Source organism: Pseudoalteromonas phenolica, assembly GCF_005876835.1.
Taxonomy (GTDB): domain Bacteria; phylum Pseudomonadota; class Gammaproteobacteria; order Enterobacterales; family Alteromonadaceae; genus Pseudoalteromonas; species Pseudoalteromonas phenolica_B.
In genome coordinates, this window is sequence record NZ_PPSW01000006.1 from 230,075 (window position 1) to 287,745 (window position 57,671).

Genomic DNA, 57,671 nt, shown 5'->3' on the forward strand with positions numbered 1-57,671 from the left:
TACCTCTTAATCAATTTTGTAACGATTTAAGTTATCAAGACAAACTTAAAATCATTGAATCTAAATGTGAAGAAATAGGTTTACACAATCAGTTAGAGCTGAGAACCGATCATTTATCGATTGGTATGGCATCACTAGTAGGTGTAATAAGAGCAACCATACTTCAACCTAGCGTTATTATTTGGGATTCACCAATTTGTGAAGTCGACTGTCATTGGGCAGACTATGAAATTAATCTAATTAAAAACTTAAAAAATTCAGGGGTAACTCAGATCCTATTTTCTAACAGGCGGGTTATTTCAACCCTTGCAGACTCAGTTTATCAGCTTAAATCGGGTTTATGTTATGCAGCATAATTTAGCGAAAGAGCATAAATCAGTGATTGTGTTTGTATCAATAGGTGTTTTGTTTCTAGTTATCACAGTTATTTCTGTATTGAGTTCGAATTATACCTTTGCAGATAAAAAATATTTTTATACAGAGCTTGATGATGCGCTCGGTTTAAAATCTATGCCACTAATTTATTTTAAGGGTATAGAAATAGGACGAGTTGAATCATACGAGTTTAATTTCGAAACAAAAAAGATCACAGCTAATTTTTGGATCTTATCAGAATACATTCCACTATTAACAAAGCATTCTATTTTAAAAAGCGAGCAGCACCCGATATTTGACGAGGTTTACTCGTTCACACTTTACACGCCTGAGTTGTCTTACAGTAAAGAAGATGCGCCAGAAATAACAGCTGGGATGCTAATACTTCACGCTAGCAGTGATGCTGCAAAAGCGCTTGAAGCATCATATGGGGCGATATTACCCAAAGACGACCTTGATTCTATTCTTGAAAATATAAATTCGCTGCTTACCAATCTTCAAAAAGAAGATAACCCAAACGCAGGGTCTTTATTTAGAGCACTAGACCGAGTAGCAAAAATAAGTGAGCAGTTATTACGGATCACAGATTCAATAGAAAAAAGTGGCATTGTAACTAAAGCTGATCAAACCATTGAGCAAACAGAAACGTGGTTAAAAACACTTCCCATTATTGCTGAGAAATTAAATGAGTCTTTAGTCAGAGTCGATAAACTATTGATCACATCTGAGTCAGTTATTAGCAACTATAAATCGCCAGACGAACTGGTCGGCAGAGTAACAAATAATCAACTGCCATTGGTGTTGGGTAACATTAATCAAAACTTAGTCTTGGTAAGAGGCATGTTATCCGAGGTTCATACAGAAAGAGCACAATTGATGATGACTATCTATCAAAGCCAACAAGTGTTGTCTGAACTTGAAAAAACATTACAAGCATTAAATAACAATCCAATTTTAAAAGGTGGGATTAAAGAGGTTGATGATGCGCTTACGGTAGAAGTACAATGAGACATAAAATAGTATTTAGCATATTACTCATTTTTCTAGCTGCATGTTCCCAAGTAACTGACGAAAAAAAAGTAAATAATGAAGTGAATAAACTAGCACTAACTTGGTATCAACTTGCAGAAAAAAACCGAGTTAATCATGAGTTCTCAAAAGCATTAAAACACTATAAGTTATCGTATGAATTTGCATTGCAAAGAAACAACTTAAGGTTGCAATTGTTTATTTTAGCAAGGCAGGCCCTAGTATTAAGTCGACAAGGTAAGAAAGCGCAGTCTTCAGAAAAACTAAATTTTGCAAAAAATCTATTAGTACATGAAATTCCAGAGGCCACTGAAGAGTTTAATATTTTACAGATAACAGTACTAAAAAACTTTAGACAACATGAAGAAGCATTAGACCTATTAAAATCAAACAAGGGGTATTTCAAAACAGAAGAGCAAAAGATATATGCAAATTGGGTGGAACACGAACTTCAGTCTGAGCTAAATAAACAAAGTTCAATTAGTGATTTATCAAGCAATGTGAATAACGATTTTAATTTCCTTTACAAACTATACGAAGAGAACAAACTAGCAAATATAGAAATATTAGGTTACGTAGGCATACGATATCTGAATATACTTTCTGACAATAAAGATCCAAAAATCGAAAAAGTGTTAAGGGATATGTTACGTTTCTTTTCTGAACAGGAAAACGCTACTAAAACGTCACAGTGTTATAAGATTGCAGCAAATTATTACGCCTCTATCGCTGAAATCGAGAAAGCCACTTATTTTTCAGAAAAATCAAAGAAAATAATATTTTACCTAAAAAACTAACTTTCAACCGTAAATGTAAAAAACATTTATCCAAAATATGCGCGTGTTAATTGTTCAAGCTGTTTTGACCCGCTGAAATCTTGCTGGATCGTTTGGAATGCATTATGGGTTATTTGTTTCTTCTTATCTTTGCTTGCTTGAGACCAACTAATAAGAGTTTCGCTTAACTCATCAATACAATTGCTAGTGCAAATATACCCATTGGTATTGTGAGAAATGACTTTGGCAACTGCGCCGACATCGAAACTAATTACACATTTAGATCTAGCCATCGCTTCTAATAACACCATAGGTAAACCTTCAGCTCTGGAGCTGATAACAAGTACATCGATTTGATCCCAAAAATCAGAGCTAGCTTGGTGGCCATGAAATTTAATATTGGCGGGCTTAGATGATTGTAAATCAGGTGCCATAGGACCATCACCAAACACATTAAAACTTATGCTTGGGTTTTTATCTAGTCTTCGAGCAAGCTCCACAAAATTGTCAGGACCTTTTTCGTGAGACAGCCTGCCAACAAAACCGACTCTTAACTTATCACAAAAATCGAACGACATTGGGTTTGTTATATCAACAAAGTTGTCTAGTACTTCGGCATTGTGCACTTGAGACAATAAACGATCAGACACAACAAAGTTTTTAGACATGAAACTGGTGAGTTTATCAATATAATTATACAAATAGACAAAGCCTGTACCAGCTTCGCCTGCATGGTATGTTGAGATACAACGAGAGGTTAATAACTTGCAGGTTAAACGCCCGATAATACCGGCTTTATAGCCATGAGTATGCAGATTCACAGGCGCTTTTTTATTTTTTAATAATGTATATAGTGAAGAAACTTTACCCTCAAGAAATGTGTAAGTGCATTGGGCATCGTCTAAATTGCGATAAAGTTGTGTATTGCCATGATCTTGATAAAACAAGACTTCAACAACAAGGTTGTGGCTTTTTAAAAGCCTTACTAATTGCACGATATGTGTTTCAATACCGCCATAAAGGCTTGAATCTAAGAAAAGAATGGTCTTTACTGATTTCATAGTCACCTCATTTGGAGCGAATATATGTTTAACCCAAATACCATACAACAATTAAAAGATGATGTAGGTGTCGACGTTTTAACTCAGTTGATGCAAGTTTTTCTTACAGAAAGTACTAAACTGGTTGAGCAACTAACTGCAAAATCAGTTCAACAAAGCGAAATTGAGCGTCTTGCACATAGTTTAAAAAGTTGTGCTCGCTCATACGGTGCTGACCAACTCGCAGACATTGCTGCTGATATAGAGAATGCAGCAAAAAGCAGTCCAGAATTAGCAATTATAGAGTCTAAAATTTCTCTACTCAGTGAAGTTCATAAAAAAACGCTTAATTCGTTACCAAAACTTAATTAACTCATTTGACTAAACTTATTTAAATAAACACACTTTGCTCAGCAGTGGCTAATGTATTAGAGAGGGTAACTTCTCTTTTTTAGGATGCGCAATCATGCTCTCGATCACAAACTTAAGTTGCTGTTTATTATGAGTACTTATTGATTTGTTATTTAAATTATTAAAATCAACTCTGGTGTCCATCGCGCCGAGAGCATCGACACTCAAACATAAATCAAAAAACTTATAGCCAATTAAGTCAGCGAGCCAAGCGGCATGTTCGCATGGAGAAATTCTCGACATTACACTGTTCTCTTTACAAACATTTTCGATAAATACACGGCATGCAGAGGTGTTCAGCAACGCGTTTTTTATATCATTAACCAGCAGAGGGGGGGTAACGCTAGTTAAGGCACTTCCGGGGCCAATTAAGATCATGTCAGCATTGTAGATATCACGGACAGCCTCTGGGACTGCAGAAATAGTTTTATCACTTAGGAAAAGTGCTTGAGGCAAATCACTTAACGCATCAACTTCACACTCTCCTTCGATACGAGTACCATTTTTTGCGGTCGCGATTAAATCGACTGGAGATTCGCTCATTGGGTAAATAGCATGGTCTACGTTTAATAATCTAGCATATTCTTGTATTGCTTTGCTCGGGCTTTGGGTAAGTTCACACAGGGCACTTAGTATTAAATTACCAACGCTATGTCCCTTAACATCATGTTCAAAGCCAAAGCGATGTTGTGATAGTACAGACATGAGATGGTTCTTATTGGCAAGAGAGTCAATGCAACGCCTTATATCGCCTAGCGCAACCAGTCTTTTATCAGCTCTAAGTCGTCCTGTACTGCCACCATTATCAGTGGTCGCAATAATTGCACTTAAATGATGATTTCCGGAATTCAAGGCTTCTAACACGGTTGATAAACCATGACCACCACCAATACACACGATTCTCATAACTGCCTCCTTCTAACACCAGTTATACCAATCAATAACTAGGCCAACATAATTGTGTGAATCAGGTTAAACTATAGTTGAATTTCTGTAACTTTCGCATTTTGCATTGCAAATAAGTTATTAATTATGAAGATTACTGATTTAGTGCTAGAAGCCGTAGATATTATCAGAAACGAAAAAGCTGAGTTATTCTGGTAATTGGTCTAAATTAGAAGTATCAAGCATTTTAAAGTATGAAGGAAAATACATGGAGAGTGTCTTATCGTCAAAAGCGCTTGAGTTCATTGATAGTATTAATAACTCAAAAAATCACAATGAAGCTCTCTTACGTCTTAAAATTGGATTGAGCGATTATCTTAATGTTTACCATATTTCAGCTTTTATAAATGAGGCTAAGGGGTTTTATGAGCTAGCTTCGACAAGTGAATTAAGAGTTGTTGATTTTAATGATCTTGATGAATTATGGCATGACTTACAAACTCAGTCTTTAATTGATAAAAAGGTTGATGCGCTTCCTGTTTCACTTTCGAATGTCACTTTCACAAAACCAAATCAATTCGATTTAAAGGCATTTCTTGTTTACACAAAAGTTAATGACGCAAATGGTTTTATTATTTGTTATTACAAAAATCGGACGTTATTAGCACCGAAAGAAATGACGCTTATCCATTCACTTTTACCTATATTTCGTCATACATTTTTAAAATTGGATTATATAGAGCACACAACACGATTACTCAACGAAAAAACAGCAGCATTAACTGTCAGTCAGGCTAGATTCCAAGCTTTCGCAGAGCTCGCATCAGATTGGTTTTGGGAAACAGATAATCAACTTAGGTACGAATATATATCGAGTGCTGAAGATGAGTTTCAAGCTCATACATATCAACATTTTATTGGAAAAACACCCATTGAAATTCGCTCATACGACGAACAACAACAGCAAAAGAAATGGGGCATGTTTCTTAATTTCATCAATAATCACCAAGAATTACACAACTTTGAATATGAAGCCAAAGCGCCCGACGGCAAAACTTTTTGGATAAGTATCAGTGGTAAAGCGCAATTTGATGAAGAAGGTAAGTATCTTGGTTATATGGGTATAGGAAGAGACATCAGCTATGCCAAGCAACGTGAAATTGATTTACAAAAAGAAAAAGAGCGGGCTGAAAAAGCCAATGCCGCAAAGTCAGATTTTTTAGCTGTTATGTCACATGAAATCAGGACACCTATGAATGCCATTTTAGGTATGCTTGAGCTTCTTGAAGACACAAACCCGAGTTCAAAACAACATGAGTTAATTGATTACATGCGCAGTAGTACACGATTATTGCAAGGTGTGATCTCAGACACGTTAGATTTTGCCAAAATAGAATCAGGCACCCTAAAACTCGAACTCGCTGACACTAACCTGATAAATTTAACCAAGAACCTAGTTAAGCAATTTGAAACTCAGGCAATCAAACATGGTATTGAGTTTGAGTGCACAATCGATCAGAGTGTACCCGAGAGAATCAACTGCGATGGTGTCAGGTTATCGCAAATACTGCTTAACCTCTTGAGTAATGCATTTAAGTTCACTCATGAAGGAAGCGTTAGACTCTATCTTAACAAAAGTGACAATCAAATAATCTTTCGAGTTATTGATACAGGTATAGGGATCAGCGAAGAAGATATCTCGAAACTGTTCGAACCATTTACGCAATTTCACTCTAGACAAAAAGGCCGGCAGCAGGGCGTTGGATTGGGGTTAAGTATAACGCGCAGATTATTGAACCTAATGGGAGGCAGTATAACTTGTTATTCAACAGTGGGAGAAGGGACAGAGTTTATTATCAGAGTGCCATATATTTCAATTGAATTAGTCGATGATAAAAATGAATTTGATGAGTACCCAAACATACCTAAAATGTCACTAAAAGTGCTCGTCGCGGAAGATAATATTGCAAACCAGTTTGTAATTAAAGCGATTCTTGAAAAGAGAGATTACCAAGTCACCATAGTCAACGATGGACAAGAAGCTCTTACTTTGCTTACAAATAATAAATTTGATTTAGTCTTGATGGATATGATGATGCCAGTGATGGATGGTGTTACAGCTGCAAAGGCAATCAGGCAAGAGTTATATTTAAATGAACTTCCTATTATTGCCTTGACCGCCAATGCTGGATTACAAGATAAAGAAAAATGTTTAGAAGCGGGTATGAATGATGTTCTGACCAAACCATTAGATAGCAAATTACTTGACGACAAAATTAAACAGTTTTTATTTAAAGAATAAGAAATAAAATGTTGGTTACTTAGGTCTTATAGAAAAAAGCAGAGAGAACTCATATGCAATTTAAAGATCCTAATTATGTAAAAACCATCAAGTCAAAGCTCGTGTCAATTGACTTCATATCACCCTTACTGTTTAGGCTGATTCTTGCGCCCACAATGATCATTGCGGGCTTCAATAAATTGAATCTGGGCAATCCAGATGTATCTTTGTTTTCTCGGTTGCTTGCAGATGAAAATGTAGTGACATGGTTTGGCAATACAGAGTGGGGCTTGGGGTTACCTTTTCCTGATTTACTTGCTTTTCTAGCTGGGTGGGCTGAATTTTTGGGTGGCTGGCTATTACTACTTGGTTTGTTCACACGTTTAGTTTCAATCCCATTGATTTTCACTATGCTAGTTGCCATAACCAGTGTTCATTGGGATAACGGTTGGTTTGCAATTGCCCCAAGTTCTGGTGACTCTAGTCCTGCAAAAGTGCTTAGCTGGTTCAACATTGAAGCTGCACAGCAAAGTCTAGAAAACTCTTATGAAGTATCGCAAAGGCTTTCTAAAATAAGTGAAATTATTGAGAACCATGGCTTTCCAAGTTACCTGCTTGAAAAAGGCTCTGTTGCGATATTAAATAATGGTATTGAATTCGCTGTCATTTATTTATCTATGTTATTAAGCCTGTTATTCACAGGTGCAGGTCGGTTTGTCAGTTTAGATTATTGGATATTTAAACGGTATCGTTAGTTAAGGGATGCGAATACGTCTGATTTCTTGTTATTCTAGTAGTAAGTTAACTAAAGAGAATTATCATGGATGCATTAGAGCTTCTTACAACAAGGCAATCAGACAGCAACCTGTCTTTTCCTGGTCCAAACTTAGAGCAACTTGAAATAATTAAAAAAGCCGCTTTAAAAGTGCCAGATCATGGTGGTTTGGCGCCATGGAAATTTATTGTAGTCGAGGAAGATGGCCGAGATAAATTGGGTGAAATTTATTATCAAGCTGCTGTTGCTGAACAACAAGACGAAAGAACAATCAGTAGGGCAAAAGAACTGCCGCAAAGAGCACCGATGCTTATCATTGCAGTTAGCCCTTACATGGAGCATCCTAAAGTGCCAAGAATAGAGCAAATTGAAAGCGCTGCTTGTAGTGTGTTTGCAATGCAACAAGCCGCTTTTGCACAAGGTCTTTCAGGCGTTTGGAGAACCGGTTATTTTGCTCAAAGTGAAAAGGTAAAAGAGTTACTCGAGCTTGATAGCAAAGATGAAATAGTGGGCTATTTATATTTGGGTACACCTACTGTGATGTGTACTAAACCAGTGCGTCATCAACCAGAAAAATTCTTCTCAAACTTATAGAAGTTCGTTTATTTGAAGCTAATTTTTTTGTTTAAATATGTGAGGGTATTGCACCCTCACATATTTAAAACACCTTCCAAAACACAAAAAGAGCTGAAATACCAACTAAAAACACAAAGCCTAAACCAGTCAATATCTTTATAAGCTTTGATTCTGACTGAAATACTTCACCCTTTACCAATTGATAATTTAACCATGCAAAAAAAGGTGTCGTTAAAAAAGACAGAGTCATCGCAAGCATCAGCATATCTTTGATATTCGCTTTGAAAAATAAAATAACAATTAAACCCAAAACAGCTTGAGCAATCAAAATCATCCACATTAGATTCTTAGGTGACTTGGTTACTAGGGTGTATGATTCGTTTAGTGTTCTGCTATAGCCATCTAAAACAGTTATTGTGGTGCCAAACATACACAAGAATGCAACCGTTGCAATTAACCAACGCGACCATTCACCTATCGTAAGCGCATACATATCAATGAGTTGTTTAGAAAATGCAACGCCTGCAAGTTCAATCGGTTTATCCTGCCCATATTGAAGCGACACCCCAAGCGAGAAAAACAGCAAGGCGAGTAGCAATGTCAGTCCATATCCTAATTTGAAATCAAAAAGTGTTTCTTTAACGTCTATGTGTTTGTGTCGGTGTTTCGCTTTTATCCATAGAGAATTTATCGCAGAAATTTCAATTGGCGCAGGCATCCAACCCATTAACGCCACCATAAATCCAAGCATTGCCATTGAGAAAGGAGATATTGGCGCAGCAGGTTCAGGGTGTACTTGTCCATTTGATAAAGCAACAACAAAGGCGATAAGTGTTGATAAGGTAAGAACCCCCATAATGATCTTACTGGCTTTATCAAGCGCTTTGTAATGACCAAGAAGTAATATCAATAAACACGTAAATAAAATACCAATGGATAAACTAGTCAAACTAGCTTGGAATGGTAAGACATATTGAAGCAGAAGCGCCGTAAGCAATAATACTCCTGCAGTGTTAACAACCGCAGAAATGACGTTAAGTAAAGTGAATAAATAAAATAATCCTGTGCTATTTTCTTTATAACCTTCAACTAAGCTTTTATTTGTTCTGACCGTATAAGCAACTGCAAACTTGAAAAATGGATATTTCAATAAGTTAACAATGATAATAAACGCGAAAAGCTGCCAACCAAATATTGCGCCTGCTTGTGTTGAAGCAACTAAATGCGAACCGCCAACGGCAGCCGTTGCCATTAAAATACCAGGGCCTAAATTCTGGATTGTGTTTTTTAAATCTGATGTCATTTTTTTCTTATTTTTTGATAGCCTGAATGGCATATATTTGCGGGATCAACTTACCTTTATGGTGTTTGACAAATCCTTTTCCGTCTACATGCTGCAAATTTTGCTCACAATCATAAGGGGAGTAAGGTGATTCTATATATTGCTTTATTTCAAGCCCAGCGTTAATCAGGGCTTGGATCACATCACTCACAGAGTGTGACCAAGTCACAATGGTAGACTCTTTTCCATCGCAATTCTCAGTATAAGTGCCTTCTTTTTCAACATCAGCAGACTGTTTTTCGAAATAATCATAGCCTGAAAGCAGATCATTGAATGGGTGAAACTCAATCAAGACAAATTTGCCTCCAGATTTTAATGCATTTGAAATGGTTTTTGCCCATTGACTCAAATCTGGTAACCAACATAAAACGCCGTATGATGTATAAACAACGTCAAATTGCTTGTTATTATTTTCACCGAATTGAACTATGTCATCACAGATAAAATTGGCATCGAGACAAAGCTCAGAAGAAAGCCGCTTAGCAGCATCAATTGCTTTGGCTGATAAATCAACCCCAGTTGTTTTCGCTCCCAGTCGAGTAAGTGAAAGCGTGTCTTGGCCAAAGTGACATTGCAAATGAAGCAAATCAAGCATTTCAACTGAGCCAAGTAATTCTTTCTCAAGAGGATTGAGGCTACATTTACCATTAATAAAAGATTGCACATCATAGAATGAAGACTCAAGGTGAATATCCGTTCTTTTATCCCATGTTGCTTTGTTGATATTTAAATAGTCCATATCAGATACTTAACTTTTTGTTTTTAATATTCTAACACCACTACTTTATAAGATTACAAGTTAAAAATAGGTTGATTTTTTAACCATTCATTAGAATAATAAAAAAGCTTGATAATGAGTTATCAAATTAACCCACCAAAAAAACCAATATTTATTTCATTCTATACTTAGTACAAGTGTACAAATCACATTTTTGCTACTTTTATTTATAGTTATGCAATGCTGCATAGCAGTACTGAGTTCAGTTGCCAAAACTGGTGTATTTACAAGGAACCCCAATGGCAAGCTTATTTTCTAGAAAAAAACGAATGACTAAGTCGCTATTATTTTTATCGATAATGTTTATCTCAAACGTCCATGCACAAGTTGTACGTTATAGCGAAGTAGTAGAGAAAGAAGAGCAAGAGCAGATCCGAGTAGTCGGAACGCTAAAAGCCTACCAAACATCTAATATTGCCATCAGTGAATCAGGACTGGTGACTGAGGTGTTGGTCAATGATGGCGATTACGTTAAAAAAGGTGATCGACTTCTAAAAGTTGATGATAGACGTCTCATAGCGCAAGTCGACCAACTACGAGCAGAACATGCTGCAGCAAAAGAAAACTTAAAAGCCACTAAAGCTGAATTTGAACGAGCACAAAGTGACTATCAAGCATATTTAACTTCGCAAAAAAATAATGCGGTGTCTAAACAGCAGCTTGAAAGAAGCCGTGCAGAAGCTAATTCTACGAAAGCGAATATGTTCGCAGCGGAACAGAACGTGGATGCAGTGATGGCAAGTCTAACACTTGCGGAAGTAAAGCTTTCTGATACGCAGTTAGTTGCACCATTTAGTGGGCAAGTCGTAGAACGTCACGCTGAACTAGGGCAATGGTTATCTGCTGGCGATACTGCTTTTAAAGTCACTTCTTTCGATAAACTAGAAGCTTGGCTTGATATACCTGAACGACTTTCTCACATTAAATATAGTGAGGCGTTATCAATTCCATTGCAAAGTGCCAGTGTGTTGGCGACGTCTAATAAAGTGAAAGTAATTAATCAAATTGACCCTAGAGCGCGAACTTTCAAAGTTATTGCTGAAATTAGCCACCCTGGATTTATGCCTGGAATGTCAGTCAGTGCTTGGCTTGCTACAAACGCCAAATCATCAACATTAATGGTGCCGAAAGATGCCTTGATCCAACGTGGTGGTAGTTATTTTGTTTATAAGGTGAATACCGACGGAGACAAACAGTCTGCGCAATTCGTACCTGTAAAAGTGAATTTTCATAGATCTGGTTGGGTTGCTATTGATAGTGTCGTTTTAGCCAATGGCGATAAAGTGGTGACTGAAGGGAATGAGCGGCTAATGCCTGGCCCTGTTGTGGCTGTACCAGATACGCAAGTCAGTTCGCAGTCTGTTTCAGAGAATGTGAACTAAAAAGGATATTTATGAATGTAGTTAAATCTGCGGTAAAACAACCAATTTCTGTGGTTGTTGCCGTTATTTTGTCAGTGCTTGCAGGCATATTGGCATTCACAAAAGTCCCAGTTCAGATGACCCCAACTGTCGACTCGGTTGTCGTCAGTGTGCGTACATTTTGGGAAAACGCCAGTCCGGAAGAAATTGAATCTGATGTTGTTATTGAACAAGAGAAGGTGCTTTCTGATGTCACTGGTTTAGTTTCGTTAACCAGTATTAGTCAAAACTCAGCGGCTCAACTTAGATTAGAATTTGAAACAGGCACTGACATTAATAAAGCGCAGGCTGAAGTGGTACAAAAACTCAATGAAGTACCTGCTTACCCGATGGGTGTCTCTCAACCAACTGTTGAAGGTGTCGATCCCATGTCAGTCGATTACATCGCATGGGTAGGCTTGGCCGCGACAGATCCTAACTTTGATAATACGACTTTGTATGACTTTATGGAAAGGCGATTAAGGCCACGTCTTGAGAACATAAAAGGTATATCGAAAGTCGGCATGATGGGCGCACGCGAGCAAGAACTTCAAATTAGAGTAGACCCAGTAAAATTGGCAAACTTTGGTGTGACATACAGTCAGCTTGTTGATGCTATACAGCTTAGCAACACAAGCTATTCAGGAGGTAGACTGCCTGATGGTAAAAATGATATTCGTGTTAAAGCCCATGGTCGTTTTAGTGATGTGTCTGAAGTGAAAAACATTGTATTACGCAGAGATATCAATGGCCCTGTGTATATCAGTGATGTTGCTGAGGTGGTCATAGATTATAAAGACATGACTGATTGGGTGAGAGCCCGTGGCGTAAAAATGCCATTTTTTAATTTTCAGTTAACTCGCGGTGCGAACTTACTTGAAGCTATGAACGCTTTAAAAGTGGAAATGGCTGAGCTTAATAAACCGGGAGGGATGCTTGACCAGCATGCCAAAAAACTTGGTATAAACGGCACATTTGAACTAGTTTTGACATGGGATTCATCAACTTATGTAGAAAATGCCATTGAGCTTGTACAAAGTAATATTGTCGTTGGAGGCATGTTAGCCGTATTCACTTTATTATTATTTTTACGCTCACTCAGAACCATAGGCGTAATTGCAATAGCTATCCCAATTTCTGTTATTGCATCTGTTGTTGTCTTAGTTGCACTTGGCCGATCTATCAATATTGTCTCTTTGGCTGGCATGGCTTTCGCGGTAGGCATGGTGGTAGATAACGCCATCGTTGTTATAGAAAACATATTCAGGCATCTAGAAATGGGTAAAAGGCCACTCAAGGCCAGTGTCGATGGTACCCAAGAAGTAGCAGGGGCGGTATTTGCCTCAACCATGACCACGCTCGTGGTATTTATTCCTATATTAACCATCAGTGACAGTGCGGGTCAGTTATTTAGAGACATATCTCTTGCTATTATGGCTGCGGTTTTTATTAGTTTTATTGTTTCAATCTTAGTCATTCCGGTCGCAGGGAGCTATTTTTTGAGAATGCGTACTGAGTCTAAGCAAGTAGAAATCAACTTAAAATGGTTTAAAGCGGTTGAGGTTAAAGCGGCAAAACTCCCTGACACAATAGGTGCTATCTTTACTTATCTTACAGAAACGACCAAACGAAAGTTAATTGTAATTTCAAGCTTTGGCGTTATCACACTTGCTGGTATCGCAATTTTAATTCCGCCATTAGATTACTTGCCTAAGGGTAATCGGAATTTTGCATTTGGCTTTATGGTACCACCACCTGGTTACAATTTAGATCAAATATCAGAAATTGGCGATCGTATAGAACAAAAGCTACGTCCTGCTTGGGAGCTAACTGAAGATAAATATCAAGCTGAGCAATACTTTAGACAAGGTGAACGCGCAACCGAAGCAGATAGGCCAAGCATTCAATTAATGGATGGCTCTATGATAGATGCCCCAAAAGTTGATCATTACTTCTTAGTTGCAATGGGTGGGCAAGTATTGCATGGCCTTATTCCACAAGACCCGATTAAAACTGTAGATTCAGTTGATTTCCTTAATCAAACTTTAATGGGAGTAAACGCACCTGATGTTATCGGCTTTGCTTTTCAGTTTCCTCTGTTCAGCACGGGTGGCACAACGGGTTCAGCCATCCAAATTGATTTGGTGGGAGATGACTTAGAGCAAATAACGCAAAGCGCGACAGCCTTGTTGTTTAAATTGATTGGTAAATATGGTCCTTATGCAACCATACCTGAGCCTGCTAATTTCATTTTACCGACGCCTGAGTTAAGTATTAAACCATTAGATGAGCGTTTGGCTGAGCTTAATATGACCCGAAGAGATCTGGGGTTAGCTGTGCAAACAAATGGTGATGGTGTGATTCTAATGAACAGTTTTGCCATAGGTGGAGAGCTAAAAGATCTCAAAGTGGTAACGCAAGCTCAACAATCGGATTATCCAATTGAATCTTTAATGCAATTACCTATTGCCACACCTGGTTCCGCTGTAATCGATCTTCAGTCTATTGCACTTGTAGAGCGAACTCAGACTGCAGACCAAATAAAACACGTTGCTAGACAAAGGGCGATTACTTTGCAATTTACACCTCCAGCAGGTATGCCACTTGAACAAGCTATTAACTCGGTTAATGCTATGGTGAGTGAATTAAAAAGCCAAGGTGCGATGTCTCAATATGTTGATGTGAACATGGCGGGCAGTGCAGGTAAATTAGCAGATCTAAAAAATGCACTGTTAGGTGATGGCAGTTTATTTGGTACGTTAAGTTCGAGCATGTTCTTAGCTATGTTCGTGGTTTATTTGGTGATGGTCATCTTGTTTCAAAACTGGAAGTATCCACTGGTTATTTTGGTTACGGTACCGCTGGCAACATTAGGTGGATTTATGGGCTTGAGTGCTGTGCATTGGGCCAGCGTATTTGACCGATATACACCAATTCAAAACCTTGATGTACTTACATTACTTGGCTTTGTAATTTTGGCAGGTGTGGTTGTAAACAATGCGATTCTAATTGTGCATCAAGCATTAAATAAACAAAAAGAGCGCGGAATGAACGGGCAGCTTGCTATCCGATCTTCAGTTGAAAGCCGAGTCAGGCCAATTATGATGTCAACGCTCACCTCTGTCGGGGGGATGTTACCACTTGTATTAATGCCAGGGGCAGGGAGTGAATTATATCGTGGGCTTGGTGCGGTTGTTGTGGGTGGACTTGTTGTTTCTACAATTTTTACACTGATCCTGGTTCCTGTTTTGTTGAGCTTTTTAATGAAAGATGAAGTGAAACAAACAGAAAACAATTTAGCTTAATTATTAAGGCTCCATGCGGGGCCTTTTTTATAGGCTTTTAAACATGAATAATGAAACACCTTCAAATATAGAATCACCTTGTATCCGGCAATGCTGCTTGGATGAGAATGATGTCTGTGTTGGTTGCTTTAGAAGCTTAGATGAAATTTTAAAGTGGAATTCATTGTCAGATAATGAAAAACAAGTAATTATGAATACTTGCATTGAAAGAAAACAACAAAAAAAGGAATCAAGATGATCACCCCAATTTACGTTGCCTTATTAGCATTATTATTCTTATTCTTAAGTTTTAAGACGATAAAAGTAAGAAAAAAATTACAAATCGGTGTTGGTACAGGAGACAACCCAGAATTGCTAAGAGCCATGCGTGTGCATGCTAATTTCTCAGAATACGTACCAATCAGTTTGATATTAATTTTATCAGTTGAATTATTAAAAGGGCATTTTATTCTTGTCCATGGTCTCGGTGCAGCATTGTTAATTGGACGAGTACTTCATGCTTATGGCGTTTCTCAAACCAAAGAAAACTTAAAGTTTCGCGTATCAGGCATGTTGCTTACATTCTCAACTATGCTGGTCTCGATAGTTTCAATTATTTACCTTTCAATTTTTTAACAGAAAAGCGCTGCGCGCTTTTCTTATACCAATCCGCTTAACTAAGTGGTCTATTTTGAGGCAAGAAAACCTTGTTGGTAGCAAGGCAAATATTTCGTTATTTAGTTGTTCTAAATGAGAAATCTTTAACGCAGCTATCATCAGGTTTAATCCCTCAAAATGATTAAGTGTTATTGCGGATTGGTATTATTCTTTTCTAAAACTTTCCTCTACTATTTCTATAATTAAAGCATCAAAACTATCTTGTTGTTTATTACGTATTCAGCCTTAATGAGTTCAATGTAAGTCTTTGTAAAGATGATTGTTGACAGATTTCTTCAAATATAGACTTTAAACGGACATGAATTAATAGGTTCAATGATGCAAAAGAAATGCCTTGTGTTGATAATATGTGCGGCTTTAGCTGGATGTAATTCAACATTAGAATCAAATAAATTACCTCAAGACAACGTGCCGAATAATTGGTTCGAATATGAGTCTGATGGGATAAGCTCTGACAGCTGGCAAGAAATCAATAAAAATAAGCACCTACACACGTTGATATTGCAATCAATTTCCAATAATCGTTCAATTCGTAAAGCGCGATTAGAATTAGACATTGCCAAGCAACAGCTAATTATTGCAGATGCAGACTTTTTACCAAGTCTTTCATCTAGTTTCGATTACAACAAAAGAAAACAAGCTAGCCAAGATAGTGCATCATCAAGTTATGGTATTGGTTTGGATTTAAAGTATGAACTTGATGTTTGGGGAAAGCTCAGTGCCAATAGTCGGCAAGCTAATCTAAATTATCTATCAGCACTTGCTAGCTATGAACAACAGCTCATCAATTTAGTCACAAGCGTATCTAAATCTTGGTATTCTTTGGTTGAATCAGAACAACAAATCAAATTACAAAAAGAACGGGCAGAGCTCACTAAACAAAGTGTTGATATTATAGAGAAGGGATACAGACAAGGCCTAAACAGTGCGCTTGACGTTTATTTGGCAAGAACGGAATTAAATAACGAACAAGCTAAATTATTTGAATTACTTAATAGTAATAAGCGTTTACAACGAGACCTCAAAACTTTATTGGCTGAATATCCGGAAGCTAATGTAATTACTGATGCTGATTTTCCAGAATTGAGCTCGCTTAATTCACTTGGCCTGCCAAGCGAGGTGATCAAACAAAAGCCAGCGATTCAATCTGCTTGGTTCAAATTATTAGCCCAAGATGCAGCATTGGCTTATGCACATAAACAGCGCTTCCCAAGTTTTAATTTGTCTTTGAGTATAGATTCATCGGATGACAAATTTTCTGATGTGATCCGATTCGATCAAATCGGTTGGAATTTCTTAGCAGGTATTACAGCGCCAATTTTTAATGCAGGTAGACTTGCTGCAAATGAAGAAAAACAAAGGCTAACCTTAAAGAGCCTTGAGCTGAGTTATTTAGAAGATGTTAATTCGACCTTTAAAGACATTGAAAATAGTTTGGCTAACGAGCAAGCGCTTATTGCCAGACTTGAGAAGGTAAAACACTCATCTGAAAACGCAAAACTTGCCTCGACATTATCTTTTGAGCAATACCAAAAAGGGCTCGTCAGTTATACCACAGTATTAGATGCGCAGAAGCGAAGTTTTGATGCACAAAGTAATTTCATTTCTCTTAATAACCAATTATTACAAAATCGCTTTTCTCTTTACCAAGCAATTGGTGGTAAATACCTCATCGATTCTCAGGAAAAACAATAATGAATGATCGTAAAACCAATTTGAAAAAGGCTGTACTACCGATATTAGTGGTTGTTATTAGTGCCATGATCATACTGTTTATCGTTAATAATAAACCGAGTAATGAAAGAGGCCGCCCTCAAGCAAGTGCAAAAATTCTGGTTGAAGGAATAAAACTTGAAAGAAAAGAATTTCAGGTTTCTATCGCCAGTTTTGGTATTGTGAAACCACGTACTCAAAGTGTGCTTGTTTCTCAAGTCTCTGGGCAAGTCAGTTATATCAGTGACAGTTTCCGTGATGGTGGGTTTTTCGAAAAAGGTGAGATGCTAGTAAAAATTGACGAAAGGGATTACCAAGCTGAAGTCGATATCGCTAAAGCCGCATTACTGAATGCTGAACAATCTTTACTTGAAGAGCAGGCCAGAAGTAAACAAGCCTTAGCTGATTGGCAAAGACTCGGAGATGGTTCAGAAGCAAATGATCTTGTTTTAAGAAAACCTCAACTAGCTGCTCAGCAAGCTAATGTGTTATCGGCCAAAGCAAAATTAGATAAAGCAAAACTCTCTCTAGAACGTACAAAAATCATTGCACCTTATGCGGGACGAATTTTGTCGAAGAAAGTCGATGTTGGTCAGGTCGTTAATGGTAATACACAACTTGCTGATATCTATGCGACAGATTATGTTGAAGTGCGCTTACCAATCAATAACCGAGATCTCGCTTATATAGATTTACCTGAGCAAAATCGATTTGGGCAAAGTAATACTGTAGACACAGAAGTGCTATTTACTTCTAACTTAATTGGTCAGCAAAAGTGGAGAGGCAAGTTAGTCAGAACAGAAAGCGCCATAGATAATAACTCTCAACAGCTCTATGTTGTGGCTCAAATCTTATCGCCATTCGATTCAAACAAAAATGCCATTAAAATTGGCCAATACGTTAATGCCACAATCAAAGGCAAGACGATTAATAATGCACTTTTAATACCTAACGAAGCCATTTATCAAGGTACTTATGTTTATGTGCTGCAAAAAGGTAATTTATTAAAGCGCGTTAATATTGACTACGACTGGCAAAACGAATCTGTCACTTTAGTGCAAAATGGTCTCAAGCTTGGAGATACCTTGATCACAACTCCGCTTGGTCAGGTTAGTTCAGGCACACCTGTCACTCTAATTGGAGACGATAAAGGTCTTAATAAAGCTGAAAGAAAACGAGAAAGAAGAAAGAAGGAACGTGACGCTGATAATGGAGAAAACACATGATAGCTTGGTTTACGCGAAATCATGTGGCAGCAAACCTTTTAATGATTGCAATTTTATTTGCAGGTTTGTTTTCACTAACAAATAAAATTCCACTTGAGATCTTTCCGTCATTTGAAACCGATCGGATCAGCATTTCTATGAGCTTACGGGGGGCAACGCCTGAAGATGTCGAGCAGGGCATTGCCATTCGCATTGAAGAGTCGGTTCAAGATTTAGAAGGGATCAAACGCATCACGTCTCGCTCCTCTGAGAATTCAGCGAGTGTGACCGTCGAAGTTGAATCTGGCTATGACCCACGAGAAATGTTGGCAGACATAAAAAGCCGTGTAGATGCAATTAATACCTTTCCTGCTGATGCAGAAAAACCGATTGTATCGCTTGCCCAGCGAAGAAGAGATGTGATTAATGTGACGATTTCTTCGGACTACAGCGAGCTTGAAACCAGAGAATTTGCTGAGCAAGTCAGAGATGACATTTTGCGTATCCCTGGGGTCACTCAAGTTGAACTAGATGGTGTACGTAATTACGAAATTGCCATCGAAATCAGCCAAGATAAGCTTAGACAGTACAACTTAACTATCGCTCAGATCTCTAATTTAATTGCCAGTTCAAGTACGGATATTTCGGCAGGTAATCTTAAATCATCAGGTGGTGACATATTACTTCGCTCTAAAGGACAGGCTTATAGAAAGAACGAATTTGAAAACATAGCAATCAAAACCAACAGTGATGGTTCCATAATTCGTTTAAAAGACATTGCAACCATTCTTGATGGCTTTGAAGAGACACCGGTTAGAACTCGTTTCGATGGTAAACAAGCCGCATTTATCGAGGTTTACCGTATTGGCGATCAAAGTGCCATTGATGTCGCTGATAAAGTTAAAAACTACATTAGCGATGCTCAGGCAAATCTTCCGGTAGGCTTTGAAATGAGTTATTGGGATGATGATTCTGTGATAGTCAAAAATCGAATTGCAACCTTAACGTCTAATGCGATTCAAGGGGGGATCTTAGTCCTCGCGCTTCTTACTTTGTTTTTGCGTCCTTCAATTGCTTTTTGGGTATTTATAGGCATTCCGATTTCATTTATGGGAGCGTTTATTGCTATGCCGATATTTGGCATTAGCCTTAATATAATGAGCTTATTCGGTTTTATTCTTGTGCTCGGGATTGTCGTTGATGATGCCATTGTGACAGGAGAAAACGTCTATACCCACATGAAAACTTCAGAAAGCGGTGAAATGGCTGCTATTCGTGGTACACAAGAGGTGGCTACACCGGTTACATTTGGTGTGCTGACTACCGTAGCAGCTTTTCTACCTTTGGCCTTCATAGAGGGAAATCGAGGAGCGTTATTTGCACAAATCCCCGTGGTTGTTATTCCTGTTTTATTAATGTCGCTTGTTGAGTCTAAGTTCGTCTTACCTGCGCACCTTAAATATTTAAAACTAAGAAATGAGAAACAAAGTGTCAGTAAGTTCAGCTTATTTCAGCAAAGATTTGCCGATGGTTTTGAGCAGTTTATTTTAAAGTACTACCAGCCTGTGCTCAAAAAAGCATTGAAATACAAGTTAGCGACACTGGCAGGCTTTATTGGCGTGTTTTTCGTGATACTTACGCTCATTATGACTGGTTGGACTAAGTTTATATTCTTTCCTCGTATTCCGAGCGAGACAGTCAGGGCAAATTTAACCATGCCTGCTGGCACCCCATTTGATGTGACAGCAAAATACATCGATTTAATGGCTGATAAAGCGAAGGTTTTAAAAGACAAATATATAGACCCTGATACAGGTGAAAGTATTATTATTCATATTTTGGCGATAACAGGTGGTAGAGGCGGCGCAAGTAATGTTGGAGGTGTGCGCTTTGAAATTACGCCACCTGAATCTAGAAATCTAGATATAGATTCACGACAACTTGTCATAGAGTGGCGAAAGCTGATTGGTGTAATACCTGGAGCAGAGTCCTTTACATTCAGAGCCGAAATTGGTCGTTCTAGCGATCCTATTGATGTGCAACTAACAGGGACTTCTTTAACTCAGTTAAAAGAGGCTGCTGAAAAAATCAAAAAACATTTGGCAACTTATCCAACCATATTTGATATTTCAGATAGTCTCAGTGATGGTAAAGATGAATTAAGAGTTGAATTAACGGAGCAAGGTGAAGCTTTAGGCTTAACACGCACCGAAATCTCAAGGCAAATTAGAAGTGCTTTTTTTGGTGCGCAAGTGCAGCGCATTCAGCGTGGTAGGGATGATGTTAGAGTCATGGTGCGCTTGCCGCTTGAAGAAAGAAGCAAGCTGACAACGTTAAATGAGTTACTGATAAAAGTGCCTAATGGTGGTGTTGTACCATTAAATCATGTCGCAGAGCTTATACCAGGTCAAAGCCCGTCAACGATTTACCGTATTGATAGATACCGTACAGTGAATGTTGTGGCAGATGTCGAAAAGAATAACACCAATATGACGGTGTTACAGGGCGAACTAAAAGTGTATTTAGATAATCTTGTAGCGCAATACCCAGGTATTAATCATTCATTAGAAGGTGAAGCGAAAGAGCAAAGAGAATCTTTTGGTTCACTTGGCTGGGCGTTAATATTTGTGTTCTTCATTATCTACGCGCTTTTAGCTATTCCTTTTAAATCATACATACAGCCACTCATTGTGATGAGCGTTATTCCATTTGGCATGATAGGCGCGGTGATAGGTCATTGGATCATGAGCATGGATTTAACCATTATGAGCTTATTGGGTATGTTGGCGCTCATCGGTGTGGTAGTAAATGACTCATTGGTGCTTGTGGATTATATCAACAAGCAAAAGCTGCAGGGGAAACACGTCGCCACCGCGGTTTTGCATGCAGGCGTTGCTCGTTTTAGACCTGTAATGTTAACCAGTATCACAACATTTTTTGGTTTAATGCCTTTGTTATTTGAGCAACAAACTCAAGCACAGTTTTTGATCCCTATGGCAGTGTCACTAGGCTTCGGGATTGTATTTGCTACCTTGATCACTTTGGTGTTGGTCCCAGTGAATTACATGCTTGTGGAAAGAGTTATTGGGACCAGTAATAAACAAATGGCAGTGATTTAAATCTAAGAAAATGTAGAAAACAAATTAATAAGCCCCTTCTTTGGGGCTTATTAATATTACGCGATTTGCGCTCTGAGCTGGGCTTTTAACTGATTATTTTCAATTTCAAGTTGTTGAGCTTTAAGCGTTATCTTTAGGATATTTTTTAACTCAAAGTTATCCCATGGCTTTGTCAGAATGATACTTGCCACTTCATCTTCTATGGCTTTTTGACATGCATCCATATCCGAATAACCAGATAACAACACTCTGGCAATTTCAGGATTTGTGCGCTTAATTTGAGTCAGTAATTCAATGCCGTCCATATTAGGCATTCTGATATCTGACAAAATAATGTCGAATTCATTGTCAGCTATGAGCTTGAGTGCTTCATGTGCACCATTGGCCTTACTGATTTTATAATCTTTTCTTAGTACTCGACTAATGGCGTTTAGTACTTCAGGCTCATCATCTACTAGTAATATATGCGCCATAATAACTCCTTAGTGTTCAGATACCTGAGTATCTTCATAAATGCTAGAATAAAAAACCTAAACAGACAAACTTAAACTATGTTTAAACAATGCCTTCAAGTCATGTGCACATTGTTTTATATGTCTCATGTGCGGATATAGACGCCATGCTTTAAGTGAAAACTTCATTGAATTTAAGTAGTTTTGATTTTCACGATACATTTCACCATAAGATTCTAATAACCAAGCATGAGCATGCTCTTTGGCTTTTTCCGAAACTGTTTCGTGTTGGCCTATACGGTTGATAATGTCTTCAATGGCATCTAAACGTTTTTGCCTGTTAGATGTGATTGAATTTGGTCGCATTAAATAGCCCATGGTGTTGTCTGCGGTATATGCAATGTCGCTAATAAGCGCAATTCTCAACCAGCAATCCCAATCGCTGGCACTTCTAAGGCTTGGATCAAAACCACCAGCTTCTAAAATAGTGGATTTTCTAACTACAACGCACGACGTACCGATGACATTAGTTGTGAGTAGAAAGTTGACTGCATCGTCTAAATCAACATAGTTACCTTGGCTATTATTTTTATGTTTTGAAAACTCCGGCCAATAACCATAACAGTCAATGATATATTCATAATCCATGGTGAGATGGTCATAGTTTGTAAAAGATAACCCGCAATTAGGGTTGGCTTTAAAATAGTTAATTTGTTTCTCTAATTTATCTTTATACCAAAAGTCATCAGCGTCTAAAAATGCGATGTATGGGGCGCTTGAAGCTTTAATCGCTCGATTTCTTGCTGCGATTACACCTTGATTAGCTTGTGTGATTAAACGTATCTGAGGATTTCTGACTTGTTGCTTTAATAGCCAGTCTACAGAACCATCTGTTGAACCATCATCTACAATAATGATTTCGCAATTAACACCTTTTTGCATCATTACAGAATCAATGGCTTTAGGTAAAAACTCTAAGCAATTGTAATTAGGAATTATCACACTGACATCAGGTTGCATAATCGTATCTCCAATTCATGTTTGCTTAAATACGGCAAGCTTTGTTCCAGCCTTTAAAGTGCCTATTTACAGTAAGATTTGTGAGATTGCGTTGCAAAATGCAAATAATTTGCAAAATTAAGATGGTTATTTGCAATTAGAGATACTTTTTAAGCGGCACAGAGATTGCGATGCCAAACCATATCTTATGGTGGAGTTTAAAAAATGAAACATATCGCAATTATGGTCCCAAGCTTTCCTGTACCGTCTGAAACATTTGTTATTACAGAGATCAAAGCATTACAAAAAGCAGGTCATAAAGTTTCTGTTATTACCTTTGAACAATGTGAAAACGACATTGAGTTACCTTGTGAAGTTCATGTTTTAAAAAAAACGCAGCTAATAGACACAGTATTTAACCTCATTGAACTGCCTTTTACTTTAATAGTTAAAGGCATTAAGGCATCAGTGAGACAAAGTGCAATTAGTACAACCTCGCTCTTATTCTTTGCAACGAAAGCAGCACAAATAATAAAAGTAAACCAAATCGAGCATATGCATTGTCACTTTATGCATAATAGTCTGGCATATGGAGTGGTTGCAGCGAGACTTTCCAATATCAGTGTGTCATCAATTGGTCATGGTCATGATATCTATGTAAACAGTGCGGATTTAGAAGCAAAAGTACATGAATGTGACTTTTGCGTAGCCGTATGCGAAGACATGCTCAAATTGTTACATCGGTTTTCTCCTACCAAAGCAAAATTGCTGCACTGTGGTGTAGATACTGAAATATTCCAACCCGACACACTACAAGCTAATAAAGAAGTTAAACTTCTTTTTGTTGGGCGTTTAGTAGAAAAAAAAGGGCTCAGTTATGCGATTAGTGCACTTGCTAACCTACCTGTTGAGATCAGACCAAAATTAGACATTGTTGGAGATGGACCGCTTAGAAGTGCTTTAGAGTATCAAGTCGATGAAATGGGACTCAATGACTATATTCAGTTCTTAGGTGCAAAAAAACCACAAGATATAAGGAATATGACAAAACACTATGATGGATTTCTAGCACCATTTTGTATTGCCGAAAACGGCGACAAAGATACAGGTCCTGTCGTTCTAAAAGAAGCCATGGCTATGTCTTTGCCTGTGATCACCTGTGATGTGATGGGCTGTGCTGAGATAGTCGATGATTCAGTAGGTTATCTTGTTGAAAGTCGAAATATCAAAGCTTTAACACGCGCAATTAATCAATATGTGCATTTAAGCAAAGAACAAAGAGCGAAAATGCGTCTTGCTGCTAGAGCGCGTGTACTTGAAAAATTTGATGCATTTAAACAAGCCAAGCAACTTTCTAGTTGGATACAGCAGGCTTAATCATGAACAAGACGACAAACATACTTTACTATGCACTAGCAATTTTGAGCCTTAAAGGCATTAGCCTCGTTATGATGCCGATCATGACTCGCTATCTCAGCGTATCTGATTACGGCATGCTGAATTTCCTTGTCAGTATTGCCAGTATGTTGAGTATTGTTTTGTCTCTTGGTCTTAGTGAATTGCTATATAGATTTAATTCATTCAAAGACAATTCTGAGCGGCTCGCTTTTTACAAGTCATGCTTAAAGGTCGCGCTTTGTAGTGCTAGTTTGTGTTTTATTTTCGCTGTTTTCTTTATAGATATTTTAGTAACGTTACTTCCAACTCAAGTGTCGATAGAGGCATTAAGACTGCTTTTCATAAACCTAGGGGGCAGTGTGGTGTTGGCACTACCACTTGCAATCCTTAGGATCCATGGCAAAGCCAAAGCATTTATGTTGACCTCTGTATCACAAGGGGTGTTACAAGCCTTATTAACTTTGTTATTACTCGAATCAGGGTATGGGGTTGTTGGCGTGATGTTCTCTGGCGCTGCAGTTGTATGGATTATTCTCTTTTTCATCGCTTGGCATTATAGAGGCTTCATTCCTGATAATAAAAAGCGCGGTACACCCATAACGAATGAACATGGCCTTTATATTCTTTCAATTACCTTATCTTCGCTATTCGCTTATGGTTTAAATGGCGCGGAAAACTGGTTTTTAGTGTCGTATCAGGGTAAAGAAACACTCGCTATGTATTTTGTTGCAACACAATTTGCACTTGTAACTTCTATCGCATTCGAACCATTCAGATTGTGGTGGTTTCCACAACGATTCAACACGTTCAAATCTAATGAGCAAAAAGCAGCTGATATTCCACTCTATGGTTTAGCGTATGCGCTACTCATAGTGATAACCATGATGACCCTAGGGCCATTTATGATTGATTTACTGCTGCCTAGCGAATATGCAGAGTCTAAAAACATACTTCCTTGGTTATGCGTTGTTTTTTTTATTAAAACTATATCTGAATTACTGAATCTAGGTTGTTACTACAAAAACAATGCTCAAGCAGCACCAATCATAAATGGGCTTTGTGCAGTATTGGCCATTTTAGGCTGCTACCTGAGTTTAAAATATTATGATTTATACATGATGCTCTATGTACTCATTGCAGTTCATATCATCCGTAGTTTGATGTTCTTAATTCGAAGTCAAATATTGGTGACCTTACCTTATAAATACAAATACTTAATTTGCATGATTAGCCTGTTAGTGGCGCAGACATTGCTAGTTTCCCATTATCAATTGTATGCATTGATACTTTTTGCAAGTGCTTGTCTGATTGTTTTAAGTGTTGTTTTTATTCAACGTAAACAAGTAATGCATCTTCTAAGAGGGTAGCAATATGGATATAAACCAAAGTAAAAATCAAAAATTACAATATTGGTCTGCTGCCGCCATGCTGTGTATGCTGACGTATGTGCTGTATACAACATTCGGAGTCATCTCTGTTTTTGCTTTGCTACTTTTACCCTTTGCACTTTACAGCACAATAAAAGCCAGTACGGCCTTTGTGATCCTGTTTATCTTATTTAGTTATTTCAGACTTCACGAAGCATTTCCTGTTTTATATAACTTCAAAATTCCAAAAATGTTGGCTCTGGCTGCCATGCTTGGCATTGTCTGGCATTTATTCATTAGCTTGAAACTTAAACCCTTTTGGCATACTTGCCATGCCATGTTTACCCTCTTTTTTTTCTGGATCACCGTGTGCGTATTTATGGCGACTAACCGAGCAGAGGCAATGTCGATGTACACAGGCACGCTATCGAAAGTATTCTTGATGGTGTTCGTAATTAGTTGGCTCATTAATACCGCAAAGCTGATGACATATACCCGCATAGGCATCATGATATCTGGTGCGCTATTAGCCGGTGTCGCCATTTACAATAAACTCAATGGTATCGGTCTTATTGAAGGTACTAGGGTGACAATTTCTCGAGAATATCGTTCACAGATCGGTGACCCCAACGACTTATCTTTAGTGTTACTTTTTCCCGTGGCTTTTTTTGCTGGAGAAGTCTTTAACTCAAATAACAAACCTGTTTTTAGGTTTCTCGCATTTCTCGGAATGTTACTTATGTGTTGGGCAATAATTGCTACACAAAGCCGCGGTGGCTTACTGGGTATTTTAACTATCATGGGCTTCTTTATTTCAAAAAGAATTAAAAATCCCATTGTGCTTGGTGGTATCGGCGCTGTAGCAGGTCTGTTTTTATTAGCTGTAGCAGGAATAAATGATAGGCAAAGTGGTGGTGCGGCAGAAGAAGGGGTTGATGCGTCTGCGATGGGTCGTATTTATGCGTGGCAGGCTGCAATTAACATGGCTTTATCTAATCCATTTACCGGAGTCGGGATCAGTAATTTCTACGTGAATTATTTTTTCTATAGCCCTCATTGGGATGGCAAGAATCATGCAGTACACAGTACATGGTTTCAGGTATTAGGTGAAATGGGGTTTGTCGGTCTTGTTCTTTTTGTGATGCTAATTGTATCTATATTTAAAAGTTTAAGACGTAGTAATTTGTATTGTAAAAGTAAAAACAAAGAATCACTGCTTGTTAATGTTCATATTCTTCAAGCTGGACTATTTGGTTTTATGGTGTCAGGTACATTTTTAACTCAAGCCTTCACTTGGCCTTTATACATAGTACTTTCGTTAACAATCGCACTAGAGCGTTTATTAACGAAGGAGGAAGATGACAAGGGGTAAGTTATGGTTATTGCATTGAAAAACTGGATTAAAACAGATAATTCTCAACTCGGTAAGTTAGTTCGTAAACTTGTATTTGGTATTAGACATATCGAATTCCCAGTGATCCCTCTATTTCACAAAGGCCTTTATGCTACTCATCGGTTTTTGCAAAACCTTTTGCATTCTGCAACGCAATTCTTTTATTTCACACCCATGTTTAAATCTAGGGTAAGTGGTAGTAAAAAAAGACTCTCATTATTTTGCGGTATGCCACAAATTTTTGGACCACTTGATATCTCTATTGGTGATGATGTACGTATGTCAGGTATTACAACATTTTGTGGTCGTACAGTATCGAAAGAAACACCAGAGCTGCGTATTGGTAACAATGTCGACATAGGGTGGCAAAATGCGATTTCGGTTGGCAGCAAAGTTATTATTGAAGACGATGTTCGTTTTGCTGGGAAGATTTTTCTAGCTGGATTTCCTGGCCACCCCGTTGATTGCGAGCTTCGCGCACAAGGTTTACCAGACACCGATGATCAAGTAGGTGACATTATAGTTAAAAAAGGCGCATGGGTTGGTACAGGTTCAACAATAATCGCAGGTGTTACAATTGGTGAAGGGGCCATCATTGCTGCTAACTCTGTTGTCACTAAGGATGTACCAGCGTTTACTCTTGCGGGTGGGAATCCCGCTAAAGTCATCAGAGCTTTATAGGAGGTTGTTATGAGATTTGTCGTTTTCGCTGAAGATTGGGGGAGTCACCCAAGCAGCACACAGCATCTTTTTACGCGTATCGCAAAAGAGCATGATGTCATTTGGTTTAATTCAATTGGTATGAGAAAGCCAAGTTTCAACTTAAAAGACATGAATCGTATTGTTACTAAGCTTTCTTTGATGATAAAAGATAAGTTTACCAATGAAATTAAAACACATGACAAAACCAACGAAATCGATACATCACAATCCCCAAAAGTACAAAACCCATTGGTGTTGCCATGGCATGATAATACACTTTGCGCAGCATTTAACTCATTCAAAATAAATCAATTAATCGACACAAAAAACGAAGAGCCAATAATCTATTGGTTAAGTGTAGCAACCGCCATAAATGCAATAAAGTTAAGACCGCAAGACAAACTTATTTATTATTGTGGTGATGATTTTTCATCCCTTGCAGGCGTTGACCATCAAATGGTGGCAGGGTTTGAAAAGGCTTTAATTGCAAAAGCAGATAGAATTTTTGTGATCAGTGATAAGTTAATGCGTAAGATGCCGCCACATAAAACACAGCTACTTGAACATGGTGTCGATTTTAATTTGTTTAATCAGCCAAAACCAAAAGCAGATGAGCTATCAGGAAAGAATAATGTCATTGGCTTCTATGGTTCTATTTCAAGCTGGTTAGATATAGATTTACTCGAGTACTGTGCGAGACAAAGGGCAGAATACCAATTTGTATTGGTTGGCAAAGCAGAGGTAGATATTTCAAAATTACTTTGTCTTGATAATGTCACTCATCATCAAGCAATTGAACATAAAAAATTAGCTGGTTTTTCACAGCACTGGCAAGCATCAATTTTGCCTTTTAAAGATAATGGTCAAATTCAGTCATGCGATCCATTAAAGCTAAAAGAGTATTTAGCTACCGGAGTGCCGATTGTGGCAACTGACTTTCCTGCAGTAAGGCGATTTCAAGATGCGGTTTTAATATCTAATTCTAAAGAAGGTTTTTTAAACCGACTTGATATTGCCGTTACTATAAATCATTTTCCAAAAATAGCTTGGAAAACGCATTCAAGTGACTTGGTTAAGCGACATAGCTGGGATCATAAAGCGCAATTTGTTCTATCAGAGTGTAAAAACTTTCATACCAACCCACTGAATTAACGGGCCTTAATTATCAGTGGGTGGGTACGCAATACTCAGCATCTTTCAAATCTAAAATTCCATTCTATTTTTAAAGTTGGTTCTTTTCTTGCGACTGTTCATAACAAAGATATGAAATCTTTGTTTTTAACTGACATTTTGCAAGCGGATTCAATTTTGCTTTGCAAAATGCAAAACGGATGAATTGTATGATATTGGCACAAGCTCAAATTAAAAGACTACTGTATTTAGCGTTATACGCCGTGTATGAACGCTATCAGCTAGTTTTGCTGCCTTTTATCATAGTACCAATTATTGTTATCGGTCTGAGTGCAACGGCTGAAAAGCAATATACTAATCACGCCAGTATCCTGATTGAAGAATCTGCACTATTAAATCCTTACTTAGATGAATTGTCTTTTTCATTCGAACTATCAGAGCGTATAGATGCGCTACGCACTTTGGTATTAAGTAGAAATAATCTAGCTGAAATTGTTGAAGAAATGCAACTAGTCCCTGAGGGGGCATCAATAAGAGAAGTTGAGCAAATGCGCCAGAAGTTAGGCCAGGCTATCTCTATCTCGGTCGTTGGTGATGAACTAGTAAAAATAAGCTTTAAATGGAACAACCAAGCGCAAATGAAACCAATTCTAGAGCTGGTTGTTGAAAAGTTTATAGAGCGGCTTCTAGCACCGACTAAATCGTCTTTAGATACCTCAGAGCAATTCTTTTTAGATCAACTTGAGTTAATGAGGACAGAGCTTGAAAAGTCTGAAGATCAATTAGCACAATTTAAAGCAGATAACCGAGATGCTTTGCCTGAGCTCATGAGTGTCAATCAAGAAACAATGTCACGTCTTGAGCAACAAAAGCAAATGAAAACCGTGGTGCTCAGTGGCGCACAGGCTAAATTTAATACGCTTGCAAAGAAAATGAGTAAAGCAAACCCAATTCTAGGTCATATTGAAGACAAAATTCTTCGGACTGAGGCTGAAATTGCACTTTTAAGAACACGTTATACCGATAAGCACAGCAAATTACAGGCTAAATTAAAAGAGCTTGAAAATCTTAAAGCGCATAAGCAAACCATCAGTGAAAAACATCAATCAATTGATTCAACCGATCTAGACTCGCTTTGGCAAATCGCTAATACCTTGCCTCAAGATGGAGAGAAACAAAATAACGCCTTGTTGGTCTCTCAACTATTAACGCTCGAAGAAGCTAAAAATAGCTTGGCTCAACATCAACAAGAACTGGATATGTTAGACGAGCAAATTCGGCTTATTGCTGCCCGTTTAAGTAGTACCACTGACATAGATAAAAAGCTTCGCAAATTGCAACGTGATTTAGAAGTAAAACAAAATTTATACAAAGATATGTTAGAGCGTTATGAAATGTCTAAGGTCACTGGCCAGCTAGTACGCTACGAAGGACCTGATAAAGTTAAGACAATTGAACGTGCTTATAGCCCTAGCGTGCCAATTAATAACCCATTATGGATTAGTGTCGTGCTTGGTATTGTCCTTGGGCTATTTTGTGGCATAGCACTTGTATTTGTCTATGCACTACTTGATACACGCATTAAAGACATGAAGACAGTGGCCCATCTTACAGAGCAACCAGTACTGACCGTCATGCCGATAGTTCATCAAGAGTTTGAACGAGAGATCATCATTGAAGCATCGAGGAGTTCTTATGAATAACGTACTACAGCTAATTCAGCATCCACTTGTAGGTGGTTTAGAAAAGATGGTTCTAACCTTGTGTCAGCAAAGCAAGTTTTCCAATAAAATGGCTTTAGTAGCCCTTGAGGGATCAACTAATCGAGCTTTATCAGCGTGGCCTGCATTGAAAGAACTTTCTCATTTTGAATGTTTAGATAAACAACCAGGTATTTCTTACCTAACAGTAAAGAAGCTCATCAAACTCATTGATGAGTGGGGCATTGATACCATTCACAGTCATCATGTGGGTCCTTTATTTTATGGCGCCATGGTAAAAATGCACAGACCACATGTTAAACACATTCACACAATGCATGATGCTTGGTATTTAAATAACTTTAAACAGCGTTTATTGACCAAATTAGTTCATAGCATGACTAAAGTCACCATAGTGACAGATGCCAATGCAGTTGCATCTGAACTGACACATCAAACCTCTATTAAAGCAGATTATGTGGTGCACAATGGTATAGATACTCAGCTTTTCAGACCCTTTTCAAAGTATCTTGCTCGTTGTCGCTTAGGTTTGCCAACTGGCATTAAATTAATCGGTTGTGCCGCAAGAGTTGAGAAGGGAAAAGGTCATATTGCACTCATTGATAGCTTAAAGTCATTACCTGATCACGTTCATCTTGTGTTTGCTGGAGATGGCAGTCAACGTGAGTTTTACACTAAATATGGTATAGAAAAGTCACTTCAAGACCGTATTCATTGGCTAGGTAAAGTCGATGCAATGCCCCTGTTTTATTCTGCCATTGATGTATTTTGTTTGTTTTCAGAGCGTGAAGGCCTTCCGCTTACCTTGCTTGAAGCCATGGCTTGTAACATTCCAGTCATTGCTTCTGATGTTGGTGGCGTTAAAGAAATTGTAAGCAAACAAAGCGGTATTCTATTAGACGTAAACATGGCCCATTGTTTGCCAGATGCTATACAGAGAGGTTTGTCATTTCAAAACGGCACTAAGGTCAGAGCACATGCTTTAGAGCTTGGCTGTTCGAAGAAAATGACAAAACGTTATGACTACTTATATGAAAGCATTAAAAGCTAGGAGTAAGTTATGAATACCATGGATATCGTTCTCATCATCTGTATCGGTTTAGTGATCTATCACCATGGGGTTTACCCTTTGGCACTCAGTGTTGTTGCAAAATACAAACAGCGTCGCAATTTGCAAAGCGATTGTATTAAAGCGTATCAGCCAAAAATTGCGGTGTTCATGGCAGCTCATAATGAGCAAGCATATATTTATGACAAGCTCATCAATATTGCCAGTCAAATTTACCCGAATGAAAAGATTGCTATTCACCTTGTGCTTGATGGCTGTACTGATGACACACTCGCGTGCGCAACTCCAGCACTCGATAGACTGGCTGAACAAAACATATTTTGTCATATCGATGTGTTTGATCAAAATAAAGGTAAGCTAAACGCAATCAATCATCTCATTAACTTATACAGCAGTGATTATGATGTGGTGCTGTTTTCAGATGTGAGTGCTATGTTGAGCATAAATGCTTTTCAAGAAGTCGCGTGCAAAATGGCAGATAAGAAAGTTGCCGTTGTATCGGGCTTATATCAAGTGTATGACCAAGCTAACAATGAACAGAGCGGCTACTGGGCTCTGCAAAATAAAACGCGCTTAGATGAAAGTATCTTTGGCGCGGTCAATGGTGTTTCGGGCTCTTTACTTGCTATAAAAAGTCATTTAGTTAAGCCTCTTGATGAAGGCACCATTAATGACGATTTCATTCAAGCGGTTCAAGCAGTTGATAAAGAGCATGTGATTGCAATATCAGAAGACATCAACATGGTTGAGATGGAAGAAGATGCGTTAGACAAAGACTACACACGCCGTGTTCGTATTTGTGCAGGAAACTGGCAACAACTTGGCTTGCTAGTGAAGAAGTTCGGATCTTTTAACCTGTGGCAAAAACTTATTTTTACTTCTAGTAAAGGGCTAAGAGGTGTCATGCCAATTTGTATCGCTGTACTTTATATTACTTTATTCAGTCAGACAGTATTAGTTGGCGGTTTATATACAGTTGCAGCAATCGGGCTACTGATAACAAACTTAATTGGTTTAGCTAAAATCCGTGGACTGATCAGCTTTAAGCTCCCTGTATTCGATTCTGTGAATTATATGTTGTTTAGTTATCTAGTGGGTTTATACGGAATCGTGCAATTTCACAAAGGTGTCTATAAGCAAAGTTGGTCTCGTGTTCCCCCAAAAAATAACTCTGAGCAAAAACGTATCTTAATCACTAAACGTTTTATCGATGTCATTGGCGCTTCAGTTGGTCTGCTATTGACAGCTCCTATTCTGTTGCTTGTAGCCATTGCCATAAAGCTAGATTCAAAAGGGGGCATTATTTACAAACAGTTAAGGGTTGGAGAGTCTACAGATGATTTTGTAAGCCTAATTTACGTTTACAAGCTGAGAAGTATGTATATTGATGCAGAAGCACGCAGTGGTGCTGTGTGGGCGTCTGATAATGACCCTAGGATCACACGTGTAGGGCGTTTTTTAAGAAAAACACGTTTAGATGAATTACCTCAATTATGGAATGTACTCAAAGGCGAAATGTCATTAATTGGTCCTCGCCCTGAACGTCCTGTGTTTTATAAAAACTTAGAAGAAAACGTTCCTTATTTCACGCACCGTACTTATCAATTAAAACCGGGAATTTCAGGTTTAGCGCAAGTAATGAACGGCTACGATGAAAATATTGAAGGTGTTAGAAGAAAGATAGCCTGGGATTATGCTTATGCACTGTCGCTGTCTAGCTTTTCATCTTGGTACAGAACAGAGATGAGCATTCTAGTTAAAACTATTCAAGTCGTGCTTATGGGAAAAGGAAAGTAATGTATATCAATAGATTCTTTGATATAAATCCAAGCCAAGTTCAACTTGGCTTTTTTCATTCGGTTAAACCCATTTCATATATCCCCTTCTTAATTCACAAGTGACTCGCATTTTGCAATTGTTTACTGTTTTACTCTTTGCAATTTGCAAAAGCTCTAAACTTAAATCTATAAAAGCACTTTATTTCAATAGGTTAAATTCTGGCATTCAACTTGATAGTTATAATTAAACCTAACGAGAGGATAGCTATCATGTATCAGCAACTACCAACTGAAGTAATCGATGACAAAATCATTGTAGAACTGCCTAGTGACTTTTCAGGTATGTCTGTCGACCGATATAGAGAACAATTTGATTCACTTGCGAATACACACCAAGACAATATTGTACTAAATTTCAATAAGACAGAGTTTATTGATTCTTCAGGTATTGGAGCAATGGTGTTCTTATTCAAGCGGATTGAACAACGCGGCGTGAATATGCAATTACTGAAAGTAAACGGTCAACCAAGAAAATTAATGACCTTACTAAGAGTCGATTTAACCATTGATTTTATTGATGAATAGATAAAATTAAAACCAGGAGAGTTGCTATGAGATGGATATATATTTTACTTATGCTGATAGTGGTTTCGGGCTGTAGTACTTGGCCCGAGCAAGGCAAAGGTGGTTGGGCTGAAGAGTATCATCCTGACAATGAAACAAATAGCGAAACCTGGTACGCATCAGCACCGATGCACATTGCAAACGAATATGAACATATTCAAATGAAATTAGATTGGTTGAAAGTGCGTGGTGTAAATAAATGCATGCCTGCACAAGTATATCAAGCTGAAATGTTATCTAATCGAATTAAGAGAATGCTTGCTGCTGAAATGTATGCAGATGCACAGGCTGATTTGAGGATTTTTTATCATCAACTGAATTTATTACAAAACCACTTTGAACGTGTCCTGAAGCTTACTGGGTGTGCTATGACACAAAACCACACCAACAAAGACGATTCACTCAAAATAATTAAGCAGATCAAATCATTGCTGAACAGTGACAATCAGTTTGCATTTGATAGTTTCGAAGTGACACCAAAATATATGAAAAGGCTTACTCAAGCCGCTGATTTATTAAAATTGGTCCCCGAAATTGAACTACTTCTTGTTGGTCATACAGACAAGAAGGGCATTGACTCTGATAATTATGAGCTCGCCTTCAAACGGGCAGAAAAGGTAAAACATTGGTTGAGCGTATATGGAGTTAAACCTACAATTATTACCACTGTTACCCAAGGGAGTCTCTCCCCTTACAGCGAAAGCAATAACAACGCGGTTAGCCGCCACTCAGATAGACGTGTAAATGCTTATATTCTCAATGCTGAATCACAAATTGATGCAGAAACTCACCTAAAACCACTTACATCGTGGACAGATGAGCTGACTAAGGAGCGAAGTGATGGTAAAAAATAATATAAACAGCCTGATAGTTTTTTTGCTTTTAATTATTGCATCTAGCTTGTCTTTGCCTTCTTCTGCAGAAGAATCATCATCAACGGAAGGTAAGACTACGATTATAGAAGTGGGCAATAAACTATTTTTGAATATGCCCAATGAAGCAGATTTTGAAGATGTATTTGAGGTGGATAAAAAAGGTCAAATCAATGTGCCTGAAATAGGCAAGGTGACAGTGGCAGGTAAAACCATTCAACGCGTCGAAAATGAAATTAAATTGCAGTTGAGCGGAGTTTACAAAGGTCTTGAGCAGTTTTATGTAGAAATAAGAGCAAGAGATTTACTGGTTACCGTTTTAGGTTATGTGAATGAGCCTTCTCAAGTCAGTATTCCTGAAGATGGCAATATACAAATGGTCATCTCGCGGGCTGGGGGGCTAAAACCGGGAGCTCAGCTAAATAAGCTTCAGATCCGTCGCGGTGACGAAAGTATCAGTTTTGATTATAAGGCATATCTTGATAGTGGCGACCCGAATAAGCTTCCAGCGCTAAGATCAGGTGACATTGTCTTTGTTCCAGTTTCGCCCCTTCTTGGTAATGTACAAATCGATTTCGACGCCCAAACGCTATCAGCATCCGGTGATGCTGAAGGCAATGAGAAAGCTGTGACGCTGTTTGGTGAGTTACACAGTCCAGGCAGTTTTTCTTACAAAGAAGATATGAACATTATTGATGCATTAATGCGTGCAGAAGGGGTAACGCGCTATGCAGATGTAACAAAAATTCGTGTTATACGTAATGGCGAGCCTGAAATATTTGATTTGAAACAGTATTTAGACTCTGGTGAAGAATCTTTACTACCAAGAATAGAAGGTGGTACCACAATCTATGTGCCGATTATGGTTGAAGATGTGAATACCACGGCAAGAACCGTTTATATTATGGGTGAAGTTCAAAAACCAGGCGCCTATGAATCAACAGATAAAATAGGCTTTTTAGATATTCTAGCTAATGCTGGTGGACCTACTCGTTTTGCTGAAACACGACAAATCAGAATTTTGAAGCCATCTGGTGAAAGTATTTATTTTGATTTGCAATCTTACAGTGATGGCGTAGCAACTTCTCCAATCCCACCAATTAACCCAGGAGATGTTGTATTTGTACCAGAAAAAACAGATATCAATGAAAAAAGCTGGCTGAAAGTACCGCCTCAACGCGCAGTAAAAGTGATGGGCGCCGTGAATAGTCCAGGGCGTTATGAATGGAGTGATGAAATGGATTTCACGGATTTATTTGCACACGCTGGTGGCCCAACTAAAGGGGCTAATGTAAACGATATTAAGATTTTTAGAGCAGGCGAAGTTTTACAGCGCTTTAGTATGGATGATTACGTAAATAGTCCTGACGGTAGTTACCCGCTACCTAGCATTCAAGCAGGTGATACTATTATCGTTGAAGAATTACCACATGACCCTAAAGACAACAAATCACAATGGGTGAGACAAGATCCAGATACTTCAATTTATGTGATGGGACAAGTCGGTGCCCCTGGCCGATATGCATTTGATGAGTCACTGCATTTCATTGATATTTTATCTGCAGCTGACGGCCCTAACAGTAATGCTGACATTAGAAATATTCGCATAACGCACCGCAATGGCTATGAAGCCAGAGTGAGCAAACTAGACCTAGCACTTTATTTTGAGACCGGCGATGAGACACTTTTTCCGAAAGTACTCCCTGGAGACACAATCTATATTCCTGAGAAATCCCGAGATTGGTTGAGTCGAAAAAAAGAAAATGTTGTTCGCGTGATGGGCGCAATCAAAACACCCGGACGCTACTCGTTTGATGATTCAATGACTTTACTTGATTTATTAGCAGAAGCAGGTGGCCCGACAGGAAGTGCCTTAATCGAAAACATTGTTGTGATAAATCACTCATGTTGTAAAGAGCAAGCGAGACGTTTCGACCTTGAAGAGTTTATACGTGAACCTAATTCGATGCACATTCCTGTTTTACGTGCTGGTGATACCGTATATATACCTGATCAAGGCCAAGACTTTGGACAAAGAGCGAAAAGTTCAATTGTCGATTTCTTAACAATACTTGCATTGGCGGTTGGGCTATGAAGTTAATTCCTACAGAATATCAAGAAGTTGAAGCTGTCTATAAAAATATTGTAGACAAAAAAGCCAAGTGTTTATGTGTTTTTTCTCCTGTTGGAGAAGAGGGCACAAGTTCAATTTCGGTTTGCTTAGCAAGAAGACTACAAACCATCGACAAGAAAGTGTTATTAGTTGACTTAAACTCGTATAACCCAATGTCATTTGATTGGTTAGAAGAGCAGATGGATGACCAAGGCTGGAGTTTTGATGATATAAGCTGTCAGCTTTATACAAAACGATTGAAGCAGTTTGACTTTCTAACGGTTAAAGAGTTGAAAGAAGACGCACAAGTAAGAGAGTTTGGCATTTTACAGCAAGCTATTCTAATGCTTGAACAGGAGTTCACTTATATCATCTTTGATATGCCACCTTTGATGCAAAATAATCGACAAAATATTCCGCTTCATGTTATTTCAAGTGCAACAGACATGGCTATTTTGAATGTGGCACTTGGCATTAACAATGAAGAACAAGTTCAAGTCAGTGTAGATAAAATTAAAAAAGCCAATTTCAAACATATTGAAGTCGTCGTGAGTCAGTTCGCTCTACCTCCGTTAGGCCCGCGTTTAATTGAAAGTGTTGAGCATAGATTAAATCGTTTTCCTTGGCTCAAAGTAAAATTAATCACCGCGATTAAGAAACAAAAATGGTTATTTGAAGCGGTATGAGGTAACTATGTCGACACTGTTTTATAGAAGGTTTAATCTAGTCTGGCCTGCAATTCAGTCAGTGAGAGAAATATTGCATCATTACCTTAAGCAGATGAAGGTATCTAAGGAAGACATTGATAATACAGGCCTTGTATTAACAGAGTATCTATCGAATTTAATTCGTCATTCAGAAGGTGAAGATGGCGTAATGACCCTAGTAATAGACAATATTAAAGGAGGCGTTGCCCTAACTATTATCGATAATACACAATTTTTTGCTGAATTTGCTCAAGACAAACAAAACGACAGAAGTGCAGTGATAAACGATGGGCAGTTAAAAGAAGGTGGTATGGGTTTGGCACTAATCAATCACTACTTCCCACAATATCAATACTATGAAGAGTCAGCGCAAAACCATTTCAGAATCACACTCACCAGCAATTCAGATAAAACCAAAGTCGTCATTATAGAGGACGAACTATCAACCCTAAAATTAATCGAGTGCTATCTAAAAGATGATTATGCCGTGTATGCATTCGATTGCGAATATAAAGCTCATTCATTTATATCAAAACATGACGTTGATTTATTGCTAATAGATTTGAATTTAAATCAGATGTTGGCAACTAAATTCATCGAACAGATAAACCGTTATCAACATTTAGCCAATCTCGGGATCATCGTTATGTCTATTGACGATGCGATTGATACGATCAAGCAAACAGTGTCTGTGGGTATAGACGACTATGTAATTAAGCCACTCAACAAAGAAGACATTCAACTTATTTGTGAACGTGTTTTAAGACGAAAAAAAGATACACTCAGATCAAAGGTTAAAAATGCATACAGCAATAATTTAATAGAGCTAGATTCGAATAAATCATTGTCAGTGTTTGGCAGTGCAACACACGAAAGAAGTGGAGATTTTGTTTTAAATTACAGTAACAAAGAAAAAGGTGAACACTTTGTATTTTTAGTTGATGTCATGGGTCATGGCGAAGCTGCCGCAAATACGGCGAGTGAATTAAAAGGCTTTATTTATGGGCTAGTAAAGAACTCAAATGATTTATCGAGCATGGTGAACGATTTGAACGACGCAGTAATTAACGGAATTTGTATTAATAAAGACAAAATATTCACTTTGCTGGGGTTTAAATTTGTCGACGACACGCTTGAATACATCAATATCGGTCAACCTAGTTTCTTACTCATTGATAAACAAAACGACACTGTAATGTCATTAGAGTCGAGCGAGCCTATCATAGGGTTAAACGCTTCATATCAATACAACTCAAAATCTTTGGTTTTACCCTCGTCAGCTTACATCATCGCTTTTACTGATGGTCTTCACGAGAATAGTGACAAGTTTAGTGCATCAGAAGAGTTTATTAAAAATAAGCTGAGTGAGATGAGCTTTCAAAGTACTGAATTTCAAACACAACTTTGGCAAAAATGCCTACCTGATTTAACAAAAGAGATTGACGATTCAACATTACTGGTTCTTAATAAAGTATAGGAAATGATTTTGCAATCAGGAGGTTGCTATGCCAGCGAGTATTTTAATTGTAGAAGATACAGAGTCTCTTGCATTACTGTATCAGTCTTACCTTATTCCTACAGGTCTAAAAACCTTTGTGGCCGGTACAGGGCAAGCTGCATTAGATTATTTAGATGCTAATCAACCTGATTTAATCATTTTAGATATCATGCTGCCAGATATGAGCGGCATGGACATCTTAGCGCAATTGCCTGATCAAAATCGTCCTGATGTTATTGTACTCACAGCCCATGCGAGTAAGGAGCTGGCTGTAGAAGCAATTCGTCACGGTGCTATCGATTTCCTAGAAAAGCCGATTGATGCTGAACGTTTTAGGATCACGGTAAACAATGGTTTAAAATTAAAAACACTCAGCAAAAAAGTTGAAGAGTATCAATCAACGTTTGAAAACGGTCGTTTTTGCCAGTTGATAGGCAAATCTTCTGTAATGCAAAGTGTTTATCAAATCATTTCTAATGCGGCGAACTCCAAAGCGACGGTTTTTATCACTGGTGAAAGTGGCACGGGTAAAGAGCTGTGTGCCAAAGCGGTGCACGAGTGTAGTGATCGAAAACAAGCTCCGTTTGTTGCACTAAACTGTGCAGCGATCCCCAAAGATTTAATAGAAAGTGAAATCTTTGGTCACGTCAAAGGTGCTTTTACGGGGGCGACATCAAATCGCGAAGGTGCAGCAGGTCAAGCAGACGGCGGTACGTTATTTCTAGATGAATTATGCGAAATGGACCTTGGTCTGCAGAGTAAGTTACTCCGCTTTATTCAAACCGGTACTTTCCAAAAAGTAGGCAGTGAAACTTTACAGTCAGTAAATGTTAGGTTTGTATGTGCAACAAATCGTGATCCTTGGTTAGAAGTGCAAGAAGGGCGTTTTAGAGAAGACTTATATTACCGCCTTTATGTTATTCCGATACAGCTTCCACCGTTAAGAGAGCGTGGTGAAGATGTTGTGCAAATAGCACAAGCTATGTTTGAACGTATTGCAAAAGAAGAAGGCAAATTTTTTGAAAAGTTAACTGAAAATGCGAAACAAAAACTGCTTAACTATGATTGGCCAGGTAACGTACGTCAGCTAGAAAACATGATCCGGAATACCTTAGTCATGAATCATAGTGAAGTCATTGACGCGCATATGTTTCCTGCTTTCCCAGTTACTAATAGCAACGTCCAACAAATTGCTCCTAACACTCAAGTTAATGCACAATCAACACCTAACCAATCATTTGATGCATTGCAAACAGACTCACTTGTTGCAGCACCAAATGAACCTGTTGTTGCAATGCAAAGCCATTTTGATATCAGACCGATGTGGATTGTGGAAAAAGAGTATATTGAACAAGCAATTGAAATTTGTGGTAACAATATCCCAAAAGCAGCGGCCATGTTAGAGCTTAGCCCTTCAACTATTTATCGAAAAATGAAAACTTGGGAGCAGTAGTGCCTTAACCATTACCTTCCGAGTTTAAGCTAAATTCTGCAATAAACTTGATCTAAATTAACAGTACTTTTTTTGCTCAGCCTAAAATCTAATCATAATAATGTTCATTACATAATGGGATGAGTTTTAGGCATGGTAAATTCAACAGATTCGATAAACATTAACAATGGAAACAAAAGGAAGTGGCAGTTAAATACGTTTTTGAAACTACTAGGGCTTGAACAGAACATATTATTAGACTTATTAAGTTCAAATAATCATTCGAACGACTTTACTCAAAAGCGCTCTATTTATATCAGAAAACGACTTTGGGTGATGTGTATTTTCTTCGCCATTTCGGTGCCTTTTTTTTCCATTTATGACTTTTATGCCTTCGAATATGCGCAAGCGACTACCATATTAATTAGTCGCCTTGTTTTGTCAGCCAGTCTACTCGCAATGGCTTATTTTATTAAAAAATGTTGTTCTGCCTTACTCATTAAAAAAGTAGTCGCACTGTCTTTTTTCCTACCTTCTTTGTTTTATTTAGCTTCAATGATGACCTTTGATAGTCTTAATGACGTGCCATTTATTTTCTCAATGCTACCTTTTTTGATTTTAGCTATGGTCGGATTATTTCCTCTAACGATTAGAGGAAGCCTTATTCTAATGGCTTTTATATTTTGTCCGTTTGCAATTGTACAAAGTCTTTTCTATCAAGGTGATGTTTGGTCACTGTTTAATAATACTTGGTTATTTGTACTGTTCGCCGGGATCAGTTTATGGCTGCAAATAGCTCAACTTTCAATGTTGATGCACCTCTATAGAGAGTCCACTGTGGATCCTTTAACGAAACTGATAAACAGACGTGTTTTATTACGTTCAATCGAACATTTAAAATCTGAAGCAAATAAGTTTTCTGTCATTATGTTCGATCTAGATAGATTTAAGCGTATAAACGATACATTTGGTCATATTGCTGGTGATAAGGTACTGAAGGAGGCTGCATCTGTATTATCAAATTCGGTAAGAAGTACTGATATAGTTTCGCGTTATGGCGGAGAAGAATTTTTAATAGTACTGCCACATAAGTCCAATGCACAGGCTTTAAAACTGGCAAACGAAATTGCTACCCGATTAAGAGAAACACCTATTGCAGTGAGTAAAGCGCAATCATTGTGTGTAACCTCAAGTATTGGCGTAACTGAATATCGTTCCGGCGAAACTACCGAGAATATTTTTAAACGTGTAGATGAACTCTTATACGATGCAAAAGAGCAGGGGAGAGATCGGGTTATATCTGATGCTGCGTAACCATTTGATTTTATAAATTCTGAGTGTTAACGAAAAAATCCCCACATTTGTGGGGATTTTGGTATGAGCTGTTAAGATATTTAAATTACTTTAAACCTTTGCTCGAGAATAATGTCACTTTATCTGACACAAGTGTGATTGTGATGTTTTTCTCTTCACCGCCCCAGACACAATTTGTGTGTAATGTTTTTTCTTCACACGAATCAGCTGACCCTATTATTGCTTCAACTTCAGCTTTGTCCATGCCGACTTTGATTTTGTCGTAGTTTTCTTTATTTACTTTTGAACAGCCAGCTAATGTAAGTAGTGCTGCAACTAGTAGTAGTTTTTTCATATTAACCCCTCGTGCTTAATGTTTATATTTTCTTATTTGAAATATTATCCCGAGTCTAGGGTGATCTAAGTAATGTATATCACCACTATAAACACGAGTATATTGAGACATTCTTGCTTGTTGTAATTCACCTTCGTTATCAATGAAATTGATATCTAGACCTGTAGTAACAAACAAATAATGTCTGACATGAATTTTCATTTGCCCTTCAACTTGCCATTTAAACTCATCGTTAATCGCTTGATGTTGTATAGGCTTATCTAAAAGGCTAATGTAACCATCATTACTGATGTTATTAATTGCTTTATAGCTGGTTGGTTTAGCAATTTTTTGCCCAGCTATGATTTCAATACTTGGCGCGCGTCGGCTACTCATTTCAGGAAAGCGCCAGCCAGTGTGTAGTATTGGATTCAACCCTTTACGTTTTAATTTATTCAAAACAGATTCAAATTGAAACTGTTCTTCAGCGAGCAAATACATCGAATCCATATGTTCTTGTGGCTCTGCAAAGGGTGTTAATGGCAAGGCCTGTATTTGTTCAAGATAATTTCTATCATCATCACATTGCCAAGAGCTGGATGTTGCCACGATTTGCTGGCTCAATTCTCTAGGATCAAATTGCTGTTCACCTGCCAAACATTGGATCTGACCTTGATTGTTTAACCCAGTTTCAATTATATCCAATGTTTTTCGTGCCTGGATCGGTTTACGCTCAAGTTTAAAATCTTCTCGTAATTCAGGCGTTGGTTTTTGCTCGAAAGCAATGAGTTCAATTTCAAACCAACGGGTTGCGTTTGCATTGGCTGCAAACGCAGTTAAAAACGTCAATGTTGTGAGCTTTAAAAGCTTATGCTTCATGCAGATGCCTTTTTATCAAAATCATTTATCATGGCACTAATTAATTTTAGTCTTTCTTGGCCATTTTTTTCTTCTATGTTGAAGCGTAACTTATTTGCACCTTCCATTCTATAGACTGACGGATTACTTTGTATCAAAGCAATGATGAACGTTGGGTTAACTTTTGTATCAGAACTGAACTCGAAGTAGCCGCCTTTGATGTTGGCTTCTATTTTACTCACACCAATTTTGTTCGCTTGAAGTTTAATTTGCTGTATAGCAAACAAGTTTTTAGTCGCATCTGGTAGCAGTCCAAAACGGTCAATAAGCTCAACTTTCATTTCGTCTATTTCATCGGCGCTTGCAATAGAAGCGATACGTTTATACATGCTCAGTCGAATATTCACATCTGGAATATAATCATCTGGTAGTAGCGCTGGAATTTTAAGATCTACTTCAGTTTGCTGTTGTAACAAGTTCTCAAGTGTTGGCTCTTTACCATCGCGTAGCGCTTGAACAGCATGTTCAAGCATCTCCATATATAAAGTGAAGCCAACAGACTGGATTTGACCACTTTGATCATCACCCAACAACTCACCGGCACCACGAATTTCTAAATCGTGTGTTGCCAGCGCAAAACCAGCGCCTAAGTCTTCAAGAGACTCTATAGCTTGTAAGCGCTTTACAGCATCTTTGCTGAGAGATTGGCTATTTCTAGTTAATAAGTAAGCATAAGCTTGATGGTGGCTTCGGCCAACACGTCCTCTTAATTGATGAAGTTGTGCCAAACCAAGTTTGTCAGCTCTATCCATGATAATGGTATTTGCAGACGCGATATCAATACCCGTTTCAATGATGGTCGTACACACCAGTACATTATGCTTTTGGTGATAAAAATCACTCATCAGGTTTTCTAATTCGCGCTCACGCATTTGGCCATGGGCAATGGCAACACTGGCTTCAGGCACAAGCTCTGAAATATCAAATGCGGTTTTTTCAATGGTTTCTACATTGTTATGTAAGAAGTAAACTTGCCCGCCACGTTTTATTTCACGCAAAATGGCTTCTCTTATTAGCTCATCATTTCGCTCTTCAACAAATGTTTTCACAGCTAGGCGTTTTGCAGGCGGTGTAGCGATAATAGATAAATCTCGCATGCCACTCATCGCCATATTGAGCGTTCTTGGAATTGGTGTGGCAGTCAGCGTTAAAATATCAACGTCAGCACGTAGCTGTTTAATTTTCTCTTTTTGACGCACACCAAAACGGTGCTCTTCGTCAACAATGAGTAAGCCTAAATCACTGAATTTAATATTGTCTTGGATAAGTTTATGAGTACCAATGACAATATCTATGGTGCCATTTTCTAACTTAGATAGGGTTTCTTTTTGCTCTTTTGTGCTGTTAAATCGTGATAAAACACCAACTTCAACGGGTAAATCTGCAAAACGGTCTTTGAAATTTTCAAAGTGTTGTTGAGCAAGAAGTGTGGTTGGTACCAGCACAGCAACTTGTTTGCCATCGTTTACCGCGGCAAATGCACCACGCATTGCCACTTCTGTTTTACCAAAACCGACATCACCACAGACTAATCGATCCATTGCTTGATTAGATTGCATATCTGCAAGCACAGCTTCTATGGCGTTACGTTGATCGTCAGTTTCTTCAAATGGGAAGCTATCTGCAAAATCACGATAACCCTGACCATCAAGCTTAAACTTGTATCCAGGTTTACTTTGGCGTTTTGCATAGATATCGAGTAATTCAGCGGCAACGTCTCTGACTTTTTCTGCGGCACGCCTTTTCGCCTTTTCCCATACATCTGAGCCTAGCTTATGAAGTGGTGCGGATGCTTCTTCACCACCTGAATAACGACTCAACATGTGTAAAGCAGAAACAGGTACATAAAGTTTTGCTTCGTTAGCATAGGTAATGGTCACAAACTCGGTTGCTACACCCGCTGCATCGATAGTTTGTAAACCTAGGTATCTACCCACACCGTGGTCTAAATGAACAATCGGTTGACCTTCTTTGAGCTCAGCTAAGTTACGAATTAAAGCGTCTTGGCCTTGTTCATATTTATGCTTGCGGCGGCGTCTTTGTGAGACTTTAATACCAAGCAACTCTTGCTCAGTAATAATGTTAAGTTTGGGTTTACCAGAGAGTGAAATACTTTGCTCGAGTGGACTTACAATAATACCGACGTCATTAGAGGTAGCGGTAAAATCGTTCAGATGTTCGAATTGCTTAAGTTTTAAATTTGTTGTTTTTAATAATGTAAGTAACGATTCCCGACGACCGTCAGATTCTACACTAAACAAAATGCGTGCTTTTTGCTTCTTTTGTTCAGCTATAAACTTCAAAATAGCATCGTAAGGCTCTGGTTTTTTATGGTCGATTCGTACGCCATCAATTAAAGCCGCATCTAAATTTGTATTGCCCGCTTTTGTTGGTAATTTGGCTTGAGTTAAATTTACTCGTGCGAATTGTTTAAACTGCTGATAAAGCGATTCCACAGGTAAGTAGAGCTTTTCTGGCGATAATAGCGGCCTTAAAGGGTCAACTCGTCGGTTTTCGTATCTTTTTTCAACATCATCCCAAAAACTCTTTGCAGCATGTTCTATGTCGGCAAGATGCATAATTGCTGCATCTTCTGGGAGATAATCAAAAATGGTTGAAAGCGACTCAAAGAATAGGGGTAAATAATACTCGATCCCAGCAGGCCAATTTGCCTTGCTAACCTGCATATAGATAGAGTCTTGCTCTGAGCTTGCGCCAAACTCTGCTCGATAAGCTATTCTGAATCTTTCAATATCTTCTGGGTTAGTTGGAAATTCATGGGCAGGTAATAGGTCAATTTCTTTGACTGTATCACTAGAGCGCTGTGTTTCAATATCGAATAAACGAATAGAATCTATTTCGTCGTCGAAAAAATCAATACGGTAGGGCGTTTTACTGCCCATTGGGTATAGATCTACAATAGAGCCTCTCACTGCAAATTCACCATGTTCCATGACTTGTTGAACATGTCGATAACCCGACTCTGTTAATGAGTCTTTTAGCTGCTGCGCATCAACCGTATCGCCACAATTAAACTTAAGTGCTTGACCATAAATAAAACTAGGTGGCGCTGTTCTAAGCATGAGGGTTGAAACTGGAATAATTAAAACAGTCTTACTTTGCTGTTTCAATGCATTAAGCGTTTCAAGGCGCTGTGAAATAATATCTTGGTGTGGCGAGAAGTGGTCATAAGGTAGTGTTTCCCAGTCAGGGAATGTCATCACCTTAAATTCTTGTAATAAATAGTCTAATTCTGTTTCAAGGCGCAAAGCAGAAGGGGTATCTGGGGTGACAATGACCGTCATCGATTTTTTATCAGCTATGTTTGCACTAATTGTGAGCGCTAAGCCACTGCCTGTTAACTGTCCCCAGCTAATTTTATCTTTGTTATTTTTTACCCAAGGCATAGATTGCCAATGCGCAGACGCCATGAAAGCTCCTATTTCTTATAATAATGCTGAGAATTAGAGGTAGTTAATACCACCTGTGTTTAATCTCTATAAATTTTTTGTAAGTCACCGTAATGGTCGATACGGCGGTCACGTAGATACGGCCAAATACGGCGAACAGATTCACTACGGGCCTGATCAATTTCTACCGTTAAGGTTTGTGCTTCTTGCTCATCAGCATGCAATAACATTTCACCTTGAGGACCAGTTACAAAGGAATTACCCCAAAATTGAATGCCTTCACTTTGACCGGATGTATCTGCTTCATGACCGACACGGTTTACTGAAATAACAGGCACTCCGTTTGCAACAGCGTGCGCACGTTGTGAGATGATCCATGCGTCGCGCTGACGAATTTGCTCATCTTTATCATCACGAGGATCCCAGCCAATCGCTGTAGGGTAAATTAATAACTCAGCGCCAGCCATTGCCATTAAACGAGCTGCTTCGGGGAACCATTGATCCCAACATACTAATACACCTAATTTACCAATCGACGTTTGAATAGGTTCAAAGCCCAAATCACCAGGTGTAAAGTAGAACTTTTCGTAAAAACCAGGATCATCAGGGATGTGCATTTTTCTGTATTTCCCAGCGATGCTGCCATCAGTGTCCAATACAACAGCAGTATTGTGATATAAACCCGTAGCACGCTTTTCAAATAGAGAAGTTACAATAACGACATTCAGCTCTTTTGCGAGCTCACCGTAAAGTTCAGTCGAAGGTCCTGGGATTGTTTCAGCTAAATCGAACAGTTCTGTATCTTCTGTTTGGCAAAAATAGAGACTTCTGTGAAGCTCTTGCAGCACAATAAGCTTCGCACCTTGCGCTGCGGCATTTTTAATTTCAGCGACTGTTTTATTCGTGTTTTCTGTAACGTCACTTGAGTTACTGTGTTGAACAATGCCCACTTTTAATTTGTTAGACATGTTAAATCCTCTTTAAAAAGCCTTTCGGCAATTGCATGGTAATACAGTGTAAGCTGCCGAATTGATGAATGATAGGAACACAATCAATCCCAATCACAGTATGCTCTGGATAAGCTAGCTGAATTTGTTTAAGCGCAAGCGCATCTTTTTCATCGTTATAAACCGGCACGAGCACCGTTTTGTTCATGATAAAATAGTTCGCGTAGGTTGCTGGTAGGCGGTTGCCTTCATCATCAAAGATCGCTTTTGGCCAAGGTAGCTCAATTAGTTTATAAGCGTCACCTGAAGGTGTTCGAAATGAGCGCAATTGTTCGGCCATTTTAGATAAAGCAGCATAATGTTCATCATTTTCATCATCGCAGCCAACATAAACTAAGGTATTATTTGGTGCAAATCTCACTAGGGTATCTATGTGGCTGTCGGTGTCATCACCTGCTAAATAACCGTGATCGACCCATAAAAAGTCTTTTGCACCTAGCTTGTCTTTTAAGATTTCTTCAACGCCATCTTTTGACAATTCTGGGTTACGGTTATCATTTAACAAGCACTCGGTGGTTGTTAATAATGTACCTGATTCATTAATTTCAATTCCACCACCTTCGAGTACCATGTCGACGACATCATAATCATTCTCAGATGCGGCAAGTTCATCAACAAGTATTTTATTGATTTTATTATCTAGATCTGCAGCAAATTTATTGCCCCAGCCTGTAAAGGTAAAGTCTTTAATTGATAACTTTCCCTCGGTATTTTGGGTCGTGATAGGGCCGTGATCTCGAGCCCAGGTATCATTACACGGGTTAACTACAAAATGAACTTTTGTGAGGTCAACTTCATGGTTTTTTAGTAAGTTTGAAATGTGAGCTTTAAGCGATACATTGTGGGCAACAATCACCACATCTTCTACTTGTGATATTTGCTGGCATAAAGCGACGTATACAGGCTCAACTTTGTCTAAAATATCAGACCAATCAGTGTCTAAATGAGGCCAAGTTAGCATAACTGCATCTTGCTCGGCCCACTCTGGTAAAAGTTTAAATTGCATTAGCGATTGAGATAAAAGAAATATAATTCTCTATTTTATCATTTACACTCGAACTGTCAGTATTTTTGTCTGCTCGTTACTTATTTTGCTTTTTTTTTAGTTGTCGTGTTTGTGCATGTAGACTTGCTCTGACCATTAACTCTTGATCGTCGTCTCTAATTTGTACAAAAGCCAAAGTATGCTGATATTGATTTTCACCTAAATATTCAACGTCAATGACTTGTGTATAACAATAAATCGCACTGGCTTCATGATTTAAAAAAATCTTGGTTCTTAAGTTTTGACCTACTGCAAAGGGTGAAGCACACGTCACTTTAAGACCACCACCACCATAACTATCACAATATTGATTGGTGTCGTCGGGTTGTTCTGTTGCGAGAATATGACTCATTATAAGGTCAATTTTTCGAGACTGTGCTTTTAAGTATTCAGCAAGCTCAGAGGCAACATCACCTAAGTTTCTCAGTGGCCTTAAAGCATTTACGTCTAATTCATTGACCTCGTTTGCCAACCTAAAAAGAGGTGGGATGGATAGCTCAAGCGCTTGTTTAGTTTGTGGTACTTCACTTTCTTCTACAGCAAACAGATTGACTTGATTTGCTTCTTCTACTTGAAAATAGGCACTAAATTCTTCTTTTAAGTTGCTGCTCATTGGGTTACGGCTTAATTAAATTTAAAGTATCTTAACCTTGTTTATTATTAATCTCTAGTTTTGTTGTTTCTGGTGAGCTTTATATGATATATATTGGAACACATCATACTGAATAAGTAGCAAATTAATTAAGTGCTATAAATGCTGTAGTTAAACAAGGAAATCAATGAAGATCCCAACTAAATTAAAAAAAGGGTGTAAAGTTGCAGTTTGCACCTTTTCATCACCAGTACCTCTGAGTTTAGAAAAGCGTTTTCAAGAATGTATCAAAACTTTAAAGTCATTTGGTCTTGACGTTTATGTTGATGAAAATGTCTTATCTGATGAGGCTATTTCAAAGCAGTGCATTGCAAATTCATTAAATAAATATCTATGTGACGATAAGTATGATGCGGTTATTCCACCATGGGGCGGAGATTTTGCCATTGAAGTTTTGCCTTTGCTTGATTGGGATAGGATTGCAAAATCAAAGCCAAAATGGATTTTTGGTTTTTCTGATATTAGTACTTTGACATCAACGATAACGAGCCGAGTGGGTTGGCACACCGTTCATAGTGCTAACTTAATGCAGCTTGCAGGAAATGAAAACAGTGATTATGTTAAATCACTGTTTGATTTACTTTTTAATGCAGAAGAGGGTTATTCGTTTGAGCAAAAGTCTTCTTCTTTTCATGAATTTGATTATCCCGATTATAAAAGTAAGCCGTTGTCATCTTATTCTTTAGACACAATGAGTGAATTAATCATCATTAATAATCATGAAGAAAAGTCCATAAAAGGTTCATTAATTGGTGGATGTATTGACACACTCCAGCTTACGATGGGATCAGAGTTTTTGTCACTTGAAAGTAAGGGGAATTCAAAAGACATCATACTTTATCTGGAAAATGCAGAGTTAAGTACAACACAATATAAGCGTGCACTTTTGAGTCTAAAAATTAAAGGTTTCTTTTCGAAGTGTCATTGTATTTTAATTGGCAGAAATAAATTCGAGTATTCGAATGATTTACTTGGAAATGAAGAAATCATTTTGAATGAAGTGTTTGCTGATCTAAACATTCCTGTTTTCGGAAACCTAGATATTGGCCACGTTTCTCCTAATTTCACACTCGTGAATGGCGCTACAGCGCAGGTGAATTTTGCAAAAAATAAAATAATATTAAATCAAGAGTTGATATAAAATTATTATTATTCAACGATTTGGATTTTACCTTTTATAGGGATGTATAACGAAATTCCTTTTAACTAGTTAAAAGTATTAGTTTTTTATTCATCCCCTAATATCTTTATCCCTTTCTCTTATAATCCCCTAAATTTAAATTGATATCATTTTGGATTTCCATTAATTTAGCACTTAAGGGTTAGTTTTTTCTTGCCATTGTATAAAAATAAAGCGCATCACTGATTGTGAATGCCAATATGAGTTATCTCAACTATGGATTTTAATACCTCGTTATCTCATTCTGCCCAGTGTCTTAAGCAAGCAATACCGCTCCTGGTCAAATATAAAATACCGGTAACACCGATAAATTATGCTATTTGGTATTGTTATGTTCTAGGTAGCAATTTAGCTTTGAATATTGAGCTTGATAATATTCTCGCAGAACATGGTACTTGCCCAGCTTCATCAGCTAGATATTTATTTGACAAATACTTGTCTGACAAAGACTTAGCTCTTTTTCATCAGATCTCCGATAATTTTCAAGGTACACTTGAGTCTGTACAAATTGACATAGACTCAACACTTGCGAGTTCTCAAAGCTTTAATTCTGTTTTGTTGCAGTGTAAATCAGATCTCAGCGCGCTTGATAAGAATGATATATCTAGTTTTGATAATGTATTGAGCTATGTTGATAAACTGACTGAAGAGTCTGTTGTTATGCAGCAAACGGCTTTTTCTTTTCAAAAAAAATTGCAAGCTGCATACAGTGAAATTACAGAGTTAAAACAAGCCCTTGTAAGTACACAGGAAGCAGCAGTAACAGATCAGCTTACAGGTTTACTTAACCGAGGTAAGTTCGACGATGATATTGTAGTACATATCAATCAGTTTATTAGCAGCAACCCAATTTCTAAAACACTTGTCTTTTTAGATATTGACCACTTTAAACAATTTAATGACGATTTTGGTCATCAAAAAGGGGATGATGTACTCAAAGTTGTTGCTAATAAGCTTTCGAGGCATTGTTTAAATAAAGCTAATGCTTATAGATATGGTGGTGAAGAGTTCTGTATTTTGGCAGACTTCAAGAGTGTTAGCGAGGCATTAAATTTCTGTCAGGCTATTCGTCAAGATATTGAAAAACTCTCAGTTAAAGGAAAGAGAACCGGTAAAGCAATACGCAATATTACAGCGAGCTTTGGTATTGCGTTTTATAAACAAAAACAAAGTTTAGAGGACTTTATTTCTTGTGCGGATAAGGCTTTATATCTAGCAAAAGCCCATGGTCGTAATAGAGTAGAAATAGCGCCAGCAATTTAATCAGGTTTTATCGAATCTATTAGACGCTATAATGTGGTTTTATTTTACATAGGGATGATTACAATGATCTTGTTTTCACACTTATCCCTCATGTTTACCCATGATGTGTTTTAGGCCGCGTTTAGCGGCCTTTTTTTATCCTTCTTGAAATTATTACTTATAAAGCAGTACTTGTTTTATATTAATTTTTCCTTGCTTAATCCTGTCGATTTAATTCACACCATTTATAAAAAAGTCGCATCAGAAGTAAGTGCGGCTTATCACGTTTTTCATTACTATGCTTTGCTTTAAAGCACCATGGCTGCAATCCAACCAAATATGAGCAATGGAATATTAAAGTGGATAAATGTTGGGATCACTGAGTCTTTAATATGATCGTGTTGACCGTCAGCATTGAGCCCTGATGTAGGGCCTAGAGTTGAATCTGAAGCTGGAGAGCCCGCGTCGCCTAAAGCACCGGCGGTGCCAACCAGTGCAGCAGTTGCCATTGGAGAAAAACCAATAGTCAGGCAAAGTGGCACAAATAAAGTGGCGATAATTGGCACTGTAGAAAATGAACTACCTATGCCCATTGTGATCAATAAACCCACTAGCAAAATCATTGCAGCTGCTAAAGGCTTATTACCTGAGACAATATCAGCAGTAGTGTTAACCAAGCTAGCTACATCACCTGTTGCTTTCATCACTGACGCGAAGCCTTGAGCTGAAATCATGATAAAGCCAATCATGGCCATCATAGCAACACCTTGGCTAAAGACATCAGAGCTTTGCTCCCACTTTACAATGCCGAATATGCTAAAAATCATCACACCAACAAGGCCACCTAATATCATTGAGCCGCTGACATTTTGTGCCAGTAATGAGCATACAACGGCAATACCGCCAATGATCATTACCTTTTTAGGATTGTCGACATTTATCTTAGTCGATGATTTTTCTGATTCTTTGTCTGAGTAGTGTCTGTCCTTTCTATAACTAAAAAACACTGCGATGATCAGGCCGAGAAGCATACCTAGCGCTGGAATAATCATGGCTTCAGGTACATCGGTATTCACTATTTCTAAGCCGTTTTCAGCTAAGTTTTTATGCAAAATAGAATAAAGGTAAATACCGCCAAAGCCATAAGGGAGAACCATATAAGAAGTCGCAAGTCCAAATGTTAAAATACAAGCAATAGCACGTCTATCAAGCTGTAGCTTATTAAAGACCACCAACAATGGCGGGATCAAAATAGGTATAAATGCGATATGTACGGGGACCAAATTTTGTGACGCAATCGCGCATGCCAAAATGATGGTCATGATCAGCATGCTTAATGTTTGCAAATGTTTAGAGTGTGCTTTGTCGACTTTTGACAGTAATTTATCTGCAAGAATGAGCGTTAAGCCAGATTTTGATATGGCTACTGCAAATGCACCGAGCATAGCGTAACTTAAAGCGATTTCTGCACCACCAGATAAACCACTGTTAAATGCTTGTAATGTATCTCCTAAACCGAGACCTGAAATCAGACCTGCAGAAAGCGCACTGATTGTCATTGCAACAATCACGTTCACTCTGGCCAAAGACAGGCCTAACATGAGTAAAACCCCAATTAATACTGAATTCATACTAATCTCTTTTATTGTTTTTTAATTTGTTTTGTTAATGCTAAATAATGTTTCTTCAATTCTTCTAATTCATTTTTATTTCCGTATCGGACTTTTTCGAACTCACATAAGAAATTATTAAGTTCTGCTTCTAACTTTGGATATTTTGATTGAATAGTCAAAATGATTTGTCCAGGTGTTTTAGTATTATCAAATTCTCCAAAAGCGCTAACTTGTAATTTGCGTAACAGTTTAACAGGTAAGGGGATTGGTTGACGCGATCCGCGCTGTAATACCCAATAAACACATGCGAATAACAGACTAAGACCTATTATCACGGCGATACCTGAAAGTATTTTAGCTTTTTCACCAAATATGCTCTTTAGAAAACTACTTTGCTTTTGGTCATCAAAATTTAATACCCAACGTGTCCATTGATAATCAAATGCTTCTAGTTGCAAGCGTAGCCAGTTAACCAATGCGACATCAGAAAATCCCATTAGTGTCATACCTATATTACTTTTTAACTCTTCAGACAATTGGCTATGCTGTGACAAAGAACCGTTTAGACGTTCAGGCGATACCCATGCTGTTGGATCTAATTCAAGCCAACCTTGATTAGGCACGTAGTATTCAAGCCAAGCATGCGCATCGTATTGATAAATGCTGAAGTAGTTATTTTCTGGATTTAGTTCACCACCTAAGTAGCCCGACACTAACCTTGCTGGGATCCCAACGCTTCGCATCATCATGGCCACTGTAGAAGCATAATGCCCACAAAACCCCGCTTTGCTATTAAAGAAAAACTCATCAATTTTGTCATTAGACTGACTGATAGGTGGATTTAGCGTATAAATAAAGCCTTGAGCTAAAATATAATCCCTCAATAAAGCAATAAATTCTGCAGTATCATTACTTTGTTTATCAATCTGCTCAGCCAGTGCTTTTGCTTGTGGATTTAAATCACTTGGTAATTGAATATTTTGTCTGTATTGCCAACGGGTAATACTGGAGTCTTGAGTGTCAACGACATTATAAACTTTGTATTCAAATGCTGAACTGACAGGGCGCTTTCTATAAGGCAGACCGAAGACATTAGTAGCGACTAAGTCTTGCTCTGTTGTCATTTTTTCAAGTGTATAAAGCCATTTTAAATGGCTGGGCTCTGCAATAATGGTGTAGCTATGCGAACTATCACTGGCTTGATAATTCGCCGAAACACTTTGTAATGACGACATATTCCAACGTGTACCATCAAATTCATCATGTATAAGCGCACGCCAATAAAATGGGCCTTCCACATTTCGCTCTTTTGGGAAAATAGATCGGAAAACTAACTCATTTGATTCGGATAGTTTTGAAATTTCAAACGGATCAACATTTTCTGATAGGCCAGTTTTGGCGGAGTTAGGTCCAGGGAGTTGCCAAAATGCTGGTAGTTTTGGAATAAAAAGAACCAATAACACACTGATTGGGATTGTTAAAGCTAGTTTACTGAATGCGTTTTTAATGGCTTCTCTTGGTGAAAATTCATATTGATGGATCAGCATTAAAGCTAAATTTACTCCAATCAATATAAACACTAGCAATGCTGAAAAGAAGTTTTGCGAAAAAATAAATAAGCAGGGAATTGTGAAAAAGTTAAGTACAAACACTTGCATGGTTTGTCTGTCACTTTGCGCTTGATAGATCTTGAGTAATGATGCAAGTAGCATCATAGCAACAAAGAATGCGACTGAGTTTTTTACACCAACAAACCCCATTAACAGTGCAATACCCGCCAAAGCACTGCCATTGATTATACTGCTAGTTATGGTCTTTTTATAGATTATTCTGTTTAATTCGTAAGCTATAAATAAGCCCGTAATATATGACACAATTACGAAACCAAGATCACTGGACATTATCCAAGCAAGTAATAAGTATATTAGAGAGCAAGCTATTTGATTAAGCTTCACTTAATGCCTCCAAACATTGCTTTTTATGACTGTTTCCTTGGCTTAAAGTAATGAGTCTATTTGGTAATTTAAGTGCGTAACTTTGCTGCTCTATTTCGGCCTGCACGATTAAAAAGCTCAGCTGTGACAGTTTATCTTCTTTAGTGCCTGAAACTTTATCAAAATCAAAGCCGTAGCTAGCTGATTTATTTGGTGATTGATAGTCTTTGACTAAGAGCTCTTTATTCTTAGCAAAATGCCGCCAAGATATCCTATGTATACTCATACCTTCGCGATAACTTTTTAATTCATTAAAGTCTTCAGCTAAAGCCTTATCGTCGAGTGCTTTTTCGCCTTTTTCGGAAATAATGAAGCTATTCTTTGGAAGCTCTGTTTCAATTTGTGCTGGGTAGGCATAGATATGTTTTTCGCTTATCAAATAACTCCAAATAGTGACTAAACCAAACGGGTAGTGGGTGAGAATCTTAAAACGCCCGAGCTTATGTTTTCCACGCTTTACAGGCAAGAATACGTCTATAAACTCGTTATTTTTTATTCTTTTTAAAATACTTTTTTCTTTTGTTTCAATATGTTCAATTTGAATGTCGTAACGTTGTTTTTGATTTTCTATTTTGAAGGTCACTGATGGGCGCTTATCTGCAAAATCATCTTTAATTGCTGCAACTTCAATTAACAAGCCATTAAAATTACTAAAAGCATATATCAAGCACATGAGCAGAAGAACAAACATTAAATAAGAGACAGCTAATATCAAATTATTTTGATAATTAATGCCTAATATAAAGTTTAAGACTGCGATCCCTAAAAATCCCAGCCCTGATTTAGATGGTGAAACATAAATGGTGTCATGCTTGAGTTTAATACTGTCTCCTTGATGCTTTTTTAGTAACAAAGCATCAAACCAAGCAGGTTGGGGCAGTTTAATCATTACATTTGAACCGGCACTTGTGCGTATATATCGTCGATGATTCTAAATTGTTCCGTGGCATCTAAGTTGAGCCTGTGACCAGCAACTGCAGGAAAAACAGCCTGTACATCATCATGGGTCACATAGTTTCTGCCATGGATCATGGCCCATGCTTTACTGGCTGTTCCTAATGCAATACTCGCCCGTGGGGATAGGGGATCTTTAAATAACCCAGACTCTCGAGTGAAACTCACTAAATCTAGTATGTATTGAACAACTTGCTCTTTTATTTCCATTTCATCAATGGCTGATTGCAATTCTGATAGGGTGCCTAATTCCATCAATTGTGTGAGCGTTGTTTTTCTACCATGATCACCAAGTATAAGTTTTTTCTCAGCATCTTTAGACGGGTAACCTAAACTTACACGCATAAAAAAGCGGTCTAATTGAGATTCTGGCAGGGGGTGTGTACCTGATTGATGAAGTGGGTTTTGTGTCGCTATTACAAAGAATGGTTCAGGTAAGTGATGAGTCTGACCATCCATAGTTACTTGTCTTTCTTCCATGGCTTCAAGTAATGCACTTTGTGTTTTTGGGCTCGCTCGATTTATTTCATCAGCCAGTAAAACTTGTGTAAAAACAGGGCCTTCATGAAATACAAAGCTTTGTTTATCTGTATTAAATATAGTTGAGCCAGTTATATCAGCAGGCAGTAAATCACTGGTAAATTGAACTCTTTGATAGGTTAAACCTAACACTTCAGCTAAACCATGGGATAAAGTGGTTTTCCCCATACCAGGTAAGTCTTCAATTAATAAGTGACCTTTACATAGTAAACTACAGATCGCTAATTTTACTTGTGGCTGTTTGTCATAGATAACGGTTGAAAGCGCTTCTAGGAGCGTATTTATTTTTGTATTCATGTAACCAGTTCTAATCTTTTTAATACGGTATCAACTTTTTTGGCATTAAATGGTTTTTCTATAAAATCTTTAGCACCACATTCCCAAGTATTTTGTACACACTCCAGACTATTATGACCAGAACACATAATCACATGTGATTTAGGATAGTGATCATTTAAATAGTCTAAAATGCCTGAACCATCAGTATCAGGTAGTTCAATATCAAGGAAAATTAAGTTAGGAGGATTTTTTTCAAGGAGATGTTTTGCAGACTCGAAGTCTTCAGA

The 57,671-nt window shown here is 38.0% G+C and carries 48 protein-coding genes (2 of these 48 running past the window's edge); 31 read left to right on the forward strand and 17 right to left on the reverse strand.

The window, feature by feature from the left end; all coding sequences use genetic code 11:
* The 3 genes in view from C1E24_RS03515 to C1E24_RS03525 are tightly spaced (each overlapping or abutting the next) and all read left to right on the forward strand, a layout consistent with a single transcriptional unit that may run on beyond the window.
* Nucleotides 1-356, forward strand: the 3' portion of a protein-coding gene (locus C1E24_RS03515; RefSeq protein ID WP_138478775.1) for an ATP-binding cassette domain-containing protein. 304 nt of this gene lie to the left of the window's left edge; 356 of the gene's 660 nt are visible here — the last part of the coding sequence; the start codon falls outside the window, past its left edge; the stop codon is at nucleotides 354-356.
* Nucleotides 346-1,383 (forward strand): MlaD family protein, encoded by a 1,038-nt coding sequence (locus C1E24_RS03520; RefSeq protein WP_138478777.1) that lies wholly within the window; start codon nucleotides 346-348, stop codon nucleotides 1,381-1,383. The genes C1E24_RS03515 and C1E24_RS03520 overlap by 11 nt, the downstream gene beginning before the upstream one ends.
* Nucleotides 1,380-2,201: a hypothetical protein gene (locus tag C1E24_RS03525; protein WP_138478779.1), complete on the forward strand. Its 822-nt coding sequence runs from the start codon at nucleotides 1,380-1,382 to the stop codon at nucleotides 2,199-2,201. The genes C1E24_RS03520 and C1E24_RS03525 overlap by 4 nt, the downstream gene beginning before the upstream one ends.
* A gap of 26 nt (nucleotides 2,202-2,227) precedes the next feature.
* Here C1E24_RS03525 and C1E24_RS03530 read toward each other — a convergent pair whose 3' ends face one another.
* The gene (locus C1E24_RS03530) at nucleotides 2,228-3,241 is read right to left on the reverse strand and encodes a glycosyltransferase family 4 protein (RefSeq protein WP_138478781.1); all 1,014 of its coding nucleotides are present in this window, start codon (nucleotides 3,239-3,241) and stop codon (nucleotides 2,228-2,230) included.
* Nucleotides 3,242-3,265: 24 nt separating this feature from the next.
* Here C1E24_RS03530 and C1E24_RS03535 point away from each other — a divergent pair, with 24 nt between their 5' ends.
* A complete protein-coding gene (locus tag C1E24_RS03535) occupies nucleotides 3,266-3,592 on the forward strand; it encodes an Hpt domain-containing protein (protein WP_138478783.1) in 327 nt (108 codons plus the stop codon).
* A gap of 48 nt (nucleotides 3,593-3,640) precedes the next feature.
* Here the strand turns inward: C1E24_RS03535 and C1E24_RS03540 are convergent, their stop codons facing one another.
* Nucleotides 3,641-4,537: a gluconeogenesis factor YvcK family protein gene (locus tag C1E24_RS03540; protein WP_138478784.1), complete on the reverse strand. Its 897-nt coding sequence runs from the start codon at nucleotides 4,535-4,537 to the stop codon at nucleotides 3,641-3,643.
* A 247-nt stretch (nucleotides 4,538-4,784) separates the two neighbouring features.
* Between C1E24_RS03540 and C1E24_RS03545 the strand changes: the two genes are divergently transcribed.
* From C1E24_RS03545 to C1E24_RS03555, 3 genes are all read left to right on the forward strand, one after another.
* Nucleotides 4,785-6,818: a PAS domain-containing sensor histidine kinase gene (locus C1E24_RS03545; protein WP_138478786.1), complete on the forward strand. Its 2,034-nt coding sequence runs from the start codon at nucleotides 4,785-4,787 to the stop codon at nucleotides 6,816-6,818.
* Between the two features lie 53 nt (nucleotides 6,819-6,871).
* The gene (locus C1E24_RS03550) at nucleotides 6,872-7,552 is read left to right on the forward strand and encodes an HvfX family Cu-binding RiPP maturation protein (protein WP_138478787.1); all 681 of its coding nucleotides are present in this window, start codon (nucleotides 6,872-6,874) and stop codon (nucleotides 7,550-7,552) included.
* Between the two features lie 65 nt (nucleotides 7,553-7,617).
* Nucleotides 7,618-8,166: an NAD(P)H nitroreductase gene (locus C1E24_RS03555; RefSeq protein WP_138478789.1), complete on the forward strand. Its 549-nt coding sequence runs from the start codon at nucleotides 7,618-7,620 to the stop codon at nucleotides 8,164-8,166.
* 64 nt (nucleotides 8,167-8,230) lie between these two features.
* Here C1E24_RS03555 and C1E24_RS03560 read toward each other — a convergent pair whose 3' ends face one another.
* Complete coding sequence (locus tag C1E24_RS03560) at nucleotides 8,231-9,451, reverse strand: NRAMP family divalent metal transporter (protein WP_138478791.1); 1,221 nt, start codon at nucleotides 9,449-9,451, stop codon at nucleotides 8,231-8,233.
* A gap of 7 nt (nucleotides 9,452-9,458) precedes the next feature.
* The gene (locus tag C1E24_RS03565; RefSeq protein WP_138478792.1) at nucleotides 9,459-10,229 is read right to left on the reverse strand and encodes a class I SAM-dependent methyltransferase; all 771 of its coding nucleotides are present in this window, start codon (nucleotides 10,227-10,229) and stop codon (nucleotides 9,459-9,461) included.
* 278 nt (nucleotides 10,230-10,507) lie between these two features.
* On the opposite strand from C1E24_RS03565, the gene C1E24_RS03570 reads away from it, so the two are divergent.
* The 7 genes from C1E24_RS03570 to C1E24_RS03605 all read left to right on the forward strand — a co-directional run bounded on the left by C1E24_RS03570 (nucleotide 10,508) and on the right by C1E24_RS03605 (nucleotide 21,667).
* A complete protein-coding gene (locus tag C1E24_RS03570) occupies nucleotides 10,508-11,650 on the forward strand; it encodes an efflux RND transporter periplasmic adaptor subunit (protein ID WP_138478794.1) in 1,143 nt (380 codons plus the stop codon).
* 11 nt (nucleotides 11,651-11,661) lie between these two features.
* Entirely contained in the window at nucleotides 11,662-14,973 is a 3,312-nt protein-coding gene (locus C1E24_RS03575) for an efflux RND transporter permease subunit (RefSeq protein ID WP_138478796.1), read from the forward strand.
* Nucleotides 14,974-15,016: 43 nt separating this feature from the next.
* Nucleotides 15,017-15,211 carry a DUF1289 domain-containing protein gene (locus C1E24_RS03580; RefSeq protein WP_138478798.1) on the forward strand — a complete coding sequence of 65 codons (195 nt, stop codon included), beginning with the start codon at nucleotides 15,017-15,019 and terminating at the stop codon, nucleotides 15,209-15,211.
* Nucleotides 15,208-15,588, forward strand: coding sequence for an MAPEG family protein (locus C1E24_RS03585; RefSeq protein WP_138478800.1), 381 nt, complete (start codon nucleotides 15,208-15,210; stop codon nucleotides 15,586-15,588). Before C1E24_RS03580 ends, C1E24_RS03585 begins: the two co-directional genes overlap by 4 nt.
* Before the next feature lie 378 nt (nucleotides 15,589-15,966).
* A complete protein-coding gene (locus tag C1E24_RS03595) occupies nucleotides 15,967-17,325 on the forward strand; it encodes a TolC family protein (RefSeq protein ID WP_171040751.1) in 1,359 nt (452 codons plus the stop codon).
* Nucleotides 17,325-18,569, forward strand: coding sequence for an efflux RND transporter periplasmic adaptor subunit (locus C1E24_RS03600; protein ID WP_138478804.1), 1,245 nt, complete (start codon nucleotides 17,325-17,327; stop codon nucleotides 18,567-18,569). The genes C1E24_RS03595 and C1E24_RS03600 overlap by 1 nt, the downstream gene beginning before the upstream one ends.
* Nucleotides 18,566-21,667, forward strand: a complete 3,102-nt coding sequence (locus C1E24_RS03605; protein ID WP_138478806.1) for an efflux RND transporter permease subunit — start codon at nucleotides 18,566-18,568, stop codon at nucleotides 21,665-21,667. The genes C1E24_RS03600 and C1E24_RS03605 overlap by 4 nt, the downstream gene beginning before the upstream one ends.
* Before the next feature lie 56 nt (nucleotides 21,668-21,723).
* On the opposite strand, the gene C1E24_RS03610 is transcribed toward C1E24_RS03605, so the two are convergent.
* Both C1E24_RS03610 and C1E24_RS03615 read right to left on the reverse strand, forming a co-directional pair.
* Nucleotides 21,724-22,140: a response regulator gene (locus C1E24_RS03610; RefSeq protein WP_138478808.1), complete on the reverse strand. Its 417-nt coding sequence runs from the start codon at nucleotides 22,138-22,140 to the stop codon at nucleotides 21,724-21,726.
* A gap of 57 nt (nucleotides 22,141-22,197) precedes the next feature.
* Nucleotides 22,198-23,139: a glycosyltransferase family 2 protein gene (locus C1E24_RS03615; RefSeq protein ID WP_138478810.1), complete on the reverse strand. Its 942-nt coding sequence runs from the start codon at nucleotides 23,137-23,139 to the stop codon at nucleotides 22,198-22,200.
* Between the two features lie 204 nt (nucleotides 23,140-23,343).
* On the opposite strand from C1E24_RS03615, the gene C1E24_RS03620 reads away from it, so the two are divergent.
* The 15 genes from C1E24_RS03620 (at nucleotide 23,344) to C1E24_RS03690 (ending at nucleotide 42,237) form a co-directional block, all read left to right on the forward strand.
* Nucleotides 23,344-24,495, forward strand: coding sequence for a glycosyltransferase (locus C1E24_RS03620; protein ID WP_138478812.1), 1,152 nt, complete (start codon nucleotides 23,344-23,346; stop codon nucleotides 24,493-24,495).
* Nucleotides 24,496-24,497: 2 nt separating this feature from the next.
* Entirely contained in the window at nucleotides 24,498-25,883 is a 1,386-nt protein-coding gene (locus C1E24_RS03625; RefSeq protein ID WP_138478814.1) for a lipopolysaccharide biosynthesis protein, read from the forward strand.
* Between the two features lie 4 nt (nucleotides 25,884-25,887).
* Nucleotides 25,888-27,255, forward strand: a complete 1,368-nt coding sequence (locus tag C1E24_RS03630) for an O-antigen ligase family protein (protein ID WP_431188312.1) — start codon at nucleotides 25,888-25,890, stop codon at nucleotides 27,253-27,255.
* A gap of 3 nt (nucleotides 27,256-27,258) precedes the next feature.
* Nucleotides 27,259-27,957 (forward strand): acyltransferase, encoded by a 699-nt coding sequence (locus C1E24_RS03635; RefSeq protein WP_138478816.1) that lies wholly within the window; start codon nucleotides 27,259-27,261, stop codon nucleotides 27,955-27,957.
* Nucleotides 27,958-27,966: 9 nt separating this feature from the next.
* Complete coding sequence (locus tag C1E24_RS03640; protein WP_138478818.1) at nucleotides 27,967-29,130, forward strand: glycosyltransferase; 1,164 nt, start codon at nucleotides 27,967-27,969, stop codon at nucleotides 29,128-29,130.
* 188 nt (nucleotides 29,131-29,318) lie between these two features.
* Nucleotides 29,319-30,812 (forward strand): GumC family protein, encoded by a 1,494-nt coding sequence (locus tag C1E24_RS03645; protein ID WP_240721928.1) that lies wholly within the window; start codon nucleotides 29,319-29,321, stop codon nucleotides 30,810-30,812.
* Nucleotides 30,805-31,881 carry a glycosyltransferase gene (locus C1E24_RS03650; RefSeq protein WP_138478820.1) on the forward strand — a complete coding sequence of 359 codons (1,077 nt, stop codon included), beginning with the start codon at nucleotides 30,805-30,807 and terminating at the stop codon, nucleotides 31,879-31,881. Before C1E24_RS03645 ends, C1E24_RS03650 begins: the two co-directional genes overlap by 8 nt.
* 9 nt (nucleotides 31,882-31,890) lie before the next feature.
* Nucleotides 31,891-33,696 (forward strand): sugar transferase, encoded by a 1,806-nt coding sequence (locus tag C1E24_RS03655; RefSeq protein WP_240721929.1) that lies wholly within the window; start codon nucleotides 31,891-31,893, stop codon nucleotides 33,694-33,696.
* A gap of 251 nt (nucleotides 33,697-33,947) precedes the next feature.
* A complete protein-coding gene (locus C1E24_RS03660; protein WP_138478822.1) occupies nucleotides 33,948-34,262 on the forward strand; it encodes an STAS domain-containing protein in 315 nt (104 codons plus the stop codon).
* A gap of 26 nt (nucleotides 34,263-34,288) precedes the next feature.
* Nucleotides 34,289-35,155, forward strand: coding sequence for an OmpA family protein (locus C1E24_RS03665; protein WP_138478824.1), 867 nt, complete (start codon nucleotides 34,289-34,291; stop codon nucleotides 35,153-35,155).
* Nucleotides 35,142-37,268 (forward strand): SLBB domain-containing protein, encoded by a 2,127-nt coding sequence (locus C1E24_RS03670; RefSeq protein WP_138478826.1) that lies wholly within the window; start codon nucleotides 35,142-35,144, stop codon nucleotides 37,266-37,268. The genes C1E24_RS03665 and C1E24_RS03670 overlap by 14 nt, the downstream gene beginning before the upstream one ends.
* The gene (locus C1E24_RS03675) at nucleotides 37,265-37,972 is read left to right on the forward strand and encodes a tyrosine-protein kinase family protein (RefSeq protein ID WP_138478828.1); all 708 of its coding nucleotides are present in this window, start codon (nucleotides 37,265-37,267) and stop codon (nucleotides 37,970-37,972) included. The genes C1E24_RS03670 and C1E24_RS03675 overlap by 4 nt, the downstream gene beginning before the upstream one ends.
* Before the next feature lie 7 nt (nucleotides 37,973-37,979).
* Nucleotides 37,980-39,470, forward strand: coding sequence for a SpoIIE family protein phosphatase (locus C1E24_RS03680; RefSeq protein ID WP_138478830.1), 1,491 nt, complete (start codon nucleotides 37,980-37,982; stop codon nucleotides 39,468-39,470).
* Between the two features lie 28 nt (nucleotides 39,471-39,498).
* Nucleotides 39,499-40,944, forward strand: a complete 1,446-nt coding sequence (locus tag C1E24_RS03685) for a sigma-54-dependent transcriptional regulator (RefSeq protein WP_138478832.1) — start codon at nucleotides 39,499-39,501, stop codon at nucleotides 40,942-40,944.
* Between the two features lie 132 nt (nucleotides 40,945-41,076).
* Nucleotides 41,077-42,237, forward strand: coding sequence for a GGDEF domain-containing protein (locus tag C1E24_RS03690; RefSeq protein ID WP_138478834.1), 1,161 nt, complete (start codon nucleotides 41,077-41,079; stop codon nucleotides 42,235-42,237).
* An 85-nt stretch (nucleotides 42,238-42,322) separates the two neighbouring features.
* Here the strand turns inward: C1E24_RS03690 and C1E24_RS03695 are convergent, their stop codons facing one another.
* The 6 genes from C1E24_RS03695 to C1E24_RS03720 form a co-directional block, all read right to left on the reverse strand.
* Complete coding sequence (locus C1E24_RS03695; RefSeq protein WP_138478836.1) at nucleotides 42,323-42,571, reverse strand: outer membrane protein assembly factor BamE; 249 nt, start codon at nucleotides 42,569-42,571, stop codon at nucleotides 42,323-42,325.
* A 15-nt stretch (nucleotides 42,572-42,586) separates the two neighbouring features.
* Complete coding sequence (locus C1E24_RS03700; RefSeq protein WP_138478838.1) at nucleotides 42,587-43,429, reverse strand: CsiV family protein; 843 nt, start codon at nucleotides 43,427-43,429, stop codon at nucleotides 42,587-42,589.
* Nucleotides 43,426-46,899 (reverse strand): transcription-repair coupling factor, encoded by a 3,474-nt coding sequence (gene mfd / locus C1E24_RS03705; RefSeq protein ID WP_138478840.1) that lies wholly within the window; start codon nucleotides 46,897-46,899, stop codon nucleotides 43,426-43,428. The genes C1E24_RS03700 and mfd overlap by 4 nt, the downstream gene beginning before the upstream one ends.
* Nucleotides 46,900-46,958: 59 nt before the next feature.
* Nucleotides 46,959-47,846: a carbon-nitrogen hydrolase gene (locus C1E24_RS03710; RefSeq protein WP_138478842.1), complete on the reverse strand. Its 888-nt coding sequence runs from the start codon at nucleotides 47,844-47,846 to the stop codon at nucleotides 46,959-46,961.
* A 1-nt stretch (nucleotide 47,847) separates the two neighbouring features.
* The gene (locus C1E24_RS03715) at nucleotides 47,848-48,891 is read right to left on the reverse strand and encodes an agmatine deiminase family protein (protein ID WP_138478844.1); all 1,044 of its coding nucleotides are present in this window, start codon (nucleotides 48,889-48,891) and stop codon (nucleotides 47,848-47,850) included.
* 76 nt (nucleotides 48,892-48,967) lie between these two features.
* Nucleotides 48,968-49,543: a PilZ domain-containing protein gene (locus C1E24_RS03720; RefSeq protein ID WP_138478846.1), complete on the reverse strand. Its 576-nt coding sequence runs from the start codon at nucleotides 49,541-49,543 to the stop codon at nucleotides 48,968-48,970.
* 166 nt (nucleotides 49,544-49,709) lie between these two features.
* On the opposite strand from C1E24_RS03720, the gene C1E24_RS03725 reads away from it, so the two are divergent.
* Nucleotides 49,710-50,723 carry a S66 family peptidase gene (locus tag C1E24_RS03725; RefSeq protein WP_138478848.1) on the forward strand — a complete coding sequence of 338 codons (1,014 nt, stop codon included), beginning with the start codon at nucleotides 49,710-49,712 and terminating at the stop codon, nucleotides 50,721-50,723.
* Between the two features lie 255 nt (nucleotides 50,724-50,978).
* Nucleotides 50,979-52,025: a GGDEF domain-containing protein gene (locus tag C1E24_RS03730; protein WP_138478850.1), complete on the forward strand. Its 1,047-nt coding sequence runs from the start codon at nucleotides 50,979-50,981 to the stop codon at nucleotides 52,023-52,025.
* Between the two features lie 287 nt (nucleotides 52,026-52,312).
* On the opposite strand, the gene C1E24_RS03735 is transcribed toward C1E24_RS03730, so the two are convergent.
* From C1E24_RS03735 to C1E24_RS03755, 5 genes are all read right to left on the reverse strand, one after another.
* Nucleotides 52,313-53,635, reverse strand: coding sequence for a Na+/H+ antiporter family protein (locus C1E24_RS03735; RefSeq protein ID WP_138478852.1), 1,323 nt, complete (start codon nucleotides 53,633-53,635; stop codon nucleotides 52,313-52,315).
* 11 nt (nucleotides 53,636-53,646) lie between these two features.
* On the reverse strand, nucleotides 53,647-55,491 hold the full coding sequence (locus tag C1E24_RS03740; RefSeq protein WP_171040753.1) for a transglutaminaseTgpA domain-containing protein: 1,845 nt from the start codon (nucleotides 55,489-55,491) through the stop codon (nucleotides 53,647-53,649).
* Nucleotides 55,492-55,561: 70 nt separating this feature from the next.
* Nucleotides 55,562-56,500: a DUF58 domain-containing protein gene (locus tag C1E24_RS03745; RefSeq protein ID WP_138478856.1), complete on the reverse strand. Its 939-nt coding sequence runs from the start codon at nucleotides 56,498-56,500 to the stop codon at nucleotides 55,562-55,564.
* The gene (locus C1E24_RS03750; protein WP_138478858.1) at nucleotides 56,500-57,402 is read right to left on the reverse strand and encodes an AAA family ATPase; all 903 of its coding nucleotides are present in this window, start codon (nucleotides 57,400-57,402) and stop codon (nucleotides 56,500-56,502) included. The genes C1E24_RS03745 and C1E24_RS03750 overlap by 1 nt, the downstream gene beginning before the upstream one ends.
* On the reverse strand, nucleotides 57,399-57,671 hold the 3' portion of the coding sequence (locus C1E24_RS03755) for a response regulator (protein ID WP_138478860.1). It continues 111 nt past the right edge of the window; only the last 273 of its 384 coding nucleotides appear in the window; its start codon lies beyond the right edge, outside the window — the gene reads right to left on this strand; it ends in the stop codon at nucleotides 57,399-57,401. Before C1E24_RS03755 ends, C1E24_RS03750 begins: the two co-directional genes overlap by 4 nt.

Excerpts from the sequence above, each read along its gene's own strand:
- C1E24_RS03735 (WP_138478852.1), bottom strand. The coding sequence starts at position 53,635 with ATGAATTCAGTATTAATTGGGGTTTTACTCATGTTAGGCCTGTCTTTG.
- C1E24_RS03600 (WP_138478804.1), top strand. The coding sequence starts at position 17,325 with ATGAATGATCGTAAAACCAATTTGAAAAAGGCTGTACTACCGATATTA.
- C1E24_RS03625 (WP_138478814.1), top strand. The coding sequence starts at position 24,498 with ATGAACAAGACGACAAACATACTTTACTATGCACTAGCAATTTTGAGC.
- C1E24_RS03575 (WP_138478796.1), top strand. The coding sequence starts at position 11,662 with ATGAATGTAGTTAAATCTGCGGTAAAACAACCAATTTCTGTGGTTGTT.
- C1E24_RS03700 (WP_138478838.1), bottom strand. The coding sequence starts at position 43,429 with ATGAAGCATAAGCTTTTAAAGCTCACAACATTGACGTTTTTAACTGCG.
- C1E24_RS03615 (WP_138478810.1), bottom strand. The coding sequence starts at position 23,139 with ATGCAACCTGATGTCAGTGTGATAATTCCTAATTACAATTGCTTAGAG.
- C1E24_RS03530 (WP_138478781.1), bottom strand. The coding sequence starts at position 3,241 with ATGAAATCAGTAAAGACCATTCTTTTCTTAGATTCAAGCCTTTATGGC.
- C1E24_RS03710 (WP_138478842.1), bottom strand. The coding sequence starts at position 47,846 with ATGTCTAACAAATTAAAAGTGGGCATTGTTCAACACAGTAACTCAAGT.
- C1E24_RS03585 (WP_138478800.1), top strand. The coding sequence starts at position 15,208 with ATGATCACCCCAATTTACGTTGCCTTATTAGCATTATTATTCTTATTC.
- C1E24_RS03570 (WP_138478794.1), top strand. The coding sequence starts at position 10,508 with ATGGCAAGCTTATTTTCTAGAAAAAAACGAATGACTAAGTCGCTATTA.
- C1E24_RS03655 (WP_240721929.1), top strand. The coding sequence starts at position 31,891 with ATGAATACCATGGATATCGTTCTCATCATCTGTATCGGTTTAGTGATC.
- C1E24_RS03580 (WP_138478798.1), top strand. The coding sequence starts at position 15,017 with ATGAATAATGAAACACCTTCAAATATAGAATCACCTTGTATCCGGCAA.
- C1E24_RS03715 (WP_138478844.1), bottom strand. The coding sequence starts at position 48,891 with ATGCAATTTAAACTTTTACCAGAGTGGGCCGAGCAAGATGCAGTTATG.
- C1E24_RS03730 (WP_138478850.1), top strand. The coding sequence starts at position 50,979 with ATGGATTTTAATACCTCGTTATCTCATTCTGCCCAGTGTCTTAAGCAA.
- C1E24_RS03605 (WP_138478806.1), top strand. The coding sequence starts at position 18,566 with ATGATAGCTTGGTTTACGCGAAATCATGTGGCAGCAAACCTTTTAATG.
- C1E24_RS03610 (WP_138478808.1), bottom strand. The coding sequence starts at position 22,140 with ATGGCGCATATATTACTAGTAGATGATGAGCCTGAAGTACTAAACGCC.
- C1E24_RS03745 (WP_138478856.1), bottom strand. The coding sequence starts at position 56,500 with ATGATTAAACTGCCCCAACCTGCTTGGTTTGATGCTTTGTTACTAAAA.
- C1E24_RS03680 (WP_138478830.1), top strand. The coding sequence starts at position 37,980 with ATGTCGACACTGTTTTATAGAAGGTTTAATCTAGTCTGGCCTGCAATT.
- C1E24_RS03540 (WP_138478784.1), bottom strand. The coding sequence starts at position 4,537 with ATGAGAATCGTGTGTATTGGTGGTGGTCATGGTTTATCAACCGTGTTA.
- C1E24_RS03675 (WP_138478828.1), top strand. The coding sequence starts at position 37,265 with ATGAAGTTAATTCCTACAGAATATCAAGAAGTTGAAGCTGTCTATAAA.
- C1E24_RS03670 (WP_138478826.1), top strand. The coding sequence starts at position 35,142 with ATGGTAAAAAATAATATAAACAGCCTGATAGTTTTTTTGCTTTTAATT.
- C1E24_RS03565 (WP_138478792.1), bottom strand. The coding sequence starts at position 10,229 with ATGGACTATTTAAATATCAACAAAGCAACATGGGATAAAAGAACGGAT.
- C1E24_RS03645 (WP_240721928.1), top strand. The coding sequence starts at position 29,319 with ATGATATTGGCACAAGCTCAAATTAAAAGACTACTGTATTTAGCGTTA.
- C1E24_RS03520 (WP_138478777.1), top strand. The coding sequence starts at position 346 with ATGCAGCATAATTTAGCGAAAGAGCATAAATCAGTGATTGTGTTTGTA.
- C1E24_RS03750 (WP_138478858.1), bottom strand. The coding sequence starts at position 57,402 with ATGAATACAAAAATAAATACGCTCCTAGAAGCGCTTTCAACCGTTATC.
- C1E24_RS03630 (WP_431188312.1), top strand. The coding sequence starts at position 25,888 with ATGGATATAAACCAAAGTAAAAATCAAAAATTACAATATTGGTCTGCT.
- C1E24_RS03635 (WP_138478816.1), top strand. The coding sequence starts at position 27,259 with ATGGTTATTGCATTGAAAAACTGGATTAAAACAGATAATTCTCAACTC.
- C1E24_RS03550 (WP_138478787.1), top strand. The coding sequence starts at position 6,872 with ATGCAATTTAAAGATCCTAATTATGTAAAAACCATCAAGTCAAAGCTC.
- C1E24_RS03640 (WP_138478818.1), top strand. The coding sequence starts at position 27,967 with ATGAGATTTGTCGTTTTCGCTGAAGATTGGGGGAGTCACCCAAGCAGC.
- C1E24_RS03660 (WP_138478822.1), top strand. The coding sequence starts at position 33,948 with ATGTATCAGCAACTACCAACTGAAGTAATCGATGACAAAATCATTGTA.
- C1E24_RS03555 (WP_138478789.1), top strand. The coding sequence starts at position 7,618 with ATGGATGCATTAGAGCTTCTTACAACAAGGCAATCAGACAGCAACCTG.
- C1E24_RS03695 (WP_138478836.1), bottom strand. The coding sequence starts at position 42,571 with ATGAAAAAACTACTACTAGTTGCAGCACTACTTACATTAGCTGGCTGT.
- C1E24_RS03620 (WP_138478812.1), top strand. The coding sequence starts at position 23,344 with ATGAAACATATCGCAATTATGGTCCCAAGCTTTCCTGTACCGTCTGAA.
- C1E24_RS03665 (WP_138478824.1), top strand. The coding sequence starts at position 34,289 with ATGAGATGGATATATATTTTACTTATGCTGATAGTGGTTTCGGGCTGT.
- C1E24_RS03535 (WP_138478783.1), top strand. The coding sequence starts at position 3,266 with ATGTTTAACCCAAATACCATACAACAATTAAAAGATGATGTAGGTGTC.
- C1E24_RS03545 (WP_138478786.1), top strand. The coding sequence starts at position 4,785 with ATGGAGAGTGTCTTATCGTCAAAAGCGCTTGAGTTCATTGATAGTATT.
- mfd (WP_138478840.1), bottom strand. The coding sequence starts at position 46,899 with ATGGCGTCTGCGCATTGGCAATCTATGCCTTGGGTAAAAAATAACAAA.
- C1E24_RS03650 (WP_138478820.1), top strand. The coding sequence starts at position 30,805 with ATGAATAACGTACTACAGCTAATTCAGCATCCACTTGTAGGTGGTTTA.
- C1E24_RS03685 (WP_138478832.1), top strand. The coding sequence starts at position 39,499 with ATGCCAGCGAGTATTTTAATTGTAGAAGATACAGAGTCTCTTGCATTA.
- C1E24_RS03525 (WP_138478779.1), top strand. The coding sequence starts at position 1,380 with ATGAGACATAAAATAGTATTTAGCATATTACTCATTTTTCTAGCTGCA.
- C1E24_RS03690 (WP_138478834.1), top strand. The coding sequence starts at position 41,077 with ATGGTAAATTCAACAGATTCGATAAACATTAACAATGGAAACAAAAGG.
- C1E24_RS03560 (WP_138478791.1), bottom strand. The coding sequence starts at position 9,451 with ATGACATCAGATTTAAAAAACACAATCCAGAATTTAGGCCCTGGTATT.
- C1E24_RS03720 (WP_138478846.1), bottom strand. The coding sequence starts at position 49,543 with ATGAGCAGCAACTTAAAAGAAGAATTTAGTGCCTATTTTCAAGTAGAA.
- C1E24_RS03725 (WP_138478848.1), top strand. The coding sequence starts at position 49,710 with ATGAAGATCCCAACTAAATTAAAAAAAGGGTGTAAAGTTGCAGTTTGC.